This window comes from Microbacterium gorillae, from assembly GCF_000826185.2.
Lineage (GTDB): Bacteria > Actinomycetota > Actinomycetes > Actinomycetales > Microbacteriaceae > Microbacterium > Microbacterium gorillae.
Map to the genome: position 1 here is coordinate 514,292 of NZ_LN648873.1, position 54,341 is coordinate 568,632.

The window sequence follows — 54,341 nt, forward strand, 5'->3', positions numbered from 1 at the left end:
TGATCGGGATCAGTGGCAGTTCACCACCGCGCAGACGCGAGGCGACGTAGATCGCTTCCCCGAGTGCGAACAGACCGACCGCGACGATGACGACGTCGATGCCGTCACCGAGCTCCGGGATGCCCAGCGTGTAGCGCGCCTGTCCGGTGAGAGTGTCGGTTCCGACCAAGCCGATCAGCAGGCCGATCGACAGCGAGAGCAGACCGCGCGGAACCGAGGATCCGAGCAGTGCGCCGACCGTGAGGAAGGCGACGATCATCAGCGCGAAGTAGTCCGCCGGGCCCAGCGAGACCGCGAAGCGGGCCAGCGTGGGGGCGAGCAGGGTGAGCAGCACGGTGGCGATCGTTCCGGCGACGAAGGAGCCGATCGCGGCGGTCGCGAGGGCGGCGGCGGCGCGCCCCGCGCGGGCCATCTTGTTGCCCTCGAGCGCCGTCACGATCGACGCGGATTCGCCCGGCGTGTTCAGCAGGATCGAAGTCGTCGAGCCGCCGTACATGCCGCCGTAGTAGATGCCGGCGAACACGATCAGCGCCGCCGTCGGCTCCAGGGTGTAGGTCAGCGGCAGCAGGAGCGCGACCGTCATCGCGGGTCCGATGCCGGGCAGCACGCCGACGGCGGTGCCCACGAGAACGCCGATGAAGGCGTAGAGCAGGTACATGGGCTGCAGGGCGTCAGCGAAGCCCTGCAGCAGGAGAGTCAGGTTGTCCATCAGAGGCCGATCCAGGAGGTCAGGGTTCCGGTGGGGGGCAGCGAGAGCCCGAGCAGTGTGCCGAAGGCGACCTGTGTGACCACACCCATCGCGATGCCGACGAGCACCGCCACCCACCAGCGCCTCGCGCCGAGGGCGATCGCCGAACCGGCGAAGACGACGGCGACACCGATGGGCCAGCCGAACCATGGAATGGTGACGATGAGCGAGGCGAAGCTGATCAGCACGATCACGGTGGTCATCCAGGACGTCGACGCTTCCAGATCGACGTCTTCGCCGCCGTCCGGTTCGCCGAACCGGCCACGCAGCTGCTGGATGAGCACGGTGATCGCGGAGATCAGCAGCAGAGCGCCGACCGCGTAGGGCACGACCCGCGCCCCGAGGGTATTGGTGGAGCCCAGGGGCTCTCGGATGGTCGAGGCGCCGACCAGCACGCCGATCGCAAGGACGATGATCAACCCGACGAAGATCATCGCCTCGATGCGGAGGGCGCGAGGCGGCGCCGTCGAGGTCTCCGGCTCGGAGACCTCGACGGACGCCTGACTCATTCCGTCAGTCCGATCGCCTTCAGCGTGTCCTGCGTCTGGGCGATGTCGCCGGTCAGGAACGTGTCGAACTCACTGCCCGTGAGGAACGCATCGGACCAGCCGTTGGTCTCGAGGATCCCCTGCCACGTCTTGGTGTCGTGCACCTTCGTGACGAGATCGACCAGCGCGGTCTTGTCCGCGTCCGTGATGCCGCCGGGAGCGACGAGGCCGCGCCAGTTGGTGGCCGTGACGTCGATGCCCTTTTCGGTCAGGGTCGGAACGTCCGGGAGCTGCGCGACCCGCTCGGAGCTGGAGACGGCGAGCGCCTTGAGGTCACCGGACTCGATGAGCTTGACGAACTCGCCGACGCCCGAGATGCCGGCGTCGACGTTTCCGCCGAGCAGCATCGTGGTCGCCTCGCCGCCGCCGGAGTTGGCGACGTAGTTCAGCTTCTTCGGCACGTCCGCGGCCTTCACGCCGGCGTTGGTGAGGACCAGACCGGCGAGGATGTGGTCGGTTCCGCCGGCCGAGCCACCGGTCACGGAGACCGCCTGGCCCTTGCTGACGATCGCGTCGACGAGGCTCTTGATGTCCTTGTACGGGCTGTTCTTCGGGACCACGATCACCGCAGCCTCTTCCGTCAGCTTCGCGATCGGGGTCATGTCCTCGATGCGCTTCTCGCTGGCATTGGTCTCGACCGCACCGACCATCACCGAGCCGGTGACCATGAGGGTGTTCGCCGACTTCTCCGTGGCGAGCTTGGCGAGTCCGACGGTGCCGCCGGCGCCGCCGATGTTGGTGACCGGCGCGGACTTGACGAGCTTGTCCTCGGTCAGCACCTGGCTGAACGAGCGGGCCGTCTGGTCCCATCCGCCGCCCGGGTCCGCCGGGGCGATCACGCTGATGTCCGTGAAGGTCACGGCCTTGTCGTCGGCAGCGGCGGAGCCTCCCGTGCCGCTGTTGCCTCCGGAGCAGGCCGTGAGGGCGAGTGCCGCCGCGGCGATGATTCCGAAGGCTGCTGTGGTGGTGCGGCGTCGGTCACGACGCGTACGCATGGATCGCACGTCTCCTCCTTGAGTCCAGTCCGCCGAGTGCGGACGAGGCGATTCCCCGACGCTAGGGACCGCGGCGGCGACTGCGGCGCTTGTGGTCGCAAGGAACGTTGCGGTCGCAGCGGTCGTTTCGGTCATTGCGGACAGCCCCGCCGATTCGCCCGCGACCCAGGCCGGTATTCTGCTGGGGTGATTCGAGCGATGACGCTTCGCACGCAGGTGCTGCTCCTGCAGTGCATCATCATGCTCATCGTCATCGTCGGCACCGGTGTCACGGTGGCCTTCCTGCAGGAGCACTCGCTCCGTGAGGCGTACAAGGACCGGATGATCGCGGTCGCCCAGTCGGTTGCGAGTCTGCCGGTGGTGCTGGACGCGTTCGACGATGCGAACCCGTCCGCCGTGATCCAGCCGGTCGCCGAGATCGTCCGCAAAGCCAGCGACCTGGACTACGTCGTGGTCAGCGACGCGAACGGCATTCGGTTCTCGCACCCGGATCCCACCAAGATCGGCCAGAAGGTCTCGACTCCGCCGGATGCGCTCGAGGGCAGCGTCTGGACCGGGAAGCAGACCGGTACGCTCGGCGAATCGTGGCGCGCCAAGGTTCCGGTGTTCGCGCCCGACGGGGAGATCATCGGTCAGGTCTCGGTCGGCATCCTGGAGAGCGAGGTGCGCTCCGCCTACGCCTCCGGCATCGGCGTGCTGGGGATCTGGCTCGGCGGCGCCGTCGTGGTCGGCCTCGCCCTGGCCAGCGGCGCGGCATACCTCATGCGCAATCGCATCTATCAGCTGGACTCGGATGAGATCAGCGGACTCCTCGACATCCGGGACGCCACCCTGCACGGGATCGGCGACGGCATCGTGGTGCTCGGCGAGGACCGCCGCATCCAGGTGTGCAATGACGCAGCCCTGCGTCTGCTCGGTCATGCTGAGGGTGAGAGCCTCGTGGGGACGGAGATCAGCGACGTCCTCGTCGTGGACCTCGGCGACGACGACACGTCGCCGCAGCTCGCGCTCGCGGGCGAGCGGGTGCTGTTGGCTCGTGTCGACCCGGTCGTGGTGAAGGGGCGGTCGGTCGGCAAGGTGCTGATCCTGATGGACCGCACCGAGATCGACCACGCGCTGCGTGAGCTCGCCGGTGCGCAGAGCGTGGCAGAGGCCCTGCGCGCCCAGCAGCACGAGTTCGCCAACACGCTGCACACGCTCGGTGGGCTCCTCGAGCTCGGCGAGCACGACGCCGCCCGGCGCGTGGTCGAACGCGCCGGCAACGAGACCACGGCGGCAGCACCGTCGGACATCGCCGACATCGAATTGGCGGCGCTGCTGATCGCCAAGGGCGCCTGGGCGCGCGAGCACGGCGTGACCCTCGATGTCGATCCGGCCACCGCCGTCCGCTCGCCCGCGGCGGATGACGACGACGCTCTGGCCCGCACGACGGTGCTCGGCAACCTCATTGACAACGCCATCGAGGCGGCCGGGGTGACCGGACGCATCGTGGTCCTGATCCGCGATGATGACGAAGCACTGGAGATCCGTGTGGACGACGACGGTCCCGGTGTCCCGCCGGAGCGCCGCGACAGCGTCTTCCGGTTGAAGGAGTCCACGAAGCAGGACGGTGCGGAGACGCAGCGCGGCTACGGGCTCACCCTCGTGCGCCGTGTCGCACGTCGCCGTGGCGGCGATGTCATCGTGGACGACTCTCCGCTCGGCGGCGCGCGCTTCACCGCGCGGCTGCCGCGCGCGGTCGCGGCGGTGTCGTCGTGACCCTCATCAGTTCGACACGTCCGGCGACGATGACGCCCCGGACCGGTGCTCACGGTGGTGAACGCATGACCAGACTGCAGACCCTGATCGTGGAGGACGACGCCGACGTGGCCGCCGTCACCCGCGGCTTCGTGCAACGGCATGAGGCCTTCACCGTCGCCGGAATGGTCGGGACCGGCCACGGGGCTCTCGAGGCGGTGAAGGTGCTCCGACCGCGGGTGGTCCTGCTGGATGTGCACCTCCCGGACCTCTCCGGGATCGCCGTGCTGCGCACGATCCGCGCGCACGGGTACACGGGCGAGGTCATCGCGGTGACGGCGTCGAGCGAGGTCGACACGGTACGGCGCGCGCGTCAACTCGGCGTCCGCCACTACCTGGTCAAACCGTTCACCATGGCGGCACTGCACGGAAAGCTCGATGCGGTGCGCGACGCCCTGCGCTCGGAAGCGGGACTGGGGGCGGTGCGCCTCGACCAGCAGGCGGTCGATGCGCTGCTGGCCGAGCGGACCGCGCCGATCCCGACGGTGGAGGGCTCGGCCCTGACGCTGGACCGCGTCGCGCGGGCGCTTGCCGCGGTGCCCGAGGGTGCATCCGCGACGGACATCGCCGACAGCACCGGGATGTCCCGCGTCAGCGCACGCCGCTACCTGCAGCGGTTGGTCGACACCGGTGCCGCGCAGGTAGAACCCCGCTACGGCACCGCCGGGCGTCCGGAGCTGGTGTATCGGCCCTCGGTCGGCTGAGCGCGACCCTCGACCATCGTGGGGCCCGTAGGCTGAGGCCGTGACGGCGGACGCCCAGGATCTCGACCGCGCCGCTGACCTGCTCGGGGGCGGGCGCCTCGCCGTGCTCACCGGTGCCGGTGTGTCGACCGATTCGGGCATCCCGGACTACCGGGGCGAGGGCGCGCCGGTGCGCACGCCGATGACCGTCTCTCGTTTTCTGGCGCAGGACGACGCCGATCGGCGGCGGTACTGGGCCGGAGGCGAGCTCGGCTGGCACCACTTCGCGTCGCGGCGGCCGAACCTCGGACACCGCGTGCTGGCGGCCTGGGAACGTGATGGGCGGGTCGCGGGAATCATCACCCAGAACGTCGACGGGCTGCACCAGAAGGCCGGGAGCACGCGCGTCGTGGAGCTGCACGGCACCGGCGCCCGCGTCGTCTGCCTGCGGTGCGGTCAGACGTTCGACCGGCGCGACGTCTCCGCCCGCATCGCGGCGGACAATCCGCACTTCGATCTGGACGCGACGAGCCGACTCGGCCCGGACGGCGATATGGTCCCGGCGGACACCGACCGGTTCGTCGTGCCGATCTGCACGGTCTGCGGCGGCATGGTGCGCCCGGACGTCGTCTTCTTCGGCGAGTACGTCCCGGCGCCCCGCTTCGCGCTCGCGGCCGCGGTCGTGGACGCCGCTGACGCGCTTCTCGTCGCGGGCTCGTCGCTCACGGTGAACACCGGCGTGCGGCTCGTCGAGCGCGCTCGACGACGCGGAATCCCCGTCGTGGTGATCAATCGCGGGCGGACGCGCATGGACGGGCGCGTCGACCTGAAGCTCGACGCCGGGGTCAGTGAGACGTTGCCGGCGATCGCCGCCCACTGGGGCACTTCGACGGATCCACCCTTCGACCGGGCGGTTAGGCTCGGAGGGTGACTCTCATCAGCCTGGTCCGACACGGACAGACCGACTGGAACCTCGCGGGCCGCCTTCAGGGTTCCACCGATATCCCCCTGAACGACACCGGACGTCGGCAGGCGCACGACGCCGCCCTCGCGATCGAGGTCGACGGCCCGGTCTTCCTTGCGGCCAGTGACCTCTCCCGTGCCGCCGAGACCGCTTCGATCATCGGCGCCGACCGCGGGTGGGGGCGTCCGGTGCTGCTGCCGGAGTTGCGCGAGCGTCAGTACGGCGACGCGGAGGGCACGCTCGTGGCGGACTTCACCGCGGAGTACGGTCCCTGGAATCAGGCGGTCATCCCCGGCGCCGAGACCCGCGAGCAGGTGGCGGAGCGGGCCTTCGCAGCCCTGCACCTGCTGGCGCGTCGCGCACGCCAGGCGCTGCCGGCATCCTCTCCGCATGTCGTCGCGGTCTCGCACGGTGGGGTCATCGGCACGCTCATCCGAGCCATCAGCAAGGACACGCTCCCCCAGCCCGGCCGGAAGGTCGAGAACGGCTCAGTGCACACCTTCCGTGTCGAGCGGGATCGGATCTCACTGCTGCAGCTGGTCCGCTGAGCGCTCAGCGCTCAGCGCGGGCCAGCACCGCCCGGGCGTGGCGGAGGACCGGTTCGTCCACCATCCGCCCCTGGTACCGGAACACGCCGTGCTCGGTCGCGGCGGCTGCCAGGAGCTCGCGCGCTCGCGAGACCTCGTCGGCGGAGGGGCGGTAGGAGTCCCGGATGATCTCCACCTGCGACGGGTGGATGCACGCCGTTGCGGCGAACCCACTGGCGACGGCGTCCCGCGCCTCTTCCGCCAGACCCTGGGTGTCGGCGATGTTCAGGTGGACCGTGTCGATCGCCACGCGGTCGAACGCCCGAGCGGCCAGCAGAACCCGCGACCGCGCGTGCCGGGCGACGTCGCGGAAGGTCCCGTCCGGATACCGGCTGTCGGTCCCGCCGAGGGAGGCGACGAGGTCCTCGGGGCCCCACATCAGCGCGGCGGCGCTGCGATGGGCGGCGATCTCCTCCGCCGCGAGCACTCCGCGCGCCGTCTCGCACAGGGCGATCACCTGCAGCCCGTCCAGGGTGTCCAGCGACCGCGCGGACTCCGTCTTCGCCAGCATGACGTGGGTCACGGCGGTCGCTCGGACGGCCGCAAGGTCCGCGGCGAAGTCCGGCGAGTCGACGGGATTGACGCGTACGATCACCCGCGCGGGATCGAGCGTCGCCGCCGTCAGCGCATCCCGTGCGCCGGGCCGCGCTGCCGGCAGCACGGCGTCCTCCAGATCGATGATCACCGCATCGGCCCGCTCCAGCGCCTTGCCCCAGCGCTCCGGACGGTCCGCCGGGCAGAACAGCAGCGCCGGGCCCTGCTCCAGAGGGTCACTCATGACGGGTCCGCCGGCCGCATTCGCACCAGAGCGGTGCGCGTCGCGCGGGCGACCACCGTGCCGTCCTGCTTGCGCCCGGTGTGCTCGAGCACCACGATGCCCTGCCCCGGACGTGACGAGCTCGGCCGCTTCTCGCGCACACGCGTCTCGGTGCTCAGCGTGTCCCCGGCGAACAACGGCGCCGGGAACGCGATGTCACCGAGGCCGAGCTGCGCCACGAGAGTCCCCTGCGTGAGCTGCGCGACCGAGGACCCGACCATCGTCGACAGCGTCCACATCGAGTTGATCAGGCGCTGACCGAACTCCGTGGACTCGGCGAACGCCGCGTCCAGGTGCAGGGCCTGCGTGTTCATGGTGAGCGTGGTGAACAGGACGTTGTCCGCCTCGGTCACGGTGCGTCCGGGCGTGTGGCGATAGACCGCCGCGGTGTCGAATTCCTCGTAGTAGAGCCCGCGCTGCTCGATGATCCGCTCGGACACCTCAACCGACCAACCCGAGCGCACGCGCGATGATCAGGAGCTGCACCTCGGTGGTGCCCTCACCGATCTCCAGGATCTTGGAGTCGCGATAGTGGCGTGCGACCGGGTACTCGTTCATGAAGCCATTGCCACCGAAGAGCTGGGTCGCGTCGCGAGCGTTGTCCATGGCCGCCTCGCTGGAGACGAGCTTGGCGATCGCGGCCTCCTCGCTGAACGGCTTTCCGGCGTCGCGCAGCCGCGCCGCGTGCTGCCAGGCCAGGCGGGAGGTGTGAACGCGGGTGCGCATCCGGGCCAGGAGGAACTGCACGTGCTGGCGCGTCGCGAGCGGCGCACCGAACACGGTCCGCTTGCCGACGTAGTCGACGGCGGCCTCGAGGCACCCTTCGGCGGCACCGGTGCCGAGTGCGGCGATCGCGATGCGGCCCTCATCCAGGATCTCCAGGAAGTTCTTGAAGCCGCGACCGCGCTCACCGAGCAGATTGCCGGACGGGACGCGGGCGTCGTCGAACGTGAGCGGGTGTGTGTCGGAGGCGTGCCAGCCGACCTTGTCGTAGGCCGGTTCCACGGTGAAGCCGGGGGTGCCGGACGGGACGATGATCGTGGAGATCTCGCGCTTGCCGTTCTCGCTCTGGCCGGTGACGGCCGTGACGGTCACGAACCGGGTGATGTCCGTGCCGGAGTTGGTGATGAACTGCTTCGCGCCGGAGATCACCCACTCGTCGCCATCCTCCCGCGCCGTCGTTCGCGTGGCGCCCGCATCCGAGCCGGCCTCGGGCTCGGTGAGGCCGAATCCGGCGAGGGCGCGACCGGCGAGGAGGTCCGGCAGCAGCTGCTGCTTCTGCTCCTCGGTGCCGAACTTGAAGACGGGCATGGCGCCGAGGCTGACGCCGGCTTCCAGGGTGATCGCGACGGACTGATCCACGCGCGCCAGCGCTTCGATCGCCAGGCACAGCGCGAAGTAATCCCCGCCCTGGCCGCCGTACTCCTCGGGGAACGGCAGACCGAACAGGCCCATCTCCCCCATCTGCGCGATGACGTCCAGTGGCAGGGTATGGGTGCGGTCCGCCTCGTAGGCCACCGGAGCGACGACCTCCTCGGCGAACTGACGGACCATCGCGGCGAGCTCACGCTCGTCCTCGGTGAGATCGATGCTCATGCTGATTCCTCGCTCTCGGCAGCAAGTGCCAGTTCAGCGACCTGCTGGTCGCGGCGGACGTGCTCTCCGACGGTGGTGGTGACGGTCACCGTTCCCGTGGCGGGCGCGGTGACGACGTGCTCCATCTTCATCGCCTCGATCGTGACGAGACGGGTTCCGGCCGCCACGGTGTCACCGTCGGCGACGTGAACGGCGACGACGGTGCCCGGCATCGGCGCGCGCACGGTGGGATCGACGGCGCCGTCCGGACGCGCCGCGGCGGCGCGCCGTCGATCGGCGGCATCGCGACGCGTGATCGGCTGCAGCGGCACGGTCTGGTCGGGTACGTGCACCCAGAGGAGGTCATCCTGCTCTTCGGCGAGCGCACCGGGAACGGCGATGGGGACGGCGGTGCGCACGGCGCTCTCGCCGGAGACGACGAAGGACTCCACGGGCAGCTGCGGTCCGGCGTTCAGACGCCAACCGGGCAGCGAGGTCCACGCGCCGCAGAGCACCGGCGGCCCGGGATGGTTCGCCGCCTCTGCGAGGGAGACGTACCGTGCACGCTGCGTCGCTCCCGCAGCGTAGGCCGCGGCGGCACCCAGGACCTCCGGCGACGGTTCCGGATCCGTGTACGGCAGGAGCGTGTCGATCAGGCCCGTGTCCATGTCGCCGGCCCGGACGCGGGGATCGTCGACGAGCGTGGCGAGGAAGCCGAGGTTCGTGTCCACCCCGAACACGACCGTGTCGCCGAGGGCGCGACGCAGGCGGTCCAGCGCCTCGTCGCGATCGACGCCCGTGGCGATGACCTTGGCGATCATCGGATCGTAGTCGGCGGTGATCTCAGAGCCCGTCTCGATCGCGGAGTCAACGCGGACGTCGGCAGCGGGACGCCACAGACCCACGATTCCGGTAGCCGGCAGGAACCCCCGCGCGGGCGACTCCGCGTAGACCCGAGCTTCGATCGAATGACCGGTGAGGGTGACGTCCTCCTGCGTGAAGGTCAGCGGTTCCCCCGCCGCGACGCGCAACTGCTGCTCCACGAGATCGAGACCGGTGACCTCCTCGGTGACCGGGTGCTCGACCTGCAGGCGGGTGTTCATCTCGATGAAGAAGAACTCGTCCGGCCGCTCGGCGGACACGAGGAACTCGACGGTGCCCGCACCGCGGTAGTCCACGCTCGCGGCGGCCGCGCAGGCAGCCGCGCCGAGCCGTTCGCGCGTCGCCTGATCGATGGCGGGCGACGGAGCCTCCTCGATCACCTTCTGGTGGCGACGCTGCAGCGTGCACTCGCGCTCGCCGAGGTGGACGACGTGCCCGTGCGCGTCCGCGAGCACCTGCACCTCGATGTGGCGGGGCGCCGTGATGAGCCGTTCCAGCAGCAGCGTGTCGTCGCCGAAGGATGCGGACGCGACGCGACGGGCGGTCGTCAGTGCGTCCGGCAGCTCCGCTGCGGACGACACGACCTGCATCCCTTTGCCACCACCGCCTGCAGAGGGCTTCACCAGCAGCGGGAGGCCGATGCGCCGAGCCTGGGTCGTGATCTCCTCGTCGCTCATCCCGGCCGCGCTGAAGCCGGGTACGACGGGGACGCCGTGCTCGGCGACGTGCTCCTTGGAGCGGATCTTGTCCCCCATCACCTCCAGTGCGCGCCGCCCGGGGCCGATGAACACGATGCCCGCCGCGGCGCACGCCTCGGCGAACGCGGCGTTCTCGGACAGGAAGCCGTACCCGGGGTGGATGGCGTTCGCGCCCGTCCCTCGCGCGGCTGCGAGGACCGCGTCGACGTTGAGGTACGACGCACTCGCGGCGGCCGGACCGATGCGGACGGCGAGGTCCGCCTCCCGCACGTGGGGCGCGTCCGCGTCCGCGTCGCTGTACACGGCGACGGAGCGGATGTCGAGGCGGCGGAGGGTGCGGATCACGCGGCGCGCGATCTCGCCGCGGTTGGCGATCAGGACGGTGTCGAAGTACATGGTGGTCACATCCGGAAGAGGCCGAAGCCGGTGTCAGCGAACGGCACGCGGCCGACGACGTCGAGAGCGAGACCGAGCAGGTCCCGCGTCTGCAGCGGGTCGACGATGCCGTCATCCCAGAGCCGCGCGGTGGCGTAGTACGGATCCCCCTGCTTCTCGTACTGCGCGCGGATCGGCGCGCGGAAGCTGTCCTCGTCCTCCGCGGACCATTCCGCTCCGGAAGCTTCGATCTGGTCGCGCTTGACCGTGGAGAGCACGCTGGAGGCCTGTTCGCCGCCCATCACCGAGATGCGGCTGCCCGGCCAGGTCCACAGGAACCTCGGCGAGTATGCCCGCCCGCTCATCGCGTAGTTCCCGGCCCCGAAGGAACCGCCGACGATGACGGTGAGCTTGGGCACGCGCGTCGTGGCGATCGCGGTGACCATTTTGGCACCGTCCTTCGCGATGCCGCCGTGCTCGGCCTCCGACCCGACCATGAAGCCGCTGATGTTCTGCAGGAACAGCAGCGGGATCCCGCGCTGGTCGCACAGCTCCACGAAGTGCGCACCCTTGAGCGCGGACTCGCGGAACAGGACGCCGTCATTCGCGAGGATGCCGACCGGGTGCCCGTGGATGTGCGCCCAGCCGGTGACGAGGGTCTTGCCGTACTCGCTCTTGAACTCGGTGAACGCGCTGCCGTCGACGAGTCGCGCGATCACCTCGCGGGGATCGTACGGCTGGTTCACGTCCACCGGGACGACGCCGAGAAGGTCCGCCGGGTCGACCGCCGGATCGGCGGTGGGTCGTGTCGCCCACTGCAGCGGAGCCGGGTCCGGCAGGGTGGCGACGATGTCGCGCACGATCTCGAGGGCGTGCTCGTCGTCCTCCGCAAGGTGGTCGGCGACCCCGGAGCGGGACGCGTGCACCTCTCCGCCGCCGAGCTCCTCGGCGGAGATGCGCTCCCCGATCGCGGCCTTCACCAGCGGCGGACCGCCGAGGAAGATCGTGCCCTGGTTGCGCACGATCACCGTTTCGTCGCTCATCGCCGGCACGTACGCGCCTCCGGCGGTGCTCGAACCGAGCACGGCGGCGATCTGCGGAATACGGGCCGCGGACATGCGGGCCTGGTTGTAGAAGATGCGGCCGAAGTGCTCGCGATCCGGGAAGACCTCGTCCTGCTGCGGCAGGTTCGCACCGCCCGAGTCGACCAGGGAGATCACCGGCAGGCGGTTCTCCAGAGCGATCTCCTGCGCCCGCAGGTGCTTCTTCACCGTGAGGGGGAAGTAGGTCCCGCCCTTGACCGTGGCGTCATTCGCGATCACCATGACCTGCCGCCCGAGGACCACTCCGATGCCGGCGATCACACCGGCCGCCGGGGCCACGTCGTCGTACATCCCGTGGGCGGCGAGCGGGGCGACCTCGAGGAACGGACTTCCCACGTCCAGGAGACGCGTGATGCGGTCGCGGGCGAGGAGCTTTCCGCGGGAGACGTGCTTCTCGCGGGACCGTTCCGGCCCGCCCTGGGCCGTGCGGGCGACGGTCTCATGCAAGCGGGTGATGAGTTCCTGCTGCGCGGCATCGTTCTGAAGGAACGCGTCGTCGCGGGTGATCGAGCTGGTGAGCCGAGCCATGAGTCCTCATTGACGGGTGCGGATGTGCCGCAAGTTGGGTTATTGTTCGATAACTGAAATACACGCTAGCGAGGGAGAGCGCGAATGGCAAGGGCCGGCACCGAACGGGAACGCCTCCGCCTGGAGCGGCGCGGTGCGCTGCTGACCGCGGGGGCCGCACTGTTCGCGCGCGACGGCTTCGCCGCCGTGACCACCGCCCAGCTCGGCGCGGCCGTCGGCGTCTCGGGACCGGCCGTCTACCGCCACTTCGAGAGCAAACAGGCCCTCCTGGCGGAGCTGCTGGTCGGGGTCAGCCGCGGACTCCGAGACGGCGGGACCGCCGTGCAGGCTGCCGGCGGCGCGCCCTCCGCGGTGCTGGCCGGACTCGTGGAATTCCATGTCGAGTTCGCCCTGTCCTCCGCGGATGTGATCCGGGTGCAGGACCGGGACCTCAGCGAGCTCGCCCCGGACGATCGCGCCAGAGTGCGCCGTCTGCAGCGGGAGTACGCCGAGCTCTGGGTCGCCACTCTCGGCGCGGTCCTGCCGACGGTCGGGGAGGACGAGCGGCGCCTGCGCGTGCACGCCGTGTTCGGACTGATCAACTCGACGCCGCACAGCGTGCGCCGGGCGAGCGGGGTCTCCCCGGCCGCCCTGCGCACCACGCTGGTCACGCTCGCCCTCGCGGCCCTCACCGCGGTGTGACAGAGCCCCCGCCGGTCCTCGAGCCGGCGGAGTGCTCGTCCGGAGTCACGAGAACAGCATCGCCCGGCCGGGATCGGACAGCACCGCGGCCACGTCGACGAGGAAGCGCGCACCCTGCTCCCCGTCCACCAGGCGATGGTCGAAGGACAGGCTGAGCGTCATCACATCCCGCAACGCGATCTCACCCTGGTGCTCCCACGGCCGCTTCTGCACCGCGCCGACGGCCATGATCGCCGCTTCCCCGGGGTTGATGATCGGGGTGCCGGCCTCGATCCCGAACGTGCCGATGTTCGACAGTGAGAACGTCCCTCCGCTCATCGCGGCCGGCGTCGTCCGACCGGCACGTGCGGTCTCAGCGAGGTCGCGGATGCGGTCGGACAGATCACCGAGGTTCAGCAGGTCCGCGTCGCGGATGTTGGGCACGACGAGGCCCCGCGGGGTTGCGGCGGCGATCCCGAGGTGCACGTAGTCCGGCTGCACGATCTCCGCCGCCGCCTCATCCCAACGGGAGTTCAACGTCGGGTTGCGGCGCAGCGCGAGGCACGCGGCCTTGGCGACGACCGCGAACACGCCGATACGGCGTTCCGCGAGCGTGCGATCCGCCCGCAGCCGCGCCACGAGTTCGGTGGTCGCGGTGACGTCCACCGTGTGGAAGGTGGTGACGTGCGGCGCCGTGAATGCGCTCGAGACCATGGCCGCAGCCGTCGCCTTGCGCACACCCTTGATCGGCGTGCGGGACTCGCCGCGAGCGGGGGTGTCACTGCTGACCGGTGCGGGCACGGACGCGGTCACGGGTTCGGCGAACGCATGCTCCTGAGCGGCGTGGACGTCCTCGCGCGTGATCAGACCGTCCGGTCCGGTGCCGGTCAGCGACGCCAGGTCGATGCCGAGATCGCGGGCCAGCTTGCGCACCGGGGGCGTGGACCGCGGCCGGTCGCCCTGGACCGGCGTCGGTGCCGGCACCGGAGCGACGGCGACCGCTGCGGGGGCGGGCGCCGAGGCAGCCGGGGCGGCGTGCGCGCGAGCGCGTCGGGCGGGCCGGGAGCGTGAGGTCGGGGCGGCGCCGTAGCCGACGAGGTTCGGCGGCACCACTTCCTCCTCCTCGGCGACGGCGGTCGGCGCCTCCGCGGCGGGGGTCGGGGCCTCTCCGGGGTCGGACGGGGTCAGGACGGGCCCCGCCCCCCCCGCTGGTCCGGCCTCGCCGTGCCGCGCCGGGACGGCGCCGGCGGGCGGGGGGGGCCGGGCCCCGACCGGCCTCCCCCCCGCGCCTCGGGCGGGCCGGGAGCGTGAGGTCGGGGCGGCGCCGTAGCCGACGAGGTTCGGCGGCACCACTTCCTCCTCCTCGGCGACGGCGGTCGGCGCCTCCGCGGCGGGTGTCGGGTCCTCTCCGGTGTCGAACGTGATCAGGACGGACCCGACCTCGACCGTTGATCCGGCTTCGCCGTGCAGCGCCGTGACGACGCCGGCGTGCGGTGAGGGCAGGTCCACGACGGCCTTCGCCGTCTCGACCTCCGCGATCGGCTGGTTCACCGTCACGGTGTCCCCGACGGCGACGTACCACTGGATGAGTTCGGCTTCGGGAAGACCTTCGCCGAGGTCCGGCAGGTGGAAATCGGTGCTCACAGCTGCACCCCCGAGAGACTGTTGGGGCGACCGAGCGCGCGGTCCACGCCGTCCAGGATGCGATCGAGGTCCGGGATGTGGAACTTCTCCAGCTTCGACGGCGGGTACGGGATGTCGTGTCCGGTGACGCGCACCGGGGCGGATTCGAGGTACTCGAAGTCGCGCTCGGTCACGCTCGCGATGATCTCCGCTGCGACGCCCGCCTCCCGGGCGGCCTCATGCGTCACGACGAGGCGACCGGTGCGCCGGACCGACGCATCGATCGTCGGGTAGTCCACCGGCGAGAGCGAACGCAGGTCGATGACCTCGATGGACACGCCCTCATCCTCGGCTGCGGTGGCGGCATCCAGCGCGGTCTTCACCTGGGCGCCGTAGGTCACCAGCGTGACATCGGTGCCGGGACGGGCGACGCGCGCGAGTCCCATCGGCGGGGCGTCGGCGAGGTTGGTCGTATCGACCTCACCCTTGGTGTGGTACAGACGCTTGGGCTCGAGGAAGACGACCGGATCGTCGGACGCGATCGCCTGCTGCAGCACGGTGTACGCGTCCTGCGGGTTCGATACCGCGACCACACGCAATCCGGAGGTGTGCACGAAGTAGGCCTCGGGAGATTCGGAGTGGTGCTCGGCGGCCCCCACTCCCCCGGCCCACGGAATGCGGATCGTGATCGGCATCTTCACCGCGCCGAGCGTGCGGTAGTGCAGCTTGGCGACCTGGCAGACGATCTGGTCGAACGCCGGGTACATGAACCCGTCGAACTGGATCTCGACCACCGGGCGATACCCACGGAAGGCCAGCCCGACCGCGGTGCCCATGATGCCGGCCTCGGCCAGCGGTGAATCCAGCACTCGGTCCGGACCGAACGTGTCCAGCAGACCGTCGGTGATGCGGAACACGCCGCCCAGGCGGCCGACGTCCTCACCCATCACCAGGACCTTCTCGTCCCGCTGCATGCTCTCGTGCAGTGCGGTGTTCAGGGCGGAGCCCATGGTCATCATCGTCATCTCACGCCTCCGTCTCGAAGCCGGCGAGGTAGGCGGCGAATTCGGCCTTCTGACGCTCGAGACCACTGTGCGGTTCGGCGTAGACGTGGTCGAAGACCTCCATCGCCCCGCGGGGCTTCATGTTCAGCACGGCGCCGCGCATCTGGGCCCCGACCTCATCGGAGTCCAGGGCCACGGTCGCGGCGAATGCGTCGAATTCCGGATCGATGTCCCGCAGGTGAGCGGCGAGGCGGTCGATCGGGTCCTTGCGGCGCCAGTCCTCCAGCTCGTCCGCGTCGCGGTAGCGGGTGGGATCGTCGGAGGTGGTGTGCGGGCCCATCCGGTAGGTCACCGCTTCGAGGAACACCGGCCCCTCGGTGCGGGCGTGATCGGCGGCCCAGCGCATCGCGGCGAGGCACGCGAGGACGTCGTTGCCGTCCACGCGCATGGCGGCCAGGCCGAAGCCGGGTGCCCGGCCGGCGATCGGCGCGGAAGCCTGCACACCGACGGGCTCGGAGATCGCCCACTGGTTGTTCTGGCACACGAACACGACCGGAGCGTTGTAGGAGGCGGCGAAGACCATCGCCTCGTTCACATCTCCCTGGCTCGTCGCGCCGTCACCGAAGTACGCCACGGCGATGTCGTCCGCACCGTCGCGACGGATGCCCATGGCGTAGCCGACCGCGTGCAACGACTGCGCGCCGATGATGATCTGCATGGTCGCGGTGTTGATCGCATACGGGTCGTAGGACGAGTTCTTCTCGCCGCGCCACGTGTTCGCGATGTCTTCGATGGTGGCGCCCCGCGTGCGGACCACGCCGATCTCGCGGTAGCTGGGGAACACGAAATCGCTCGGGCGCAGGGCTCGGGCGGTGCCGATCTGGGCGGCCTCCTGTCCGAGGCTCGGAGCCCAGAGGCCGAGCTGTCCCTGGCGCTGCAGGGAGAAGCCCTCGGTGTCGATGCGGCGCTGCAGGACCATGTCCCGATACAGCCCGCGAAGTTCGGTGACGGACACGTCCGCGACCCAGGCATCCAGCAGGGGATCGGACACGCGTGTGCCGTCGGGGCGGATCAGGCGCGCGACATCGTCAAGTCGCTCATCCGTGTCGTCCGCGGGGGTGAGGGTGTACACCATCGTCAGGCCTCCTGAAGCGTTCGCCCTTGTGGGGCTCCAGCGTCGACCGGCACCTTCGCCGGATTGCTTCCGAGCGTAGACGCGCTCGTCAGGACGCTCAAGCATCCTCCGTCACACTGAGCACTATGCGTTCAGTCACCGGTCGATGGCCTGCTAATCTTGCGCACTATGACGCCCCTCGATCGGACCGATCTCGACCTCCTGACCGCGCTCGCCGCTGAGCCGCGCGCCACCGTGGTCGCGTTGGCCGAGCGACTCGGTCTGTCCCGCAACACCGTGCAGGCGCGGATGGCGCGGCTGGAGAAGGCGGGCGTCTTCCTCTCCTTTGAGCGTGCCCTCGCTCCGTCCGCATTCGGCTTTCCGCTGGAGGCCGTGATCAGCGTGGGTCTGCGGCAGAGTGACCTCCCCCGCATCATCGCGGAGATCGCCCGTATTCCGGAGGTGGTGCAGGCGCACGGACTCAGCGGACAGGTGGATCTGCTGGTGCGCGTCGCGTGCCGAGACGCGCGTCACCTGTTCGACACGGATGCTCGGATCCTGGCGATCGAGGGTGTGGAACGGACCGAGACGTCCCTGGTGATGGGCGAGGTCATTCCGTTCCGCATCGGCGGACTGATGGAGATCGCGCGCCGCGATCTCTGATCCATCTCAGTCCAGGAACTCCGTGATCGCGGCGGCCGCCGCCTGCGGCGTCTCGTAATGAATGAGGTGCCCGACGTCGGGGATCTCCACCAACCGGGCATCAGGGAACATCGTCACGAGCACGCGCTCCGCCTCGATGGGCGTGATGTCATCCTTCTGCGCGGCCACCAGGAGGGTCGGGACCGTGATGCGCGGTGCGGACGCTCGCACGTCATGGGACACGGACGTGACGAATGCGTCGTGCAGCTGTGATCGGTCCGCGAACTCCGAGAAGTGCCGGTCGTGCTGATCGTGGATGAACTCGCGCAGCGCGCGATCCGTGGTCTTGGCCATCGTGATGCTCATCACGCGGACGATGACGCGGCTGCGCAGCAGCCAGGTGCCGATGCGCCGGGGCAGGCGTGCGCCGGCCCAGTAGTAGAACACCGCCAGCCGCGTCATGATGCCACGGGGCCCCTCCAGGGCCGGTGCGCCGATCGGGTTGATCAGGATCAGACGCGGCGTGGGCAGTCCCCCGGCCACCGCTGCGGCGGCGACGATCGAGCCGAACGAGTGTCCCAGGATGACGGCGCCCGGCGCCACCGCGCCGGCGAAGGCGTCCAACCAGTCCACGTAGGCGGTCAGGTCATGCGTCCGGTTCGGCAGGGGCGGCGTCTCGCCGAAACCCGGCAGGTCAGGTGCGATGAAACGAACGTGGGGCAACTGCGCGAACACCGGCTCCAGTCCGTGGTGCGTGCCGCGGAAACCGTGCACCACCACGATCGTGGTGGCGGCGTCCTCGGGCCCGTACACCCAGTAGGCCGTGGTGCCGCCGGCCGCGCTCACCTCGGCCCGCCGGACCGGGAGGCGCGACAGCTGGGCGGCATACGGCGAGGTCATCCCTCGATTGTACGAGCGGTGTCGGTCGCGGACGGGACCGGGTCGTCCTGGCTGAGCTGGATCACGAGCTTGCCGCGGACGTGCCCCTCACTCAGACGCGCGACGGCGTCGGGCAGTTGCTCCAGCGGGTACACGCCGGTGATCTCAACGGTCAGGCGCCCCTCGGCGATCTCGGCGAGCGCGCGCGCCACCGTTCCCGGTGCGCTCTCGTTCCCACCGGTGGCGCGCACGCCGTTCGGCACGTCCGACGCGGCGATCGTCGTGATCCGCTCCGGCGCGACGCCCAGCTCGAGCGCCGCCGTCAACGTCGTGACGCCCTGCAGGTCCGTGGCCGCGGTGACCGGGCGGTCCGTCACAGCGCGGATGTTCTTGACGAGGTCGCCGTGATAGTCGACAGGGAGGGCGCCCAGGTCGCGCAGGACGTCGTGATTGGACGCCGAAGCGGTGGCGATGACCGTGGCGCCGGTCGCGCGCGCGAATTGGACGGCCAACAGGCCGACGCCTCCGGCCGCGCCACCGATGAGAACCGTATCCTCAGCGGTGAGGTTGAGGTGACGAATCGCCGCGTCCGCTGTGCGCGCGGCGATCGGCAGCGTCGACGCAGCCGCGAGCGAGACCCCATCGGGGACGGGCACGAGGGTACGGGCGCGCACCACCGCGTCGTCGGCGACAGCCGCGCCGCGGGCTTCACCCACCACGCGGTCGCCGACGGCGAACCCCTCGACATCCGCACCCACGGCGTCGATGACCCCCGCCAGGTCGTTGCCGTAGCCGCCGGGTACCGGAACGCCGAACCGCGCCGACAGCTGCTCCGATGCGGCGACCTTCCAGTCCACGGGGTTGAGCCCCGCTGCGACGACGCGAACGCGCACCTCGCCGCCACCGGGCTCGGGGACGGGTCGGTCGATGATCTCGAGGAATTCCGGTCCGCCGATGGCGGTCTGGCATGCTGCGCGATGAGTTCTCATGCATCGGTTCAGCGTGTCCGCGGGTGGGGCTATTCCCGGATCCGACGATCGGTGTCGGCGGTCGGTGCTAGCGTGCGCCCATGGATGTGATCCTCATTCCGGGCCTCTGGCTCGATGGCGCGTCATGGGACGCTGTTCTGCCGGTGCTGCGTTCGTTCGGACATCGCCCGCATCCGGTGACTCTGCCGGGCGTGGGGGCGTCCGCGGCGGAGTCGAGCGAGCTGGGCATCGCCGACTGGATCGATGCCGTCGTGGCCGAGATCGACACGTTCGAGGAGCCGGTCGCGGTCGTCGGGCACTCCGGTGGCGGCAACGTCGCCTGGGCGGCGGCGGCTCAGCGGCCGGAAAAGGTCGCGAAGGTGATCCTCGTCGACTCCGTGCCGCCCCACCCGGGCGGGGCGATCAGCGAGTTCGAGGTCGTGGACGGTGTCATCCCGTTCCCCGGCTGGGACTTCTTCCCCGACGACGACGTCGCCGACCTCGACGAGGCGACGCGCGAGCGCACCGCTCCGCTGTCCCTCAGTGTGCCGGCGCGCATTCCCACCGACCCGATCGCTTTGGCGTCGGACGCCCGGTTCGGTGTCCCGGTGCGGTTGCTGATGGGCGGGATGGAACCGGAGGAGTTCGACGCCCAGATCGATGGGTGGGGACCGTACGGCGAGGAGTATCGCGCCATCGCGGACGCGCAGGTGACCAAGATCGGCTCCGGTCACTGGCCGCAGTTCTCCGTCCCGGAGCGGCTCGGCGAGCTCATCGCGCGTGCGATCGAACGCTGACCGGGAACGAGAAAGGGCCCCGCGATGCGGGGCCCTTTCCGTGTCGGCTTACTTGCCGAAGTTCTTGAAGCGCTGGTTGAACTTCTCGACGCGACCGGCCGAGTCCATGATGCGCTGCTTGCCCGTGTAGAACGGGTGCGAAGCCGAGGAGATCTCGACGTCGATCACCGGGTACTCCACACCATCGAGCTCGATCGTCTTGTCAGAGGTGACGGTGGAGCGGGTGAGGAAGGTCTCGCCCGAGCCGAGGTCGCGGAACACGACGGCCTGGTAGTCGGGGTGGATGTCAGTCTTCATGGGTTGTCCTTGCGGGAGTTGTTGTTCTCAGGAAAAAAGTCTGCGGGTGACGTGCACCAAAGAGCGATTCTATCAGACGCTCGGGTCAGACAGCGCGCGCGGCATACCGTCCGTCGTCCTTGGTCAAGCGGATCGGCATCCCGAACGTCTCGGTGAGGGTCTCCTCCGTGAGGTTGTCCTCGATCGGTCCCTGGGCGACGACCTTGCCATCGCTCAGCAGCAGCACGTGGGTGAACCCGACCGGGATCTCCTCGACATGGTGCGTGACCATGACCATCGCCGGCGTGCCCGGCTCCAGCGCGTACCCGCTGAGCAGTTGCAGCAGCTCCTCGCGCGCGCCGAGGTCGAGGCTGGCGGTCGGCTCGTCCAGCAGCAGGATCTCCGGGTCGGTCATGACGGCACGCGCGATCTGGACTCGCTTCTGCTCGCCGTCGGAGAGCGTGCCGAAGAGGCGATCCGCGAGGGCATCGAGCTTCCACTCCGCCAGCACGCGCTGTGCGCGGCGCTCGTCGAGCGACTCGTAGGCCTCGTTCCATCGCCCCATCACGGCGTACGCGGCCGTCATCACGACGTCGCGGACGGTCTCGTCGGCGGGGATCCGGCGCGCCATCGCGGTGGACGCGAACCCGATCCGGGGGCGCAGCTCGAACACGTCGGTGCGGCCCAGGCTCTCATCCAGGACGTTCACGCTGCCGCTGGTCGGGTAGTCCAGCGTCGCCGCGATGCGCAGCACGCTGGTCTTGCCGGCGCCGTTCGGGCCGATGACGACCCAGCGCTGGTCGTCATCGACGGACCAGGTGAACTCGTCGACGATGTGACGGCCGTTGCGACGCACGACAACGTCACGGAAATCGAGAACGCGGGACATGCTTCCACCCTATCGGCCCACGCCGCGTGCTCCCTGCGCCCGCACGCCGTGTCGGCCTCAGCGCGACGCGGCGAGGACGTCCTGGTAGAGGGCCGTCGTCTCGGTCGCGATCTGCGCCCAGCTGAACCGCTCCGTCGCCCGCCGACGCCCGGCCTGGCCCATGCTGCGCGCACGTTCCGGATCCGAGACGACCTCGGTGAGGACGGCGGCGAGATCGGCCACGTAGCGTTCCGGATCCACCGGAGTGCCGGTGCCGTCCTGCACCTGCTCGATGGGCACCAATCGTCCGGTCACGCCGTCCTGGACCACCTCGGGGATGCCGCCGGTGGCGGTGCCGACCACGGCCGCGCCGCAGGCCATCGCCTCAAGGTTGACGATCCCGAGCGGCTCGTACACGGACGGGCAGACGAACGTCGTCGCGGAGGTGAGGATGGCGCACAGCTCGTGGCGCGGCAGCATGTCCTCGATCCACACCACCCCATCGCGGCTCTCGCGCAGCTCGGCGACGAGTCCACGGACCTCGTCCATGATCTCGGGGGTGTCCGGGGCGCCCGCGCAGAGCACGAGCTGCACGTCGGCGGGCAGCGCGTGGGCAGCGCGGAGGAGGTACGGCAGGCCCTTCTGACGCGTGATCCTTCCGACGAAGACGACCGAGGGGCGCGCCGGGTCGATGCCGTAGCGCTCCAGGACGGCGTCGTCCTCGACCGGGTGCCACTGCTCCACGTCGATGCCGTTGTAGATCACGCGCACCTTCGCCGGGTCCAGCTCCGGATAGCACCGCAGGATGTCTCGGCGCATCCCGTCGCTCACCGCGACGACCGCCGCGGCACCGGTGAAGGCCGTGCGCTCGATGAAGCTCGACACCGCGTAGCCGCCGCCGAGCTGCTCGGCCTTCCACGGCCGCAGGGGCTCCAGGCTGTGCGCGGTGACGATGTGCGGAATTCCGTGGAGAAGGCCCGCGACGTGACCCGCGAAACCGGCGTACCAGGTGTGCGAGTGCACGACGTCGGCACCGGCGACGTCCCCCACGATCTCCAGGTCGATGCCGAGGGTCTGGATGGCGGGGTTGGCTCCGTCGAGTTCGACGGGGACGTCGTATGCACTGGTGTCCGCCTCGTCCCGCGGTGCGCCGAACGCTCGCACCTGGACCTCCGTGCCGTCCGCGCGCAGCGCCTTGACCAGCTCGGCGGCATGCACACCGGCACCCCCGTAGATCGCCGGCGGGTATTCCTTCGTGACGATGTCGACGCGCATGGACGCAACGCTAGTACACCGTCGCGATCGTCCCCTAGGTTGGGACCATGCCAGCAGCACCGAAGGTCTTGGGGATCGTTCTCGCGGGTGGGGAGGGCAAGCGGTTGATGCCGCTCACCGCCGACCGCGCGAAACCGGCTGTTCCCTTCGGCGGCCAGTACCGCCTGATCGATTTCGCCATCTCGAACCTGATCAACTCGGGTCTCAGACAGATCGTCGTGCTGACGCAGTACAAGTCCCACAGTCTTGACCGGCACATCTCGCAGACCTGGCGGATGTCGGCGCTGCTGAACTCCTACGTCGCGTCCGTTCCGGCTCAGCAGCGTCTCGGCAAGCGCTGGTTCTCCGGCTCCGCGGACGCCATCCTGCAGAGCTTGAACCTGATCAACGACGAGAAGCCGGACATCGTCATCGTGATCGGCGCCGATCACGTGTACCGCATGGACTTCCGGCAGATGCTCGAGGCCCACATCGAATCCGGTGCCCGGGCGACCGTCGCCGGCATCCGTCAGCCGATCGCGATGGCCAACCAGTTCGGCGTCATCGACGTCGAGCCGGAATCGCCGGAGCGCATCCGGGAGTTCCTGGAGAAGCCGACCGACGCCACCGGGCTCGCCGACTCCCCCGGCGAAGTCCTCGCGTCGATGGGCAACTACATCTTCGACGCGGATGCGCTCATCGAGGCGGTTCGCGGCGACGGCGAGTCCACCACGTCCGCCCACGACATGGGCGGGGACATCATCCCCTACTTCGTCGAGCGCGGCGAAGCGGGCGTGTACGACATGGTGCGCAATGAGGTTCCCGGGTCCACCCCGCGTGATCGCTGGTACTGGCGGGACGTGGGAACGATCGATTCGTTCTTCGACGCGCATAAGGACCTGATCGCGACGCTGCCGATCTTCAACCTGTACAACAGCGACTGGCCGATCTACTCGCAGTCGGTGAACTCGCCGCCGGCGAAGTTCGTCCGAGACGGTGTGGGGCGCATCGGCAATGCGATCGACTCGATCGTCTCGCTCGGCTCCGTCCTGTCCGGAACCCACCTGGAACGTTCCGTGGTGGGACCGTGGACGCTCGCCGCCGGAGGGTCGACGATCACCGACTCGGTGCTGTTCGACCGTGTCCAGGTCGGCGCGGGCGCTCGGGTGCATCACGCGATCCTGGACAAGGACGTGGTGCTCGAAGAGGGCGCCACCGTCGGCGTCGATCGGGAGAAGGATCTGGCTCGCGGGTTCACCGTCACCGAGTCCGGCATCACCGTCGTCGGCAAGGGCATCCTCGTCCCGCGCTGAGCGCCTCGGACCCGTCCGAGGTCACGCCCCGCGGCCAGTAGGCTCGGGGCGTGACTCGTTTCCTCGTCGTGCTCGATGCTGATTCCACCCTCATCCGCAACGAAGTGATCGAGCTGATCGCCGATGAGGCCGGTCGAGGCGCCGAGGTCGCCGCCGCCACGGAGGCGGCGATGCGCGGAGAGGTGGACTTCGCCGCGAGTCTGCGCTCGCGCGTGGCGGCTCTGCGCGGCGTGCCGGTGTCCGCGTTCGCACGCGTGCTGGAGCGGATCGAGCCGACTCCCGGTGTCACCGACCTCATCGACGCCGTGCATGAACGCGGCGGAACGGTGGGCGTCGTCTCCGGCGGCTTCCACGAGGTCCTCGACGTCATCGCACCCCGTCTCGGCGTGGACGTGTGGCGAGCCAACCGCCTGGCTGTCGCCGACGAGGCCCTGAGCGGCGAGGTCGAAGGCGACATCGTCGATGCGGCGGCCAAGGCGTCGTGGTTGCGGACGTGGGCCGCCGAGCGCGACGCGTCCGTGACGATCGCCATCGGCGACGGTGCGAACGACCTGCAGATGATGTCGGCGGCAACGCTGGGATTGGCCTTCAACGCGAAACCGAAGGTCCGCGCGGACGCCGACCTCGTGGTCGGCCCGGTGGACCTGTCCGCCGTGATTCCGCTGCTCCCCCGCGCCTGACGACATCCCCGGCTCCCGAAACACCACGAAGCGCCCGACACACCCATGCGATGCACGAGGGTGTCGGGCGCTGGTGGTTGTTTCGGGCGTCAGTGACCCATGCCGAGGCCGCCGTCGACGGGGATGACGGCGCCGGAGATGTAGGCGGCATCGTCCGAGGCGAGCCAGGCGACGACGCCGGCGACCTCGTCGGGCTGCGCGAAGCGGTTCGCCGGAATCGTCCGCAGGTACTCGGCCTGCGTCTCCTCGGGCAGTTCGGCGGTCATGTCCGTCTCGATGAAGCCCGGTGCGACGACGTTGGCGGTGATGTTGCGCGAACCCAGCTCACGCGTGAGTGAGCGGGCAAAGCCGACCAACGCGCTCTTGGACGCCGCGTAGTTGATCTGCCCGGCCGAACCCAGCAGTCCGACCACGGAGGAGATCAGGATCACGCGGCCGTACTTCTTGCGCAGCATTCCCTTGGACGCACGCTTGACGACACGGAACGTGCCGCCGAGGTTGGTGGCGACGACGGAGTCGAAGTCCTCTTCGGACATGCGCAGCAGGAGCGTGTCCTTGGTGATGCCGGCGTTCGCCACGACGATCTCCACCGGGCCGAGCGCGGCCTCCACCTCGGTGAAGGCGGCATCCACGGCCGCAGCATCGGTGACGTCGGCGCGGACGGTGAGCGTGCCCTCCGGGCCCTCCCCGGAACGCGCGGTCACAGCGACCTTGTACCCGTCGCGCACGAAGCGCTCCGCGATGGAACGGCCGATGCCGCGATTGCCTCCGGTGACCAGGACGACGCGGTCAGTGCTCATGGATCCTCCAGACTCGGGACGTGCGCGAACCAGCCTATCGGCGGCGGAATGCTCACTGAGCGGATGGGCGCTGACGGCCACGGCGAGTCGTAGGCTTGAGGTGTCGTGAAAGCCCGTTCCCACACCCCGTCCGCAACGTCCCTGCCGCGTGCGCCGCAGGACGAGGCGCTGTCGCGCCTGAAGCGCTACGGGTTGACGATGGGCATCCGCACGCTCTGCTTCATCCTGATGGCGGCCGTCACGCCGTACGGCTGGTACACGTGGATCTTCGCCGCCGGTGCGATCTTCCTGCCCTACGTCGCCGTCGTGTTCGCCAACGTCGGTGAGGACGCCCGCGAGCAGCCTCGTCCGGAGGCGCCCGAGCAGGCGATCACCGCTGCTCCCTCCGCTCCGGCGACGCCGGCGTCCCCCGGTGTGATCCGGCTCAGCGAGAGCCCGCAGTCCCTCGACCCCGCAGAGGACGACCACGACGGGGACACGCCGTGATCGGCGACGCCGTCGGCTCCGACGAGTGCTCGCGCGCCGGCTGCCGCGCTGCCGCCGACTGGCAGATCCACTGGCGGAACCCCCGCATCCACACTCCCGACCGCCGCAAGACCTGGCTGGCCTGCACCGAGCACGTCGACTACTTGCGCGAGTTCCTCGCCGCTCGAGAGTTCCCGCTGAGCGTTGAGCCCCACCCCACGAAGGCCACCTGAATGCCGAAGAACACCGCCGCCCGTTGGACGCTGTACGTCGCGATCGCGATCGTGTTCGCGATCGTCTGCGCGTTCCTGTCCGACTGGCAGTTCACCCGCAATGAAACGCGGGCCGAGGCGAACCACCTGATCGAGGCGAACTACGACGCCAAGCCGGTGCCGCTGGCCGAGGCGATCCCGGTTGGCGGGGCATTCCGCGCGGCCGACGAATGGCAGCGGGTCGAGGTCACCGGTCACTATCTGACGGATGCGCAGTTGCTCGCTCGCAACCGGCCGCTCGGCGGGACGAGTGCGTTCGAGGTGCTGGTGCCGTTCCAGACCGATGACGGGCGCATCTTCGTGGTGGACCGGGGCTGGGTGCCACCCGCGGACAACGACTCGGTTCCGTCCGCCGTGCCCGCTGCCCCGAGCGGCGAGGTGACGGTCACAATGCGGCTGCGGCCGAGTGAGGGCCTGCCGGTGTCCGGCCGCTCGTCGGCTCCGAAGGGCCAGGTTCCGACGATCAACCTGCCGCTGGTCGGCGAGCAGACGGGCCTGGCCGTGGAGACCTCGGCATACGGGCTCATGGCGACCGAGTCCCCGGCGCCGGCGAACCGCCCGCAGGCATTGGATGAGCCGACGATCGACCCCGGCCCGCACCTGTCCTACGCGATCCAGTGGATCCTGTTCGCGGTGATGGGGTTCGTCTTCATCTTCTACATGATCCGGACCGAGCGGAAGCATCGCCGGGAGGACGCCGAGGACGCTGCCGCACTGGCCGCCGGCGAGACGCCCACGGTGCGGGTCAAGGCCAAGCGCAAGGACCGGGACGCGGACGACGAGGACGCACTGCTGGACTCGTCCGCGCGTTGAGCCGCGGGTGAGCCGCCGGCCTCAGGCGAGCTCGATGAGCTCCTGGTACTCCTGGTTCCAGATGTCCTCGACGCCGTCGGGCAGGATCAGCACCCGTTCCGGGTTCAGCGCCGCGACGGCACCCGGGTCGTGCGAAACGAGGATGACCGCACCCTCGTAGTGCGCGAGGGCGTCCAGGATCTCCTCGCGGGAGGCCGGGTCGAGGTTGTTCGTGGGCTCGTCGAGCATCAGCACGTTGGCGCTGGAGACCACGAGGGTCGCCAGCGAGAGACGGGTCTTCTCGCCTCCGGAGAGCACGCCCGCGGGCTTCAGCACGTCGTCTCCGGTGAACAGGAACGACCCGAGGACCTTCCGGGCGTCCGTGGCGTTGATGTCGGGAGCCGCGGACATCATGTTCTCCAGGACGGAGCGGTTGACGTCGAGGTTCTCGTGTTCCTGCGCGTAGTAGCCGATCTTCAGTCCGTGACCGGGCTCGATCGAGCCGGTGTCGGCGGCGTCCACACCCGCGAGGATGCGCAGCAGCGTGGTCTTGCCGGCACCGTTGAGGCCGAGCACGACGACCTTCGAGCCGCGGTCGATCGCGAGGTCCACGTCGGTGAAGATCTCCAGGGACCCGTAGGACTTGGACAGGCCCGAGCCCATCAGCGGGGTCTTGCCGACCGGAGCCGGCTTCGGGAAGCGCAGCTTCGCGACGCGGTCGACCTGACGGACGTCCTCGAGTCCGCTCAGGAGCTTCTCGGCGCGCGCGACCATCTGATGCGCCGCCGCGGCCTTGGATGCCTTGGCGCCGAAGCGCGCGGCCTGCAGCTGGAGGGCGGTCGCCTTCTTCTCGGCGTTGACGCGCTCCTTCTTCCGGCGCTCCTCGTCGGCCACCCGCTGGCGCAGGTAGTTCTTCCAGTTCATGTTGTAGATGTCGATGACCTGGCGGTTCGCGTCCAGGTAGAACACCCGGTTCACGGTCTCACCGACCAGTTCCACGTCGTGGCTGATCACGATCAGGCCACCGCGGTACGTCTTCAGGAACTCGCGCAGCCACACCACCGAGTCCGCATCGAGGTGGTTCGTCGGCTCGTCGAGGATCATCGTGTCCGCATCCGAGAACAGGATGCGCGCGAGCTCGATGCGCCGGCGCTGGCCACCGGAGAGCGTCTTCAGCGGCTGATCGAGGATCCGGTCCGGCAGAGACAGGTTGTGCGCGATGGACGCCGCCTCCGCCTCCGCCGCGTAACCGCCGAGGCCTTCGAAGCGCTCGGTGAGGTTGCCGTAGCGCTTCATCGCCTTCGCCGCGACGTTCGGGTCGTCATCGCCCATCAGCAGGGACGCCTCGCGCATCCCGAGCGCGAGCGATCCGAGTCCCCGGGCGTCCAGAATGCGGGTGCGAGCGAGCATCTCCGGGTCACCGGTGCGCGGGTCCTGCGGCAGGTATCCGAGTTCGCCACTGCGAGTCACGGAGCCGTCCGCGGGGATGAGATCGCCCGCGAGCACCTTGGTCAGGGTGGTCTTGCCGGCGCCGTTGCGACCGACGAGCCCGATCTTGTCGCCGGGACCGACGCGGAAGGTGACACCCTCCATGAGCTGCCGGGCCCCGACGCGGATCTCCAGGTTCTGCACGGCGAGCACGGCGAATTCCTAACGATGAAGGTGGAAGTGACCGAACGGCCAGCCTCCGAGTCTATCGCGTCTGTCCGGGAACAAACCCGAAGTACCGATCGTGGTGCGCCCGGCACCCCGGATTGAACGGGTGGGCACACTCCGGACACGCTTCGGCAGCGAGGTACCGGGCAGCGTCCATCAGGTGGCCGCAGGCGCCGCAGCACGCCACCGGCTCCCCCGTCGCGGCCGGCCACGTCCGTCGCGCGTGGTCGGCGTCGGCGTCATGGCACGCGGCGCAGCCGTACCAGCGGCCACAGCACGGCAGACGCAGCGCGACCACGTCCGTCGGACCGGCGTGATGGACGCAACGGGACTGCGCGTCCACCGCGGCGCCGTGCAGTTCGCCGCCCGGGAACCCGCGCATCAGTCCACTCCCCGTGCGGTGAGAGCGTCGGCGACGCCGTCCGCGTGCCGCAACGACATCACCAGCAGCGGCAGGACGAAGCGCACGCCGGGGCGGACTCCCCGCGAGGTCTGCGCGTCGCGAATGCGATGGGCGAACGACGCGATCACCGGGATCAGCGTGATCGTGAGCTGCAGCACCAGGGCCACGCGGCGCGGGTCGACGCCGAAACGGCGCAGCGGCCCCGCGACACGGGTCACCACGCCGAGCACGTCGCCCATCGGTGTGGTGGCGGTCACGAGTGCGGCCGCCAGCAGCAGCGCCAGGATGCGCAGCGCCCCGACGACCGCGTCGGCGGGTGCGACGAAGAACCACAGTGAGACACCGATCATCAGCACCGGCCACCGTGCCGCCCACACCTGCTGGGCGAGAAACCGCGCGCCCAGCCGGGCGACGATGCAGCCGAGCAGCACGACGCCCAGTGCCGCGAGCCCGGCGAGAACCGTCGAGAAGAACGAGACCGATGCGGCGAGCACCACGAGGGCCGCGAGCTTCGCCGCCGCATGCACACGATGAAGGGGGCTGCGTCCGGGGCGGTACAGGGTGATCATGCCGCAGCCCGTTCGTAGGCTCCGACGACGTCGTCCGGGTCGCCGACGGACACCAGCCGGCCGGCGTCGAAGCGGAGCACCGCCTCGCACCTCCGCGCCAGCGCCAGGTCGTGCGTCACGATGATCACCCGCGGCAGCGGGCCGTCCACGAGGAGGTCGGCCATCCGCCGCGCATTGCGCAGATCCAGGAGGGTCGTCGGTTCATCCGCGATGACGACGGCTGGCTCGCGGACGAGCACGGCGGCGAGCGCCAGGAGTTGCTTCTGCCCACCGGACAGCGCGGCCGCCGGCACGTCGCGCCGAGACAGCAGACCGAATCGCTCCAGAGTGGCATCGACCCGGCGGCGGCGTTCGGGGCCGCTGAGACCGGAACCGCGCAGCGAGAGGTCGACGTCCTCCCCCGGCGTCGGCATGAGGATCTGCGCGTCCGGATCGGAGAACACCATGCCCACGCGGCGGCGCAGAGACCGGCGCTCACGGACGACGTCGACGCCGTCCACCGTTGCGCCGCCGCTCGTCGGCGTGACCAGTCCGCCCAGGACGCGAGCGAACGTGCTCTTGCCGGAACCGTTCTCGCCGATGATCGCGATGCGTCGCGCAGCCGTCGCGACCGTGACCTCAGCCAGCACCGGTGTCCCGTTCAGCACGAGGGACAACCCGTCCGCGCGGATACCGCTCATTGCAGGGGCGTGGGCCGTGCCCCCACCGCGACCGCGGTGCCGAACACGGGCGGGTACGCGCGGGCGAGTGCCAGCGTGAGCGCTGTCGCCAACCCGGCTTTGAGCAGGTCGCCCGGCAGGAACACGAGACTGGTCAGCGCCGCTTCCGGCAGGCTCACCCCGGTGATGACGGCCTGCACCGGAAGACCGAAGGCGTATACCGTCACGATGCCCCCGATGACGGCGCCGAGGCCCGCCCGCCACCAGGACGGGCGCGCGATACGGCCGGCGGCGTGCGCGATGAGTCCGGCGACGAACGCTCCGGCGATCCAGCCGATGAGGTAGCCCGCCGTGGGACCGACGAAGACGCCGAGCCCGCCGCGTCCGCCCGAGAGCACCGGCAGTCCGACCGCCGCGAGCACGAGCACGACGGCGACGGCCAGCGCTCCGCGGCGTGCCCCGAGCACGAGGCCGGCGAGCATGACGCCCAGAGTCTGCGCGGTGATCGGCACCAGGCCCGGCACCGGAATGGGACCGATCAGCCCGAGTGCGGCGATCACCGCGGCGAAGACGGCGACGCGGGCGATGTCCCGGGTCTCGAGCGGGTGTGCGTGTGTCATGGATTCCTCCTGAACAGTGTTCACTGAACGCCGTTCACTATACTGGGAGGATGACTCCCGCGCACGAATTCCGCACGGGCCGGATCGATCGCGAGACCATCGTCACCGTCGCGCTGCGCCTGCTCGATGAATGGGGCTTCCCGGATCTCACGATGCGACGCCTGGCCGGTGAGCTCGGGGTGCAGCCGAGCGCCCTGTACTGGCACTTCGAGAACAAGCAGGCCCTGCTGGCCGCGGTCGCGGAACGCATCGTGTCGGCGGCGAAACCCAGCGCGGTGCCCGAGGATCCGGCACTCATCGCCCGAGCTCTTCGAACCGCCGTCCTGGCCCACCGTGACGGGGCCGAGGTGGTCATGAGCACCTACGCACTCACGTTCGGCGCCGGCGAGGCCTCGGCGGCCCTGCGGCGCGCGTTCGCCGCGCACTCCCCCGCTCGCGATGCGGATCTCGCCACGGCGGCCGTGCTCCAGTTCCTCCTGGGCAATGCCACGGTGCTGCAGCAGCGTCTGGACGCCGTGCGCCTCGGTGCGGTCACCGCTGACGCGAACGCGGTTCAGGTGGCGTCCGACGCGGAGTTCGCCCTCGGCTTGGCGGCCCTGGTCCGAGGGGTGGTCCAGCCGGGGGTCCCGCCTTCCGGGATCTAGAGGATGCTCACCACGACGGCGAGGCCCCCCGCGGCCGCCCGGACGTAGAAGTCCCTCAGTCCGCAGAACTCCTCGGCGAGTTCGTGGCGGAGCTCGGTGGGGTCACCGCTCCAGATGTTCGGATACAGCTCGGCGTCCGCGAACGCGCTGAAGTCCGCCGCCGCCACGAGCGCATCGATGTCCACCGCCTGCAGCGCGCGGACGATGTGTGCCACCTCGTCAGGCTCCGTCGCGCCGGCGAACAGGTCGGATTCATCGTCGAAGACGTGCACGCCCACGATCGCCTCGCTGAGTGGGTCGCCATCGATCGGCGAGTCGGCCGAGACGCCCGTCATCAGGAAGTGCAAGCCGTCCCAGATCTTGTCGAGCGTGAACGTGTCAGCGTCGCTCTCCTCGAGGTCGGCCAGCGCCTCCCCGAGATCGTCGGCCTCATTGAGGTCGTCCAGAGACGCTTCCGGTATCGCCACATGGACCGCTCGCATCCCCATGATCGGCTCCCCTTCCCCACGTGATGCTCAGAGTACGCGCGCAGCGCCGGGGACGCACGGGTCCGGTTCCCCGTTCGCCCAGTTCACATTCAGGGGAATACGAAACCCGGAACGTACGTTGGAGTCCAGGTCGCGTCGGTCACGGCGCGGAAAGCTTGCAGAAAGGTCACTCCGTGAAGATCGGAATCATCTCGGGCTCGATCCGCCAGGGTCGCAACTCCGCCCACGTCGCCCGCTGGGTCAAGGACCACGCGGACGCGCTCGCCTCCGACGGCGTCGAGTTCGAGCTCGTCGCGCTGGCGGACTACGATCTGCCGCTGTTCGACGGCGCGGTGCTCCCCGCCATGATGAACAAGCAGTACGACAACCCGGCAGTCGCCGCCTGGTCGGAGAAGATCGACTCGTTCGACGCATACGTGTTCGTGACTCCGGAGTACAACCACGGCGTACCCGGCGCGCTGAAGAACGCCGTCGACTCGCTCGGTCCGGAGTGGACCGACAAGGTCGTCGCGTTCGTGTCCTACGGCGCGGACGGCGGTGTGCGCGCCGTCGAGCAGTGGCGCCAGATCCTCGCGAACTTCAACATCTACGCGATCCGTTCCACGGTCGCGCTCGCGCTGTTCCAGGAGTTCGGCCACGAGGGCTTCGCGCCCCTGGAGCGCCGCGCTCAGGAGATCGAGGCCGTGCTGACCAGCCTCATCCAGACCACCGAGCGCGTCGGAGTGCCCGCCTCGCTCTGAGGCTTCATCCCGCGGCCCCGTTCTCCTCGGAGGACGGGGCCGCGGTGATCTCCCCGGTCTCGTGCGCGTGGCCCAGGCGAAGGCCCGGGATGAGGGCCAGTCCGGCGATGACGGTCGCGAATGCGAAGACCGCAGCGAACCCGCCGCCGAACGCGGTGAGCAGCCCGAAGACCGCGATCACCATCGCCGTACCGAGCGAGTCGGCGATCGTCAGTGACGAGGAAACGAAACCCTGCGTCTGCGGGGTGGAGTACGCCAGACCCAGGACGGACAGCCGCGGGTAGACGAACCCCATCCCGGCACCGGCGATCGTCCACGCGACCACGACGAGCCAGGGCGGCGCGGCCAGGACCGCGACCACGGCGACCAGAGCGATGGACAGGGTGAGGGCACCGATGCCGAGGACCGCGGTGCGGGCATTGCCCAGCCGATCCCCGACGCGGCCCTGCACCTCAGATGCTGCTGACCACATCAGCGCACCGCCGGTGAGCCCGAGGCCGGCCATCGTCGGCGTGAACCCGTACTCGTCGCGCAGCAGGTACGGAATGTAGATCTCGGCACCGAGCATGCCGCCGGCGATGAGGGCACGCGTCGCCACGACGCTCGCCACCCCTGGACGCAAGACGAGCGTTCCGCGCGGGAGCAGGGGGCGCACGGCGATCACGATCACCACCACGAGTCCGACAGCGATGGTCACGAGCAGCGGACGCGGCAGCTCCCAGTCGCCGAGCATGCTCAGCAGTGTGGCGGCCACGGCGACGATGACACCGACCGCGATCCGCGTGGGAACACCCGCTCCCGACGCCGGTTCACTCGGCCCACCGATGGTGCGCAACCGACCGACCACCATCGCGAACGCCGCGACGGTGAGGACTGCGACACCGAGGAACACCCACCGCCAGTGCAGGGCGCCCGCGACGACGCCGGCGATGAACGGGCCGATCAGCGACGGCACCACCCACGCCGCCGAGAACGCCGCGAACACGCGACCGTGCAGCGCGCCGGGATAGGCGCGCGCGACCACGACGTAGAGCCCCACGGTCTGCCCGCCCGCCCCGAGCCCCTGCACCAGGCGCCCGAGAACCAGAACCGGCATCGTGTCGGCCAGGCCGGCGACGATGAGCCCGAGAACGAAGGCCCGAGAACCAGAACCGGCATCGTGTCGGCCAGGCCGGCGACGATGAGCCCGAGAACGAAGACGCCGACGGACACGGCGACCGGCCACAGAGGGCGCGCGCGGTCGCACCAGATGCCCGCGACGATCATGCCGATGATGCTGCTGGCCATGGTGCCCGCGAAGGCCACGGCGTACAGCGACGCGCCGTCGAGATCCTCGCTGACCACCGGCATCACGGTCGTGACCGCCAGCGACTCGAACGCGGCGAGGAAGATCAGGGCGACAGCGCCCGCGGTGGTCCAGACGTACGGCGGTGACCAGACACCGGCGGCCGGCGCCTCCGGCCCGCTCACACGAGTGCGCCGATGCGGGCGAACGCCTCCCGCAGCAGCTCCTCGGAGGTCGCGAAATTCACACGGATGTGGCCGCGTCCGGCATCGCCGAAGGACGGGCCGGGGTTCACCGCGACGCGGGCCCGCTCCAGGATCATCGGGGCGGGATCGTCCCCCCAGCCGAGTGCGGAGACGTCGATCCAGGCGAGGTATCCCGCATCCGGAACGCGGTAGACGGCGCCCGGCAGGTGTTCGGCGACGAGCTCGGCGATGAGCGTGCGGTTCCGATCCAGACGGGCGCGCAGCGCATCCAACCAGGCGTCACTGGCCTCGTCGTACGCGGCGATCCCGGCAAGCGCACCGAACCAGCCGGTGCGCCACTCGACTTCGATCGGCAGCTGCGCGACGACCTCCGTCGTGCGCTCGTCCGCGGTGATCATCAGCGCGCACTTGAGGCCGGCGAGGTTGTACGCCTTGCTCGCGCTGGTGACGGCGTAGCCGACCGCGGCGGCGTCCGCGGAGGCGTCCAGGAACGGGGTGAACGTCACGCCCTCCCGCACCAACGGTGCATGGATCTCATCGCTGATGATCGCAGCGCCGTGACGCTTCGCGATCGTGGCGAGCTCGGCGAGCGTTTCGCGGGTGTGCACGGTTCCGGTCGGATTCTGCGGGTTGCACAGCAGCATCGCGGTCGCGCCGGCCGCGAAGGCCGCCTCGATACCCGGAAGATCCAGCTCGCCGGTGGCGGTGAGCGGGACGAGCTCGACCACGGCGCCCGCTTCCGGGACCGCATCGAAGAAGGGCGGATACACCGGGGGCGTCACGATCACGCGCTCCCCCGGCGACGTCACGCCGCGCAGCAGCTCCACGAGCCCCATCACGACGTCTGCGGTGGTGCGCACGCGCGCCGGATCCACCGTCCAGTCGTGGCGGCGAGCCGCGAAAGCGACGTAGGCGTCCTGCAGTCCGTGGCGCGGCGGTGTGTAGCCGGTGTCGCCGATCTCGACGGCCTCCCGCAGCGCGGCGGTGATGGCCGGCGCCAACGGGAAATCCGACTCCGCCACGAACAGCGGGATCACATCGTCCGGGTGAGTCGCCCACTTGGTGGAGCCACGCCGCCGCAGCACGTCCTCCGGGAGAGCGTCGAGAGGCGTCGTCATGTCAGATCGCGAAGCCGAGCGCGCGCATCATGTCGCGCCCGTCGTCCGTGATCCGCTCGGGACCCCACGGCGGCATCCACACCCAGTTGATGCGGAACTGGTCCACGACACCGTCGAGCGCCTCGCCGGTCTGCGCCTCGAGGACGTCGGTGAGCGGGCAGCCGGCACTGGTCAGCGTCATGTGGATGACGAGCGCATCGTTCTCGTCATCCCAGCTGAGGTCGTAGATGAGCCCGAGGTCGACGACGTTCACGTTGAGCTCAGGGTCCATCACGTCCTTGAGCGCCTCAGTGACCTCGTCGTACTTCTCCGGCGTGAGTGTCACAGTCATGTAACGAGCCTACGCTTCGATGATCTCGTCGGCGCCGAGGAAACGGTCGTATCCCTCGGCCTCCAGGCGATCGGCGAGTTCCGGACCGCCCTCCTCGGCGACCTGCCCCTTGACCAGCACGTGCACGTGGTCCGGCTTGATGTAGCGAAGGATGCGCGTGTAGTGCGTGATGAGCAGCACTCCCATGCCGGTGGCCTCCTTGGCGCGGTTCACGCCCTCGGAGACGACCTTGAGCGCGTCCACGTCCAGGCCCGAGTCGGTCTCGTCCAGGATCGCGAACTTCGGCTGGAGCAGTTCGAGCTGCAGGATCTCGTGCCGCTTCTTCTCGCCCCCGGAGAAGCCCTCGTTGACGTTGCGCTGGGCGAACTTCGGGTCCATGCGCAGGGCCTTCATCGCGCCCTTGACGTCCTTGGTCCAGGTGCGGATGGCCGGCGCCTCGCCGTCGATGGCGGTCTTGGCGGTGCGCAGGAAGTTCGTCACGGTGACACCGGGGATCTCCACCGGGTACTGCATGGCCAGGAACAGGCCGGCCCGGGCGCGCTCGTCCACGGTCATCTCCAGCACGTCCGCGCCGTCGAGCGTGATCGTTCCGGAGGTGACGGTGTACTTCGGGTGACCGGCGATCGTGTACGCCAGGGTCGACTTGCCGGAGCCGTTCGGACCCATGATGGCGTGGGTCTCGTTCGTGTTGATGGTGAGCGAGACACCGTTGAGGATGGGCGTGGTGCCCTCTTCGGTCTCGACGGTCACATGCAGGTCGCGGATCTCGAGAACAGACATCAGTTGCTTTCCTTCTTCACGGTGGGATCGATGAGCACGTCATCGCCGTCGATCGTGACGGCGAACACCGGGACGGGCTCGTAAGCGGGGAGGTTCAGCGGCTTGCCGCTGAGCAGGGAGAAGGCCGAGCCATGGGCCCAGCACTCGATGGAATCGCCCTCGACGAAGCCGTCGGCCAGGGAGATGTCGCCGTGCGTGCAGGTGTCGCCGATGGCGTGGATCTCGCCCTCGCCGTCCTTGACGATGCAGATCGCCACGTCGTCGATGACGACGCGCAGCGCGGCGTCCTGCTCCAGCTCACTGGCGGAGCAGGCGCGGGTTGCGGCCATCAGGCCACGCCCCGGTCCAGCTCGACCTGGATCGCGTCGAACAGCTCCTGCTCGAGCGAGTCGATGCCGATCTTCTGGACGATCTCACCGAGGAATCCGACGACCACGAGGCGTCGTGCTTCCTCCTCCGGGATGCCGCGGGCCTGCAGGTAGAACAGCTGCTCATCGTCGAAGCGTCCGGTCGCCGAGGCGTGCCCGGCACCGAGGATGTCTCCGGTCTCGATCTCGAGGTTCGGGATCGAGTCGGCGCGCGCGCCGGTGGTGAGCACCAGGTTGCGGTTGGCCTCGTAGGAGTCCGTCGCGGTGGCGTCCGGGCCGATCAGCACGTCGCCGACCCACACCGTGCGGGCCGTCTCGCCCTGCAACGCGCTCTTGTAGAGCACGTTGCCGACCGTGTGCGCACCCTTGTGGTGCAGGTAGACCTGGCTCTCCAGGTGCTCGCCCGGGTCGGCGAAGGACACGCCGTACATCTTGCTCTCGGCACCGGAACCGGCCAGCTGCACGCTCGGGTTCACGCGCACCACACCGCCGGACAGGCTCGCGATGATGTGCGTGAGCTTGGCGTCCTTGTCCACGCGCGCCTGGTGGGCTGCGGCGTGCACCGCGTCCTCATCCCAGCGCTGCACCGACACGACCGTGAGGTCGGACCCGTCCCGGGCGATGATCTCCACGTTCTGCGCGTACTGCGCGGAACCCTTGTGGTCCAGCACGACCGTGCCTCGAGCGTTCTCGCCGGCTTCGATGACGATGTGTCCGAAGGCGCGCTTGTCGGCCCCGGTCCCGGTGATCGGGAGGGTCAGGGGCTCGGAGAGCTCCTCGCCGGCACCGATGCTCAAGTGCAGGACGCCGGGCGCCTGCTTGTAGGCGATCGCGGCCATCCGGTCTTCGGGCCGGAAGAACTCATCCCCGGACGCGACCGGCTCGGCGCCCAGGTGTGCCTCGACGCCGTCCAGCTCGTACTGCACCGCCCCGTCGTCGCCGGGCTCGTCGGTCAGTAGAGCCCGCAGGCGGTCCACCGGCGTGTGCATGAAGTTGACCTCGCGTCCGGTCGGCATGGGCAGCTCGGCCGGGTCGAAGGAGGTGGGGCGCTCGGAGCGCGTCTGCACGGGGACGAACGGGCCGTCCGAGTGCGCGAGAGAGCCAGGCACCACGACGGGCGCCTCTGTCGGGGTCGTCATCTCAGCCGACCGATCCTTCCATGCCCATCTCGATGAGCTTGTTCAATTCGAGGGCGTACTCCATCGGCAGCTCACGTGCGATCGGCTCGATGAAGCCGCGCACGATCATGGCCATCGCCTCGTCCTCGGGCATGCCGCGGCTCATCAGATAGAAGAGCTGCTCCTCGCTGACCTTGGACACCGTGGCCTCGTGGCCGAGCTGCACGTCGTCGACGCGGATGTCGATGGCCGGATACGTGTCCGACCGGGAGATCGTGTCCACCAGCAGCGCGTCGCAACGGACGGTGTTGGCGGAGTGGTGCGCGTTGGCATCCACGCGGACCTCGCCGCGGTAACCGGCGCGTCCGCCACCGCGGGCGATGGACTTCGACACGATCGAGGACTGCGTGTACGGCGCCATGTGGATCATCTTCGCGCCGGCGTCCTGGTGCTGACCGGGACCGGCGAAGGCGACCGACAGGGTCTCACCCTTGGCGTGCTCACCGGTGAGGTAGATCGACGGGTACTTCATCGTCACCTTGGAACCGATGTTGCCGTCCACCCACTCCATCGTCGCGCCCGCCTCGGCGACCGCACGCTTGGTGACCAGGTTGTAGACGTTGTTCGACCAGTTCTGGATCGTCGTGTAACGCACGCGGGCGTTCTTCTTCACGATGATCTCGACGACGGCCGAGTGCAGCGAGTCCGACTTGTAGATCGGGGCGGTGCAGCCCTCGATGTAGTGGACGTAGCTGTCCTCGTCGGCGATGATCAGGGTCCGCTCGAACTGGCCCATGTTCTCGGTGTTGATGCGGAAGTACGCCTGCAGCGGGATCTCCACGTGGACGCCCTTGGGGACGTAGACGAAGGAGCCGCCGGACCAGACCGCGGTGTTCAGCGCGGCGAACTTGTTGTCGCCGGCCGGAATCACGGTGCCGAAGTACTCCTGGAAGAACTCGGGGTGCTCGCGCAACGCCGTGTCGGTGTCCATGAAGATGACACCCTGCTCCTCCAGGTCCTCGCGGATCTGGTGGTAGACGACCTCGGACTCGTACTGGGCGGCGACACCGGCGACGAGCCGCTGACGCTCCGCCTCCGGAATCCCGAGCTTCTCGTACGTGTTCCGGATGTCCTCGGGGAGGTCCTCCCACGACTGCGCCTGCTTCTCGGTGGAGCGGACGAAGTACTTGATGTTGTCGAAGTCGATCTCGGACAGATCGGCGCCCCAGGTCGGCATCGGCTTGCGGCCGAACAGCGACAGACCCTTCAGACGGGTCTTGAGCATCCACTCCGGTTCGCTCTTGAGCGCCGAGATGTCGCGCACCACGGCCTCGGACAGGCCACGCTTCGCGCTGGCCCCGGCGGAGTCGGCGTCATGCCAGCCGAACTCGTACACCCCCAGACCATCGAGCTCGGGTCGGTCGATGAGCACTTCAGACATTCGCGTCACACTCTCCTCAATGGGCCCAAACGGTTTGAGCCGTCCCGGCATTCCGGTTCCCCGCCGAGGTGGACGGGGGCGGGATGTCGCTTCGAGCCTTGCTCTTTGCACGCGATCAGCGCGCCTAGACTGTCAGGGGCGCCACGTACGCGCGACGCCAGACCCCTCGATTCTACAGGCTCCGCTCCGCGCGGGGCGGACCCACGTGGTGCCGAGCCCCCGTCCGGGCGTGCCGCACCGGGAGCGAAATGACCACGAACCCCACCCGCCCCGCAACCGACACGCGAAGCGGCTGGCTTCCGACGAGCGTGAACCGGCCCATTCGCGTCTTCGGCTGGCTGAACTTCATCTTCCAGACGCTGATCATCGCCACCGGCGGCGCGGTGCGGCTGACCGGCTCCGGCCTCGGTTGCCCCACCTGGCCCCTGTGCACCCCCGATTCCCTCGTTCCCACGAGCGAGCTGACGTGGCACAGTGCGATCGAGTTCGGCAACCGGACCATGACCGGGGTTCTCGGCATCGTGGCGCTCATCACCGTGATCCTGGTGTGGCGCCTGCGCCGGACCCGTCGCGACCTGTTCGTGCTGGCCTGGATCATCCTCGCCGGGGTCATCGTGCAGGCCGTCGTCGGCGGGGTTCTGGTCCTGTTCGACCTGCACCCGAACCTGGTGAGCTTCCACTACACGATCTCCCTGCTGCTGGTGTGCGTCGCCGCGGCATTCCTGGTCCGGATGAACACGACGCCCGGCCCGCGCGCGCGTGCCGTGCCGTCCTGGTACGCGATCCTCGCGCACGTGACGACGCTCGTGCTCGCGGTCTCCGTCGCGATGGGCGTGCTGACCACGGGCGCCGGACCGCACTCCGGCGACGACACCGTCGTGGCGCGGAACGGTCTGAACGCGATCGTCCTGGAGCACGTGCACGCCTGGCCGGGCTACATCCTCTTCGCCCTCACGATCGTGCTGCTGATCGTCGCCGTGGTGCGGTCGTTGCCGACCCGCCGGTGGCTCGTTCTGCTGCTTGTGATCGAGCTCGTGCAGATCGGCGTCGGGCTCTACCAGGCGCGCAACGGCCTGCCCGCGCTGGCGGTCGGCGTGCACATGGTGCTGGCCGCGCTGACGGCGGCGGCGATGGTCGCCGTGGTGATGAACCTCAAGCGATCTGTCTCAGGAAACGCATAGGAAGCACCGACGCACCGCAGAGGTCACGGCGTCAGACTCGTCCCGGCGGCGATCCCGCGTCGCCGAAGAGGAGTGAATCCATGACCCCCACCAGTGCTGCCCGCCGGATCCCGTTCTGGATCCTGCTCGTGGCGTCCCTGGCCAGCGCCGGTTACGGCTTCTGGCTCACCTCGGACAAGATCTCCACCATGGAGTCCGGCCTCGCCGACAACAGTGCCACCGCGGTGGACGTGTACGCCGGCCAGTCCTGGGCCACCCTGGGTGCCGCCTTCCTGGCCGCCGGGCTCATCGGCCTGTTCGCCGCTCTCGCGGTCTGGACCATCGGCTCCCGCCTGGGTGGCGCAGCGCCGGTGATCTCCGAGGTGCCCGTTTCCACCGACCTGGCGGCGACCCGTCCGGCCATGCCGTGGCAGGACACCACCGTGCCGGCCACCGCGGTCAGCGACGCCCCCGTCGTGACGGACGAGGCGGCTGCGAATGTCGACCCGACCGTCGCCGCCCCCGTGAGCGTGGACGACGCGCCCCTGACGGACGCCGTCGACGCCCCGGCGGTCACCGACGAGACCGTCTCGGTCTCGGAGTCGTCCGACGAGATCGGCACGGAGACGGACGCGGCTGCGACCACCGTCATCGACGCCAACGAAGAGCCCGCCGTGGCATTCGGCGACGAGCCGGTCACGCGCGCGTCGCTGCGCCAGGGCGACAACGCCTGACACGAGACGCAGAACGACGGGCCGGGGAGAATTCCCCGGCCCGTCGTTCTGCGTTCACTCGCCCGTCAACCGCGCCGACCGCGGGACGACGCGCACCGGCGTCCCGCTGTCGAACACCGCAAGCGGAACCTCCGCGACCCGCAGGCGCAGCCCACGGCGCAGGCGCGCGGCCGAGCGGGGGTCATCGAGCACCTCCGAGTGCGGCGAGACGACGACTCCGCGTCGCTGCAGCGCGAGCCACGTCCCCATCAGGACGCGGCCGGCGTTCAGGACCGCGTCGGCCGGCAGGCGCGCGGGCCACTGAGTCGAGCCCGCCACGGCGTCTGCACCGACGACATTCACCGAGCTGCCGTCCGCGATCAGAACGAGCGGCAGGCCCGTGGTCGCCCGCGTCGGCAGCATCGGCGTGACGGTGGCGAGCACGCGGTTCGCGACGCTGAACACTTCGCCTAGGCGGTCGCGTCCATGCGATGTCCGCGTGAACAGACCGAGGACCCGCGCGAGAGCGCCCGGCAGCAGGAGGGTGTCCGCGCGCAGACCGTCGCGCGTCCACCCCGGGTCAGCGGTCGTGAACCGCAACCACCGCATGGTCTCCCGAGCGATCGTCGGATCCGACTGGGACCGGGCGCCGGCCGCCGCGACGAGGGCACTGAATCGATGGGGCGGAATCGCGCGCAGTTCATAGCCGGGCGGCAGATCCTGCCTCGCTCGCCGGACCGCATCCGGTGCGGCGCGCAGCGGTCCCCGATTCACACCGCGGGCCAGGATCTCGGCATCGTGGAAGACGGTGTCGGCCGCCCCGAGCCGACAGCGCACGACCAGCAGGGGCTCGGTCGGGGCCGTCATCGGATCGGCCTGAAGACGCCCGATCCCCTCGGCCGACTCGACGACGGCCACCAACCCGCGTCCGGCGGCTGCGATCGTGAAGGCCTCCGCCCACGCGCCGAACGCCAGGAGCAGATCTCGAGCGGTGTCGTCACCGGCCGGGAGCATGCGGTCCGGATCCACGTGAACCGTAAGCGTGTCGCCGTCACGATGGACCGACCACGGCTGCGTGTTGTGCGCGCTGGGGGCGCGTGCCGCGATTCGGACGGCATCGTCGATCGCATCCGTCCCCGCGCTCACGGGGTCACGCTCCGTCGATAGAACGTGTAGCCGTGCAGTGGCCGTCCGCCGTGGCGGGCGAACTGCGCGGCGGATGCCGGGTTGTCCCGTCCCACGTACGTGCTGCGCATGCGCTGGTACCCGCCGGCGGCGAGACCCGCGTGCAGCTCCCTGCTGAGAAGTCGGAGCAGCCCCTGACCCTGTCGATCGGGTCGGGTGCCCTGAATGATCAGGACGGCATCGCGCCGGTAGCGCGAGCGGGTCAGCAGCAGCCGCACCTGCTGCAGTGGGCCGAGCCGACCGCGGGTGCGCTGCAGGAAGGCCGTGATGTCCGGCACCACGAGAGCGAACGCCACGGCGGCTCCGGCACGGTCACGCGCGATCAGGGCCAGCCGCGGGTCCACGAGCCAGGCCAGACCGTCGGTTGCGGCGGCGAATTCGGCCGGCGAGATCATCGTGTAGTACGGCAGTTGGGCGAAGGAGGCGTTCACGAGGTCGCGCACCTCCGGCAGAAGGCGGGACATCTCCGCGCGATGGGCGTGCTGGATCGTGATCCCCGCGGCGGCGAGTTCGGCGCCGGTCGGTACGACCGCAGACGCGTCGGTGGGCACGATCCAGGTGTCGCTCTCGTTCCACCGCGTGTAGCCGGCCTCCTCGTAGAGTCCGGGCACCCACTCCGGATTCCACGCGGAATCCACGAATCCGCGGTGCTCGAAGCCGGACGTGATCACACCGCCCGCCTGGTTCGGCAGCAGGGACACCGGCCCGATGAGCTCGGTCTCCCCCGCGGTGCGCGCACGCTGATCGAGCTCCGTCGTCAGGCAGGCGAGGACCGCGCGGCCGGTCACCTCGTCGGCACCGAGCTCGACGGCGCCGAACAGCCGAGCGCGGGTGCCGAGCTTCGCATCGAACGCGTCGTCGCGATGAGTGACCGCGCGTCCCACCGCGCGGCCGTCGTCCTCGACGAGGAGGAGGGTGACCCCCGTCGGATGCGGTGAGGTCCCCCGCAGCCACGAGCGCAGCGTCGGCTCGAGCAGGGGCACGCCCAGCTCACCGACGGCCCGATCGCCGACCTCGAGGAACCGCCGGTAGTCGGTCGGTGTTCGCACCTCACGGACGCGCACGGTCCGCCTCACTGCGCAGCATGCGGATGTAGCCGGCGGAGGCCCACCGGCCGGACGCGGTCAGCCATGTCATCAGGTACCGGTGCTCCGGTCCCCGTGCCATCGCCCAGAGCGTGTCGCGGCGGTCGAAGAAGCCGATGGTCCCGAGTGTGAACGGCCACATCCAGTAGACGCGGTGTCCGCGGTAACCCGGCATCGCCCGCATCCGGCGCACCAGCGGGAACCAGGTGCGCGCGAAGGCGATCCAGCTGACCGGTGTGGTGTACTTCGTGGCGCCGAAGAACATCGCACCGGCTTCGGTCGCGTCCACGTCCCGGGGCGCGGGGTGTCCGGTGAACCTCTTCGGCCGGCGCAGTGGCCCCGCCGGACGCACCAGTGGCGGTTCCTTGTGCCGCGCCCGCTCTGCTGCGGTGGCGGTGAAGCGCTCGACCGTGTTCAGCCGACCGGACGTGCTCCAGGTGCCGTTGGCGTAGCCTTCCGCATCGGCCGAGAGTACGACGGCGCGCCCGTCACCGGTGCCCAGCGCGGCCGCCGCGCGTTCCGCGTCCGCGACGGCGGTGTACGTCCCGAGGTGCGCGGGCGGCCGTTGGGGCAGGCGATAGACGCGCGTCGCGCCCTCGGGGCGACCGGACGTCGAGATCACCACCGCGACGACGCGTGCCGCGGCGGGAGCGCGGGAGAAGTCGGTGGTCCGCATCTCAGCTCCGTTCGGCGGCGTCGGTGAGGTAGACGTTCTTGATCTTCGACGAGCCGCCCTGGAACGGACCGGTGCCGTGATCGTGCACCGTGATCCGCAGGTCCCGCGCCGTCTCGTCCTCCTCCAGGGACTGCGCGATGTCGCGGGAGACGTGGGCGAGGTGACCGAGCACTCCCACCGCTGACCGCCGGGCGAGGTCGGCGCGCTGGTCCGCGTCCAACGCGGCGTCCTCGCGCAGTTGCAGATGGATCATGGGGCGCTGCTCGGCATCCCCGATGTCCACCAGTTCGAGCTTGAACGACTCGATCTGAGCGGCATGCGGGTTGTCGCGGTACAGGCCGTTCTCCACGTCGAGGGGATAGATGTTCGCCCCCATGTAGGAGATCGTGGAGTCCTTGCGGCCGAACAGCAGCAGGAACGGCAGCTTCATTCGCTGCGTCGCGAACGCGCGATCGAACCCGGCCGCGAGACGTCGATTGCTCCGCACGATGCGTTCCAGTTCGGGGAAGGACAGCAGCCGCGCCTCGTCCCCGATGTCATAGCGGACCTTCGGCGCCATGATCGAGGTGGAGTTCAGGGTGCACAGCAGCGACCCGGACTCGTTCGTCTCCAGATACGTCTCCAGCGGGTTGTACTGGAACACCATCGGCGTGCGCGCCTCGTCGCCGAGCACGGCCTGGCGGAACGTCGCGTTGTCCAGGAGTTCGCGCCGCAGCCAGACCGCCAGGTCGCTCTCCCCGGCCATGCCGATCGTGAGGTCACTCGCGCCGTAGCCGGAGTAGATGCGCCCGAACCGTTCCTGGAGGTAGTCGCGCAGTCCCTCGGTGAGTGCCTCTCCCCCGACGAAGCCGTTCAGGTCATGCCGGTTCCAGTCGAAGCCGAGCTCGTCGAGGCGATCGCGCAGGTGCTTGAGGAAGGGCGGGTAGGCGCTGATGACGTACGTGTAGCCGGGTCCGAAGTGCGCGATGGTGTCGACGATCTTGTCGATGTCCGGTCCGGTGTTCTTCACCATGGCGACACGGGACATCGCGATGCCGGTGTTGGTGCCCGTCGCCCAGGCTCCCATCGAGAAGGCGTTGATGCAGAACAGCCGGCGTGACCCGAACAGCATCGTGACGTAGCCGGCGACGTTGCGGTGCACGGTGCCGAGCTCGCGCTTGGAGCGCATCCAGTTGTACGGCTTGCCGGAAGACCCGCTGGATTCGTCCACGACCGTGCCGGCGATGCGGATCCGCCCGTCCCAGCACCGCGCGTTCTCCGGGTAGCGGGCGACGTACGAGGCCTTGTCCGTCGGGGCGTACGAGTCCAGCCGCCACCAGCGGAACCGGAAGCCCCGGGCGTTCTGGAAGTGCCGGTATGCGGGTACATCCAGGTAGGCGTACTGGCACATCATCCACGCGTGCAGCTTGGCGAAGCGCCCCATCACCGGGCGGTAGTTGCGCGCCGTGACGCGCCACAGCGCCGGATGCAGCCGGTACGCGGAGTACGCGGACGTGAGAATCGCCGCGGTCGCCCGCAACGTGAACTGTCGGATCAGATTGGGACGGCTGTGTCCGTCCGCGGGTACAGGAATCGCCACCGTGCTTTTCCCCCTCGCCATCGGTGTGGTCCGAGGTTACCCGAGTCTCCCCCTCGCGAAACACCCAAGCACGTCCGAGACTCACCGCGTTGCGCAGGGTTTGGGACGTGCCTGGGTGTCTCGCGGAGGGAAACGGTTCAGAAGGGCAGCAGCGGGTCGACCGCGATGGCCAGGAACAGCAGCGTGCAGTACACGATCGACGCGTGGAACACACGCATGGGCGCCGGACCGTCACCCTTCACCGCGCGGTTGTACAGGCGGTGCGCTTCGTAGATGAACCAGCCGCCGAAGACGACCGCCGACACGGTGTAGACCAGGCCCATCGGCGCGACGGGGATCAGCAGCAGCGAGCAGATGACGGTCGCCCAGGTGTAGAGGATCACCTGCAGGCCGACCTGCGAGGTGCCGCGGGTGACACCGAGCATGGGCACGTCCACGGACTCGTACTGGTCCTTGTACTTCATGGACAGCGGCCAGTAGTGCGCCGGCGTCCACAGAAACACCAGCACGAACAGGATCACCGGTGCCCACGAGAACCTCGGGTCCACGGCTGCCCAGCCGATCGCGACCGGGAAGCATCCGGCGATGCCGCCCCAGATGATGTTCTGCTCGGTGCGGCGCTTGAGCCACATCGTGTAGATCACGACGTAGAAGAAGATAGCGATCACGGACAGGACCGTGGCAGCCGGCGTGGTGAACACGGCCAGCCAGACGGTGGAGATGATCGCGAGCGTCCACGCGAAGACCAGAGCGTTGCGCGGCGTGAGTTCGCCGGTGACGAGCGGACGGTCCTTCGTGCGCTTCATGTGCGCGTCCATGTCCCGGTCCAGGTACATGTTGAACGCCGCGGCGGACCCGGCGCTCATCGAGCCGCCGATGACGGTCGCGAGCATCAGCCAGAGGTTCGGCAGACCGTGCGCGGCGAGGAACATCACCGGCACCGTCGTCATCAGCAGCAGTTCGAGCACGCGCGGCTTGGTCAGCGCGACGTAGGCACGGATGGTACGTCCGAGGCTCTTGGACTCAGTCCGCCCGACGGCAGGAGACGTCGTGGTCAGCTCGATCGCCCCCTTCGTTCGACTTGGGCACAGAGTGCCAGTCTATGCCATCGGAACGGATGCTTCCGGCCGCAACATGGCGCCTCCTGCGGCCCGTGCGAGCACCCGAATCGGTATGCTGACGAAGGTAACCACATGCGCACGACTCCGGCTTCTCGCCGTGTCGAAACGGCCTCAGCGCCGTATGCACATGACCACTACATGGAAGGCGATCCGGTGACGGAACTTCGTTGGGATGAGATCGACAAGCGTGCCGTGGACACGGCGCGGGTGCTGGCCGCGGACGCGGTCGAGAAGGTCGGCAACGGCCATCCGGGCACGGCGATGAGCCTTGCCCCGGTCGCCTATCTGCTCTACCAGCGCGTCATGCGCCACGATCCCGCGGCTCCCCGTTGGATCGGTCGCGATCGCTTCGTGCTGTCCGTGGGCCACTCCTCGTTGACCCAGTACATCCAGCTCTACTACGGCGGCTTCGGTCTGGAGCTCACCGACCTCGAGGCGCTGCGGACCTGGGGCTCGCTCACTCCGGGTCACCCCGAATACGGTCACACCGCGGGCGTGGAGATCACGACCGGACCGCTCGGGCAGGGGCTCGCCTCGTCCGTCGGTTTCGCCTACTCCCAGCGCTACGAGCGTGGCCTGTTCGACCCGGACGCCGACGCCGGCACCAGCCCCTTCGACCACCACGTCTACGTCATCTGCGGCGACGGCGACATGCAGGAGGGCGTCACCAGTGAGGCCTCCTCCCTCGCCGGACACCAGCAGCTCGGTAACCTCATCGCGATCTACGACTCCAACCAGATCTCGATCGAGGACGACACGAACGTCGCCTTCACCGAGGACGTGCGCCAGCGCTACGAGTCGTACGGGTGGGACGTTCGCGTCGTGGACTGGAAGAAGACCGGCCAGTACATCGAGGACGTCCCGGAGCTGTTCGACGCCATTGAGGCCGCGAAGGGCGTGACGGACAAGCCGTCGCTCATCATCCTGCGCACCATCATCGGCTGGCCGTCGCCGGGCAAGCAGAACTCCGGCAAGATCCACGGCTCCGCCCTCGGTGCCGACGAGCTGGCCGCGACGAAGAAGGTGCTCGGCTTCGATCCCGAGCAGAACTTCGTCGTCGCCGACGACGTGATCGCGCACACCCGCGAGCTCGCCGAGCGCGGTGCTGCGGCGCACGCCGAGTGGGACGACGCGTTCGCCGCCTGGGGTGCCGCCAACCCGGAGCGCAAGGCTCTGCTGGAGCGCCTGGAGGCGCGGGAACTGCCCGCGGACATCGCCGACGCGCTGCCGACGTTCGAGGCCGGCAAGGACGTGTCCACCCGGTCGGCGTCAGGCCAGGTCATCAACGCGCTCGCCGCGAAGCTCCCCGAACTGTGGGGCGGGTCGGCAGACCTCGCCGAGTCGAACCTGACGACGATCAAGGACGCGCCGTCGTTCATCCCCACGCAGTGGTCCACGCACGAGTGGTCCGGCAACCCGTACGGCCGCGTGATGCACTTCGGCATCCGTGAGCACGCGATGGGCTCGATCCTGAACGGCATCGTGCTGTCCGGGCATACGCGCCCGTTCGGCGGAACCTTCCTGATCTTCAGCGACTACATGCGGCCTCCGGTGCGCCTGGCCGCGCTGATGGGAATCGCGCCGATCTACGTCTGGACGCACGACTCGGTGGCGCTGGGCGAGGACGGTCCGACCCACCAGCCGATCGAGCAGCTCGCCTCGTTGCGAGTCATCCCGAACATGACGGTGGTGCGACCCGCCGACGCCAACGAGACCGCGGTGGCGTGGCTCCAGGCGTTGAAGCACCACGACGGTCCGATCGGTCTCGCCCTGACTCGTCAGAACATTCCGGTGTTCGACCGTGGTGAGGGTCCGGCCTCGGGTGACTCCTTCGCATCGGCCGAGGGCGTCGCTCGCGGCGCCTACGTCCTGCAGGAGGCACCCGGCGGCACGCCGGACGTCCTGCTCATCGCGACCGGTTCCGAGGTCCAGCTCGCCGTCTCGGCGCGCGAGACCCTGGCCGGCGAGGGCATCAACGCCCGCGTCGTGTCCGCCCCGTCGCTGGAATGGTTCGCGAAGCAGGACGACGCGTACCGCGAGAGCGTGATCCCGGCCGGGGTCAAGGCCCGCGTCGCCGTCGAGGCCGCCTCGCCGGCCAGCTGGTGGCGCATCGTCGGCGACACCGGTCGTGTCGTCGGCATCGACCACTTCGGCGCTTCCGCTGATTGGAAGACGCTCTTCGAGAAGTTCGGGATCACCGCCGACCACGTCGTGCAGGCTGCCCGTGAGACCGTGAAGGAGAACTCATGACCACCCCGACCGAGGACCTCAACGCCACCGGCGTCAGCATCTGGCTGGATGACCTGTCCCGCCAGCGCATCACCTCCGGCAACCTCGCGGAACTGATCCGCACGCGCAACATCTCCGGGGTGACGACGAACCCGACGATCTTCCAGGGCGCGATCGGTTCCGGCAGCGCCGACTACAAGGACCAGGTGAACAGCCTCGCCGCGAGCGGCGCGGACGTGGACGCGACCATCGCTGCGCTGACCACGGACGACGTGCGCGACGCGGCCGACATCTTCCGGCCCGTGTACGACGCGACCGGTGGGGTGGACGGTCGGGTCTCGATCGAGGTCTCCCCCGATCTGGCGCACGACACCGACGGCACCGTCGCGCAGGCGAAGGAACTGTGGGCCACCGTCGACCGCCCGAACACGCTGATCAAGATTCCGGCGACCAAGGCGGGCCTGCCCGCGATCACCGCCGTGATCGGCGAGGGCATCAGCGTCAACGTCACGCTCATCTTCAGTCTGGAGCGCTACGCGGAGGTCATCGACGCGTACTACGCAGGCCTGAAGCTCGCACGCGAGAACGGTCACGACCTGTCGCAGATCCACTCCGTGGCGTCCTTCTTCGTGTCCCGCGTGGACACCGAGGTCGACAAGCGCCTCGAGGCCCTCGGCGGCGACGCACTGGCGCTGAAGAGCAAGGCCGGTCTCGCCAACGCCCGACTGGCGTACGAGCTCTACCAACAACGGTCCTCCTCCGCCGAGGCCAGCGAGCTCGCCGCCGCCGGTGCGAACCCGCAGCGTCCGCTCTGGGCGTCGACCGGTGTGAAGGACCCGGCTCTGCCGGACACCCTCTACGTGACCGAGCTCGTCGCGCCGAACACGGTCAACACGATGCCCGAGAAGACGCTCGAGGCGACCTACGACCACGGCGTGATCACCGGTGACACGATCACCCCGAACATTCCCGCCGCCCACGCGTTCTTCGACGATCTCGCCGCCGCCGGTGTCGATTTCGCCGATGTCACGCAGGTGCTCGAGGACGAGGGCGTGGCGAAGTTCATCGCCTCCTGGCAGGACCTGAAGAAGACGGTGCAGGAAGCGCTGGACGCCGCCCGATGAGTTTCGAGGTCCGCCTCTCCGGTCATCCCGAAGCCGTTGCGGCACACGTCGTGCCGCAACTGGTGGCGGACCTCGTCGCCTCCGGCGTCACGGCGGCCGACCCCACGCTGTGGGGGGCCGCCGCCGAGGCCGAGGCACGAGTCCGCCTCGGGTGGGTCGATGCCGTGATGGCGTCGCGCCCGCTCGTCGCTGAGATCGCCGCGCTGCGCGAGCAGTTCCTCGCACGCGGCGTGACCCGCTTCGTGCTGGCCGGAATGGGCGGATCCTCGCTCGCTCCGGAGGTCATCGCAGCGTCGTTCGACGTCCCGTTGACGGTTCTCGACTCCACTGCTCCCGGGGAAGTCCTGGCCGCACTGGACGGAGACGGCAGCGACGGCGGACTGACGCGGACCGCCCTGATCGTGTCTTCCAAGTCCGGTTCCACGCTCGAGACGGACTCCGCGCGTCGAGCGTTCGAGGCGCAGTTCCGCGATCTCGGCATCGACCCGGCCGAACGCATCGTCGTGGTGACCGATCCGGATTCCCCCCTCGCGCAGTGGGCCACGTCCGTCGGCTGCCGCGTCTTCACGGCCGACCCCAACGTCGGTGGACGCTATTCCGCGCTGACCGCCTTCGGCCTGGTTCCGGCCGGTCTCGCCGGCGCGGATGTGGGCGCCCTCCTCGACGAGGCCGAGGCGACCATGCTGACGGTCGCCGTGGATGCGCCCGACAATCCCGCGCTCGTCCTCGCGGCGGCCCTCGCCGGAACACCCGCGGACGGCGCGCCGCGGAAGGACAAGATCGCGCTCGTCTCTGACGGCACCGCCCCGGCGGGGCTGGCGGACTGGATCGAGCAGCTCATGGCCGAGTCCACCGGCAAGGAGGGCACCGGTCTGCTGCCGGTGGTGCTGCTGCCGGTCTCGCCGGAGATCGATGACGCGACGGATGATCTGCAGATCGTCCGCTTCGTGAACGACGTCGATGACACCGGCATGTTCGATGACACCTGGAGCGAGATCCTCGTCTCCGGCAGCCTCGGCGGCCATTTCCTGACATGGGAGTACGCGATCGCGATCGCCGGCCGCCTGCTCGGCATCGATCCGTTCGACCAGCCCGACGTCGAGGCGGCCAAGGCCGCCACCCGTCGGTTGCTGGAGGCGCGCCCCATCGAAGCACCCCCGGCATTCGTCGAGGAGGGCATCGAGGTGCGGGTGAGTGAACCCGACCTCGCCGCAGCCGGAACCGTGCGCGGCGTGCTCGATGAGCTCTGGACGCGCCTCGGTCCGGACGGGTACGTCTCCCTCCAGGCCTATGTGGACCGCGACGCTCTGCCCCAACTCGCCGGGCTCCGCGAGCTCGTCGCCGCCGATGCCGCTCGTCCGACGACGTTCGGCTGGGGTCCGCGCTTCCTGCACTCGACCGGGCAGTACCACAAGGGCGGTCCCGCGACCGGGGTGTTCCTGCAGATCCGGGAGCGCACCGAGGTGGACCTGGAGATCCCCGGGCGCACGTTCACCTTCGGAGAGCTGATCGCGGCGCAGGCCGCGGGCGATGCGGCAGTGCTCGCCGATCACGGACGTCCGGTCGTGACACTCACGCTCACCGATCCTCAGGCCGACATCCTCGGGCTCTTCGAAGCCGCCGACTGACACAGAAAACCCACCCCCACTGATGACCTCACCCATCTCCCGCGGGCACAACCCGCTGCGCGACCCCGACGATCGCCGGCTCAACCGCATCGCCGGACCGAGCGCCCTGGTGATCTTCGGCGTGACCGGAGACCTGAGCCGCAAGAAGCTCATGCCAGCCGTCTACGACCTCGCCAACCGCGGTCTGCTGCCGCCCGGATTCGCCCTGGTCGGTTTCGCCCGGCGCGAGTGGGAGGACCAGGACTTCGCCCAGGTGGTCCACGACGCCGTCAAGGCCGGAGCTCGGACGGAGTTCCGCGAGGACACGTGGAACCAGCTCTGCGAGGGCATCCGCTTCGTCCAGGGAACGTTCGACGACGCGGACGCGTTCGCACGCCTGAAGGAGACCCTCGACGTACTGGACGTCGAACGCGGCACGATGGGCAACCACGCGTTCTACCTGTCCATTCCGCCGAAGGACTTCCCCGTCGTGACCCGGCAGCTGCGCGAGTCCGGGCTGGTCGACGGAACCAACGACCCCGACCACTGGCGTCGCGTCGTGATCGAGAAGCCGTTCGGCGACGACCTCGCCTCCGCGCGGGCCCTCAACGAGGCGTTGGAATCCGCCTTCCCAGCCGACTCGATCTTCCGCATCGACCACTACCTCGGCAAGGAGACGGTGCAGAACATTCTGGCGCTGCGCTTCGCCAACGAGCTGTACGAGCCGCTGTGGAACCGCAACTACGTCGATCACGTGCAGATCACGATGGCCGAGGACATCGGCGTCGGCGGACGTGCGGGGTACTACGACGGCATCGGTGCCGCCCGTGACGTCATCCAGAACCACCTCCTGCAGCTGCTCGCCCTGACCGCGATGGAGGAGCCGATCAGCCTGGACGCGAAGGACCTCCGTGCGGAGAAGGAGAAGGTGCTCGCAGCCGTCTCGCTCCCGGCGGACCTCGCCACCGCGACCGCACGCGGCCAGTACGCCGGCGGATGGCAGGGGGGCGAGCAGGTGCTCGGCTTCCTCGAGGAGGACGGCATGAACCCGCAGTCCACGACCGAGACCTACGCCGCCATCAAGCTCGAGATCGACACCCGCCGCTGGGCCGGGGTGCCCTTCTACCTTCGCACCGGCAAGCGTCTCGGCCGCCGTGTCACCGAGGTCGCCGTGGTGTTCAAGAAGGCGCCGGAGCACCTGTTCTCCCGATCGCAGAGCTCGGAGCTCGGTCAGAACGCGCTGGTGATCCGCATCCAGCCGGACGAGGGCGTCACGCTCCGGTTCGGTTCCAAGGTGCCGGGTGCCGGAACCGAGGTCCGCGACGTGACGATGGACTTCGGCTACGGCCACGCGTTCACGGAGGCCAGCCCGGAGGCGTACGAGCGACTCATCCTCGACGTCCTCCTCGGGGACCCGCCGCTGTTCCCCCGACACGAGGAGGTCGAGCTGTCCTGGCGCATCCTCGACCCGATCGAGGAGTTCTGGGCCGCCGAGGGCGGTCCGCTGGAGCAGTATGACCCTGGTTCCTGGGGGCCCGCATCGGCCGACGACCTGTTGGCCCGCGACGGTCGTGTCTGGAGGCGCCCGTGATCTTCGATCTTCCCGACACCACGGTCTCTCAGGTCGCCAAGCATCTGGTGAAGGTGCGCGAGGAGGGCGGTGCCGTCGCCCTCGGCCGTGTGCTGACCCTCATCATCGCGACGCGCGACGAGGTGATGGAGGCCGCGATCGAGGCGGCCAACGACGCCTCCCGTGAGCACCCGATGCGCGTGATCGTGCTCACGACCGACGAGAGCGGTGACCCGCGCCTGGACGCGCAGATCCGCGTCGGCGGCGACGCGGGTGCCAGCGAGGTCGTGGTCCTGCGCGCGCACGGCGACGCGGCGTCCAACGAGGAGAGCCTCGTCACGGGGCTCCTGCTGCCGGACGCCCCGGTCGTCGTGTGGTGGCCGGATCACCCGCCGCACCGACCGTCCGAGAGCCCACTCGGCCGCATCGCCCAGCGTCGCATCACGGACGCTTCCACGCTGCCGCACGACGTCGATCGGGTGGCAGCGCTGGCGGGCGCTTCCGCCCCCGGTGACACCGACCTCGCCTGGACGCGCCTGACGCACTGGCGTGAGCAGCTCGCCGCCGTGCTCGATCAGCCGCCGTACGAGGAAGTGACCGCCGTCGAAGTGACCGGCGCCAGTGACTCCCCCTCGACGGGTCTTCTCGCGGCGTGGCTGCGCTTGCTGCTGGACGCGCCGGTGTCCTGGCGGTATGCGGACCGGGACGAATGGGGCGAGGGCATCAAGTCCGTCCGACTCACCCGGGCATCCGGCGACATCGTTCTGGAGCGTCCGGAACCCGGAATCGCCCGCTTGACGCAGCCCGGACAACCGGCTCATGATCTGTTGCTGCCGCGGCGGAGCCTGCGCGAGTGCCTCGCCGAGGAACTGCGCCGCTTGGACGCGGATCTGCTCTACGGTCGAGTCATCTCGGACGGATGGCGCCTGCTCGGCCCGGCGTCCACACACCAGCGCTAGGGGGAAGCACGCATATGGCTGAGAAGAGTGTCGTCGTCGTCCCGGACCCGGAGACCCTCGCGACGAGTGTCGCAGCGCGGTTCCTGGGAAAGGTCGCGCTCGGTCTCGCCGAGGAGCGGGACGTCCACGTCTCGCTCACCGGGGGGACGATGGGCATCGCCGTGCTGCGGGCGACCGCGGACAACCCGATGCACGAGATG

Annotated in this window: 57 protein-coding genes and 1 pseudogene (2 of these 58 running past the window's edge); 22 read left to right on the forward strand and 36 right to left on the reverse strand. The window is 69.5% G+C overall.

Translation table 11 applies throughout. The features are described from left to right. The 3 genes in view from BN1193_RS05390 to BN1193_RS05400 are tightly spaced (each overlapping or abutting the next) and all read right to left on the reverse strand, a layout consistent with a single transcriptional unit that may run on beyond the window. Positions 1-709, reverse strand: the 5' end (the start) of a protein-coding gene (locus BN1193_RS05390; RefSeq protein ID WP_094770283.1) for a tripartite tricarboxylate transporter permease. It extends 953 nt beyond the left edge of the window; the window shows 709 of its 1,662 coding nt (coding positions 1-709); its start codon is at positions 707-709; its stop codon lies off the left edge, out of view. Next, complete coding sequence (locus BN1193_RS05395) at positions 709-1,257, reverse strand: tripartite tricarboxylate transporter TctB family protein (RefSeq protein WP_052460451.1); 549 nt, start codon at positions 1,255-1,257, stop codon at positions 709-711. The genes BN1193_RS05390 and BN1193_RS05395 overlap by 1 nt, the downstream gene beginning before the upstream one ends. Further along, positions 1,254-2,291 carry a Bug family tripartite tricarboxylate transporter substrate binding protein gene (locus tag BN1193_RS05400; RefSeq protein ID WP_040164469.1) on the reverse strand — a complete coding sequence of 346 codons (1,038 nt, stop codon included), beginning with the start codon at positions 2,289-2,291 and terminating at the stop codon, positions 1,254-1,256. The genes BN1193_RS05395 and BN1193_RS05400 overlap by 4 nt, the downstream gene beginning before the upstream one ends. 186 nt (positions 2,292-2,477) lie before the next feature. On the opposite strand from BN1193_RS05400, the gene BN1193_RS05405 reads away from it, so the two are divergent. The 4 genes from BN1193_RS05405 (at position 2,478) to BN1193_RS05420 (ending at position 6,283) form a co-directional block, all read left to right on the forward strand. Further along, positions 2,478-4,049 carry an ATP-binding protein gene (locus BN1193_RS05405; RefSeq protein ID WP_141396627.1) on the forward strand — a complete coding sequence of 524 codons (1,572 nt, stop codon included), beginning with the start codon at positions 2,478-2,480 and terminating at the stop codon, positions 4,047-4,049. 65 nt (positions 4,050-4,114) lie between these two features. Beyond that, the gene (locus BN1193_RS05410) at positions 4,115-4,792 is read left to right on the forward strand and encodes a response regulator transcription factor (protein WP_040164763.1); all 678 of its coding nucleotides are present in this window, start codon (positions 4,115-4,117) and stop codon (positions 4,790-4,792) included. A 40-nt stretch (positions 4,793-4,832) separates the two neighbouring features. Beyond that, positions 4,833-5,702: a Sir2 family NAD-dependent protein deacetylase gene (locus BN1193_RS05415; RefSeq protein WP_052460453.1), complete on the forward strand. Its 870-nt coding sequence runs from the start codon at positions 4,833-4,835 to the stop codon at positions 5,700-5,702. Further along, complete coding sequence (locus BN1193_RS05420; RefSeq protein WP_040164471.1) at positions 5,699-6,283, forward strand: histidine phosphatase family protein; 585 nt, start codon at positions 5,699-5,701, stop codon at positions 6,281-6,283. The genes BN1193_RS05415 and BN1193_RS05420 overlap by 4 nt, the downstream gene beginning before the upstream one ends. Before the next feature lie 4 nt (positions 6,284-6,287). Here BN1193_RS05420 and BN1193_RS05425 read toward each other — a convergent pair whose 3' ends face one another. Genes BN1193_RS05425 through BN1193_RS05445 form a run of 5 tightly spaced genes read right to left on the reverse strand, consistent with a single transcriptional unit; the run spans position 6,288 to position 12,300 of the window. Next, entirely contained in the window at positions 6,288-7,100 is an 813-nt protein-coding gene (locus BN1193_RS05425; protein WP_040164472.1) for an HpcH/HpaI aldolase/citrate lyase family protein, read from the reverse strand. Then, positions 7,097-7,603, reverse strand: coding sequence for a MaoC family dehydratase (locus BN1193_RS05430; RefSeq protein WP_230206414.1), 507 nt, complete (start codon positions 7,601-7,603; stop codon positions 7,097-7,099). Before BN1193_RS05430 ends, BN1193_RS05425 begins: the two co-directional genes overlap by 4 nt. Continuing rightward, the gene (locus BN1193_RS05435; protein ID WP_094770284.1) at positions 7,581-8,735 is read right to left on the reverse strand and encodes an acyl-CoA dehydrogenase family protein; all 1,155 of its coding nucleotides are present in this window, start codon (positions 8,733-8,735) and stop codon (positions 7,581-7,583) included. Before BN1193_RS05435 ends, BN1193_RS05430 begins: the two co-directional genes overlap by 23 nt. Further along, positions 8,732-10,690, reverse strand: a complete 1,959-nt coding sequence (locus BN1193_RS05440) for an acetyl/propionyl/methylcrotonyl-CoA carboxylase subunit alpha (protein ID WP_040164768.1) — start codon at positions 10,688-10,690, stop codon at positions 8,732-8,734. The genes BN1193_RS05435 and BN1193_RS05440 overlap by 4 nt, the downstream gene beginning before the upstream one ends. Positions 10,691-10,695: 5 nt before the next feature. Continuing rightward, positions 10,696-12,300, reverse strand: coding sequence for a carboxyl transferase domain-containing protein (locus BN1193_RS05445; protein ID WP_040164474.1), 1,605 nt, complete (start codon positions 12,298-12,300; stop codon positions 10,696-10,698). Between the two features lie 84 nt (positions 12,301-12,384). On the opposite strand from BN1193_RS05445, the gene BN1193_RS05450 reads away from it, so the two are divergent. Beyond that, positions 12,385-12,981 carry a TetR/AcrR family transcriptional regulator gene (locus BN1193_RS05450; protein WP_040164475.1) on the forward strand — a complete coding sequence of 199 codons (597 nt, stop codon included), beginning with the start codon at positions 12,385-12,387 and terminating at the stop codon, positions 12,979-12,981. Positions 12,982-13,026: 45 nt separating this feature from the next. Here the strand turns inward: BN1193_RS05450 and BN1193_RS05455 are convergent, their stop codons facing one another. The 3 genes from BN1193_RS05455 to BN1193_RS05465 are packed head-to-tail and all read right to left on the reverse strand — an operon-like array spanning position 13,027 to position 16,722. Then, positions 13,027-14,604: a dihydrolipoamide acetyltransferase family protein gene (locus tag BN1193_RS05455; protein ID WP_040164476.1), complete on the reverse strand. Its 1,578-nt coding sequence runs from the start codon at positions 14,602-14,604 to the stop codon at positions 13,027-13,029. After that, complete coding sequence (locus tag BN1193_RS05460) at positions 14,601-15,608, reverse strand: alpha-ketoacid dehydrogenase subunit beta (protein WP_040164477.1); 1,008 nt, start codon at positions 15,606-15,608, stop codon at positions 14,601-14,603. Before BN1193_RS05460 ends, BN1193_RS05455 begins: the two co-directional genes overlap by 4 nt. Before the next feature lies 1 nt (position 15,609). Next, positions 15,610-16,722 carry a thiamine pyrophosphate-dependent dehydrogenase E1 component subunit alpha gene (locus BN1193_RS05465; protein WP_040164478.1) on the reverse strand — a complete coding sequence of 371 codons (1,113 nt, stop codon included), beginning with the start codon at positions 16,720-16,722 and terminating at the stop codon, positions 15,610-15,612. 168 nt (positions 16,723-16,890) lie between these two features. Here BN1193_RS05465 and BN1193_RS05470 point away from each other — a divergent pair, with 168 nt between their 5' ends. Beyond that, positions 16,891-17,364: an Lrp/AsnC family transcriptional regulator gene (locus tag BN1193_RS05470; RefSeq protein WP_040164479.1), complete on the forward strand. Its 474-nt coding sequence runs from the start codon at positions 16,891-16,893 to the stop codon at positions 17,362-17,364. A 6-nt stretch (positions 17,365-17,370) separates the two neighbouring features. Here the strand turns inward: BN1193_RS05470 and BN1193_RS05475 are convergent, their stop codons facing one another. Next, entirely contained in the window at positions 17,371-18,243 is an 873-nt protein-coding gene (locus BN1193_RS05475) for an alpha/beta fold hydrolase (RefSeq protein ID WP_040164480.1), read from the reverse strand. Then, positions 18,240-19,211 (reverse strand): NADP-dependent oxidoreductase, encoded by a 972-nt coding sequence (locus BN1193_RS05480; protein ID WP_052460454.1) that lies wholly within the window; start codon positions 19,209-19,211, stop codon positions 18,240-18,242. Before BN1193_RS05480 ends, BN1193_RS05475 begins: the two co-directional genes overlap by 4 nt. 80 nt (positions 19,212-19,291) lie before the next feature. On the opposite strand from BN1193_RS05480, the gene BN1193_RS05485 reads away from it, so the two are divergent. Next, positions 19,292-19,987 carry an alpha/beta fold hydrolase gene (locus BN1193_RS05485; RefSeq protein WP_040164481.1) on the forward strand — a complete coding sequence of 232 codons (696 nt, stop codon included), beginning with the start codon at positions 19,292-19,294 and terminating at the stop codon, positions 19,985-19,987. Between the two features lie 48 nt (positions 19,988-20,035). Here BN1193_RS05485 and BN1193_RS05490 read toward each other — a convergent pair whose 3' ends face one another. The 3 genes from BN1193_RS05490 to glgA all read right to left on the reverse strand — a co-directional run bounded on the left by BN1193_RS05490 (position 20,036) and on the right by glgA (position 22,406). Further along, positions 20,036-20,284, reverse strand: coding sequence for a type B 50S ribosomal protein L31 (locus BN1193_RS05490; protein ID WP_040164482.1), 249 nt, complete (start codon positions 20,282-20,284; stop codon positions 20,036-20,038). A gap of 85 nt (positions 20,285-20,369) precedes the next feature. Then, entirely contained in the window at positions 20,370-21,152 is a 783-nt protein-coding gene (locus BN1193_RS05495; protein ID WP_040164483.1) for an ABC transporter ATP-binding protein, read from the reverse strand. Positions 21,153-21,209: 57 nt separating this feature from the next. Further along, positions 21,210-22,406: a glycogen synthase gene (glgA, locus tag BN1193_RS05500; RefSeq protein WP_040164484.1), complete on the reverse strand. Its 1,197-nt coding sequence runs from the start codon at positions 22,404-22,406 to the stop codon at positions 21,210-21,212. A 47-nt stretch (positions 22,407-22,453) separates the two neighbouring features. On the opposite strand from glgA, the gene BN1193_RS05505 reads away from it, so the two are divergent. Both BN1193_RS05505 and serB read left to right on the forward strand, forming a co-directional pair. Further along, positions 22,454-23,698 carry a glucose-1-phosphate adenylyltransferase gene (locus BN1193_RS05505; protein WP_040164485.1) on the forward strand — a complete coding sequence of 415 codons (1,245 nt, stop codon included), beginning with the start codon at positions 22,454-22,456 and terminating at the stop codon, positions 23,696-23,698. Between the two features lie 50 nt (positions 23,699-23,748). Next, on the forward strand, positions 23,749-24,378 hold the full coding sequence (gene serB / locus BN1193_RS05510; RefSeq protein ID WP_040164486.1) for a phosphoserine phosphatase SerB: 630 nt from the start codon (positions 23,749-23,751) through the stop codon (positions 24,376-24,378). An 89-nt stretch (positions 24,379-24,467) separates the two neighbouring features. Here serB and fabG read toward each other — a convergent pair whose 3' ends face one another. Continuing rightward, a complete protein-coding gene (gene fabG, locus BN1193_RS05515) occupies positions 24,468-25,178 on the reverse strand; it encodes a 3-oxoacyl-ACP reductase FabG (RefSeq protein ID WP_040164487.1) in 711 nt (236 codons plus the stop codon). A 105-nt stretch (positions 25,179-25,283) separates the two neighbouring features. Between fabG and BN1193_RS05520 the strand changes: the two genes are divergently transcribed. Genes BN1193_RS05520 through BN1193_RS05530 form a run of 3 tightly spaced genes read left to right on the forward strand, consistent with a single transcriptional unit; the run spans position 25,284 to position 26,728 of the window. Further along, positions 25,284-25,664, forward strand: a complete 381-nt coding sequence (locus BN1193_RS05520; protein ID WP_040164488.1) for a DUF3099 domain-containing protein — start codon at positions 25,284-25,286, stop codon at positions 25,662-25,664. Continuing rightward, positions 25,661-25,876, forward strand: coding sequence for a hypothetical protein (locus tag BN1193_RS05525; RefSeq protein WP_040164489.1), 216 nt, complete (start codon positions 25,661-25,663; stop codon positions 25,874-25,876). The genes BN1193_RS05520 and BN1193_RS05525 overlap by 4 nt, the downstream gene beginning before the upstream one ends. After that, positions 25,877-26,728 (forward strand): SURF1 family cytochrome oxidase biogenesis protein, encoded by an 852-nt coding sequence (locus BN1193_RS05530; protein WP_040164490.1) that lies wholly within the window; start codon positions 25,877-25,879, stop codon positions 26,726-26,728. It abuts the gene before it with no gap. 21 nt (positions 26,729-26,749) lie between these two features. On the opposite strand, the gene BN1193_RS05535 is transcribed toward BN1193_RS05530, so the two are convergent. Genes BN1193_RS05535 through BN1193_RS05555 form a run of 5 tightly spaced genes read right to left on the reverse strand, consistent with a single transcriptional unit; the run spans position 26,750 to position 30,614 of the window. Continuing rightward, entirely contained in the window at positions 26,750-28,348 is a 1,599-nt protein-coding gene (locus BN1193_RS05535) for an ABC-F family ATP-binding cassette domain-containing protein (RefSeq protein WP_040164491.1), read from the reverse strand. 52 nt (positions 28,349-28,400) lie between these two features. Further along, complete coding sequence (locus BN1193_RS05540; RefSeq protein ID WP_094770285.1) at positions 28,401-28,745, reverse strand: CHY zinc finger protein; 345 nt, start codon at positions 28,743-28,745, stop codon at positions 28,401-28,403. Continuing rightward, a complete protein-coding gene (locus BN1193_RS05545; RefSeq protein WP_040164493.1) occupies positions 28,745-29,335 on the reverse strand; it encodes an energy-coupling factor transporter transmembrane component T family protein in 591 nt (196 codons plus the stop codon). The genes BN1193_RS05540 and BN1193_RS05545 overlap by 1 nt, the downstream gene beginning before the upstream one ends. Next, the gene (locus tag BN1193_RS05550) at positions 29,332-30,015 is read right to left on the reverse strand and encodes an energy-coupling factor ABC transporter ATP-binding protein (protein ID WP_040164494.1); all 684 of its coding nucleotides are present in this window, start codon (positions 30,013-30,015) and stop codon (positions 29,332-29,334) included. The genes BN1193_RS05545 and BN1193_RS05550 overlap by 4 nt, the downstream gene beginning before the upstream one ends. Then, positions 30,012-30,614 (reverse strand): biotin transporter BioY, encoded by a 603-nt coding sequence (locus BN1193_RS05555; protein WP_040164495.1) that lies wholly within the window; start codon positions 30,612-30,614, stop codon positions 30,012-30,014. Before BN1193_RS05555 ends, BN1193_RS05550 begins: the two co-directional genes overlap by 4 nt. A 50-nt stretch (positions 30,615-30,664) precedes the next feature. Here BN1193_RS05555 and BN1193_RS05560 point away from each other — a divergent pair, with 50 nt between their 5' ends. After that, positions 30,665-31,258, forward strand: coding sequence for a TetR family transcriptional regulator (locus BN1193_RS05560; RefSeq protein ID WP_052460455.1), 594 nt, complete (start codon positions 30,665-30,667; stop codon positions 31,256-31,258). Here the strand turns inward: BN1193_RS05560 and BN1193_RS05565 are convergent. Then, positions 31,255-31,746 carry a YfbM family protein gene (locus tag BN1193_RS05565; RefSeq protein ID WP_040164496.1) on the reverse strand — a complete coding sequence of 164 codons (492 nt, stop codon included), beginning with the start codon at positions 31,744-31,746 and terminating at the stop codon, positions 31,255-31,257. The two genes, BN1193_RS05560 and BN1193_RS05565, sit on opposite strands and share 4 nt — an antisense overlap. 173 nt (positions 31,747-31,919) lie before the next feature. On the opposite strand from BN1193_RS05565, the gene BN1193_RS05570 reads away from it, so the two are divergent. Continuing rightward, positions 31,920-32,486: an NADPH-dependent FMN reductase gene (locus BN1193_RS05570; RefSeq protein WP_040164498.1), complete on the forward strand. Its 567-nt coding sequence runs from the start codon at positions 31,920-31,922 to the stop codon at positions 32,484-32,486. Positions 32,487-32,490: 4 nt separating this feature from the next. Here the strand turns inward: BN1193_RS05570 and BN1193_RS05575 are convergent, their stop codons facing one another. From BN1193_RS05575 to sufB, 8 genes and pseudogenes are all read right to left on the reverse strand, one after another. Next, positions 32,491-33,582, reverse strand: a complete 1,092-nt coding sequence (locus BN1193_RS05575; RefSeq protein ID WP_230206415.1) for an MFS transporter — start codon at positions 33,580-33,582, stop codon at positions 32,491-32,493. 86 nt (positions 33,583-33,668) lie between these two features. Then, positions 33,669-33,956, reverse strand: a pseudogene (locus BN1193_RS18470) (MFS transporter); the annotation flags it as partial. Next, on the reverse strand, positions 33,953-35,095 hold the full coding sequence (locus BN1193_RS05580) for a MalY/PatB family protein (RefSeq protein ID WP_040164500.1): 1,143 nt from the start codon (positions 35,093-35,095) through the stop codon (positions 33,953-33,955). The pseudogene BN1193_RS18470 and the gene BN1193_RS05580, both read right to left, overlap by 4 nt. 1 nt (position 35,096) lies before the next feature. After that, positions 35,097-35,426 carry a metal-sulfur cluster assembly factor gene (locus BN1193_RS05585; protein WP_040164502.1) on the reverse strand — a complete coding sequence of 110 codons (330 nt, stop codon included), beginning with the start codon at positions 35,424-35,426 and terminating at the stop codon, positions 35,097-35,099. Positions 35,427-35,435: 9 nt separating this feature from the next. Further along, the gene (gene sufC / locus BN1193_RS05590) at positions 35,436-36,206 is read right to left on the reverse strand and encodes a Fe-S cluster assembly ATPase SufC (RefSeq protein ID WP_040164503.1); all 771 of its coding nucleotides are present in this window, start codon (positions 36,204-36,206) and stop codon (positions 35,436-35,438) included. After that, positions 36,206-36,535 carry a non-heme iron oxygenase ferredoxin subunit gene (locus BN1193_RS05595; protein WP_040164505.1) on the reverse strand — a complete coding sequence of 110 codons (330 nt, stop codon included), beginning with the start codon at positions 36,533-36,535 and terminating at the stop codon, positions 36,206-36,208. Before BN1193_RS05595 ends, sufC begins: the two co-directional genes overlap by 1 nt. Beyond that, positions 36,535-37,713 (reverse strand): Fe-S cluster assembly protein SufD, encoded by a 1,179-nt coding sequence (gene sufD / locus BN1193_RS05600; protein ID WP_040164507.1) that lies wholly within the window; start codon positions 37,711-37,713, stop codon positions 36,535-36,537. Before sufD ends, BN1193_RS05595 begins: the two co-directional genes overlap by 1 nt. A gap of 1 nt (position 37,714) precedes the next feature. Beyond that, positions 37,715-39,133 (reverse strand): Fe-S cluster assembly protein SufB, encoded by a 1,419-nt coding sequence (gene sufB, locus BN1193_RS05605; protein WP_040164509.1) that lies wholly within the window; start codon positions 39,131-39,133, stop codon positions 37,715-37,717. Between the two features lie 248 nt (positions 39,134-39,381). Here sufB and BN1193_RS05610 point away from each other — a divergent pair, with 248 nt between their 5' ends. Further along, the gene (locus BN1193_RS05610) at positions 39,382-40,314 is read left to right on the forward strand and encodes a COX15/CtaA family protein (protein ID WP_094770286.1); all 933 of its coding nucleotides are present in this window, start codon (positions 39,382-39,384) and stop codon (positions 40,312-40,314) included. An 80-nt stretch (positions 40,315-40,394) separates the two neighbouring features. Next, on the forward strand, positions 40,395-41,027 hold the full coding sequence (locus tag BN1193_RS05615; protein WP_052460456.1) for a tetraspanin family protein: 633 nt from the start codon (positions 40,395-40,397) through the stop codon (positions 41,025-41,027). 54 nt (positions 41,028-41,081) lie between these two features. On the opposite strand, the gene BN1193_RS05620 is transcribed toward BN1193_RS05615, so the two are convergent. The 5 genes from BN1193_RS05620 to BN1193_RS05640 all read right to left on the reverse strand — a co-directional run bounded on the left by BN1193_RS05620 (position 41,082) and on the right by BN1193_RS05640 (position 46,589). After that, on the reverse strand, positions 41,082-42,152 hold the full coding sequence (locus BN1193_RS05620) for a hypothetical protein (protein ID WP_040164512.1): 1,071 nt from the start codon (positions 42,150-42,152) through the stop codon (positions 41,082-41,084). Further along, positions 42,149-43,255, reverse strand: a complete 1,107-nt coding sequence (locus BN1193_RS05625) for a GNAT family N-acetyltransferase (RefSeq protein ID WP_230206416.1) — start codon at positions 43,253-43,255, stop codon at positions 42,149-42,151. Before BN1193_RS05625 ends, BN1193_RS05620 begins: the two co-directional genes overlap by 4 nt. Next, positions 43,242-43,952: a hypothetical protein gene (locus BN1193_RS05630; protein WP_052460457.1), complete on the reverse strand. Its 711-nt coding sequence runs from the start codon at positions 43,950-43,952 to the stop codon at positions 43,242-43,244. The genes BN1193_RS05625 and BN1193_RS05630 overlap by 14 nt, the downstream gene beginning before the upstream one ends. A 1-nt stretch (position 43,953) precedes the next feature. Beyond that, positions 43,954-45,531 carry a phenylacetate--CoA ligase family protein gene (locus BN1193_RS05635; protein WP_230206417.1) on the reverse strand — a complete coding sequence of 526 codons (1,578 nt, stop codon included), beginning with the start codon at positions 45,529-45,531 and terminating at the stop codon, positions 43,954-43,956. A 137-nt stretch (positions 45,532-45,668) separates the two neighbouring features. Beyond that, positions 45,669-46,589 carry a heme o synthase gene (locus BN1193_RS05640; protein WP_230206426.1) on the reverse strand — a complete coding sequence of 307 codons (921 nt, stop codon included), beginning with the start codon at positions 46,587-46,589 and terminating at the stop codon, positions 45,669-45,671. Between the two features lie 201 nt (positions 46,590-46,790). Here BN1193_RS05640 and tkt point away from each other — a divergent pair, with 201 nt between their 5' ends. The 6 genes in view from tkt to pgl are tightly spaced (at most 22 nt apart) and all read left to right on the forward strand, a layout consistent with a single transcriptional unit that may run on beyond the window. Continuing rightward, positions 46,791-48,902 carry a transketolase gene (gene tkt, locus BN1193_RS05645; protein ID WP_040164518.1) on the forward strand — a complete coding sequence of 704 codons (2,112 nt, stop codon included), beginning with the start codon at positions 46,791-46,793 and terminating at the stop codon, positions 48,900-48,902. Then, positions 48,899-50,005 (forward strand): transaldolase, encoded by a 1,107-nt coding sequence (gene tal / locus BN1193_RS05650; RefSeq protein WP_040164520.1) that lies wholly within the window; start codon positions 48,899-48,901, stop codon positions 50,003-50,005. Before tkt ends, tal begins: the two co-directional genes overlap by 4 nt. After that, positions 50,002-51,633, forward strand: coding sequence for a glucose-6-phosphate isomerase (locus BN1193_RS05655; protein ID WP_040164522.1), 1,632 nt, complete (start codon positions 50,002-50,004; stop codon positions 51,631-51,633). Before tal ends, BN1193_RS05655 begins: the two co-directional genes overlap by 4 nt. 22 nt (positions 51,634-51,655) lie before the next feature. Then, on the forward strand, positions 51,656-53,203 hold the full coding sequence (zwf, locus tag BN1193_RS05660) for a glucose-6-phosphate dehydrogenase (protein WP_040164523.1): 1,548 nt from the start codon (positions 51,656-51,658) through the stop codon (positions 53,201-53,203). Then, on the forward strand, positions 53,200-54,141 hold the full coding sequence (locus BN1193_RS05665) for a glucose-6-phosphate dehydrogenase assembly protein OpcA (RefSeq protein ID WP_040164524.1): 942 nt from the start codon (positions 53,200-53,202) through the stop codon (positions 54,139-54,141). Before zwf ends, BN1193_RS05665 begins: the two co-directional genes overlap by 4 nt. Before the next feature lie 14 nt (positions 54,142-54,155). After that, positions 54,156-54,341, forward strand: the beginning of a protein-coding gene (gene pgl / locus BN1193_RS05670; protein WP_040164525.1) for a 6-phosphogluconolactonase. Its footprint extends 582 nt past the window's final position; only the first 186 of its 768 coding nucleotides appear in the window; it begins with the start codon at positions 54,156-54,158; its stop codon lies off the right edge, out of view.

Excerpts from the sequence above, each read along its gene's own strand:
- BN1193_RS05395 (WP_052460451.1), bottom strand. The coding sequence starts at position 1,257 with ATGAGTCAGGCGTCCGTCGAGGTCTCCGAGCCGGAGACCTCGACGGCG.
- BN1193_RS05400 (WP_040164469.1), bottom strand. The coding sequence starts at position 2,291 with ATGCGTACGCGTCGTGACCGACGCCGCACCACCACAGCAGCCTTCGGA.
- BN1193_RS05410 (WP_040164763.1), top strand. The coding sequence starts at position 4,115 with ATGACCAGACTGCAGACCCTGATCGTGGAGGACGACGCCGACGTGGCC.
- BN1193_RS05425 (WP_040164472.1), bottom strand. The coding sequence starts at position 7,100 with ATGAGTGACCCTCTGGAGCAGGGCCCGGCGCTGCTGTTCTGCCCGGCG.
- BN1193_RS05435 (WP_094770284.1), bottom strand. The coding sequence starts at position 8,735 with ATGAGCATCGATCTCACCGAGGACGAGCGTGAGCTCGCCGCGATGGTC.
- BN1193_RS05440 (WP_040164768.1), bottom strand. The coding sequence starts at position 10,690 with ATGTACTTCGACACCGTCCTGATCGCCAACCGCGGCGAGATCGCGCGC.
- BN1193_RS05445 (WP_040164474.1), bottom strand. The coding sequence starts at position 12,300 with ATGGCTCGGCTCACCAGCTCGATCACCCGCGACGACGCGTTCCTTCAG.
- BN1193_RS05450 (WP_040164475.1), top strand. The coding sequence starts at position 12,385 with ATGGCAAGGGCCGGCACCGAACGGGAACGCCTCCGCCTGGAGCGGCGC.
- BN1193_RS05460 (WP_040164477.1), bottom strand. The coding sequence starts at position 15,608 with ATGACGATGATGACCATGGGCTCCGCCCTGAACACCGCACTGCACGAG.
- BN1193_RS05465 (WP_040164478.1), bottom strand. The coding sequence starts at position 16,722 with ATGGTGTACACCCTCACCCCCGCGGACGACACGGATGAGCGACTTGAC.
- BN1193_RS05470 (WP_040164479.1), top strand. The coding sequence starts at position 16,891 with ATGACGCCCCTCGATCGGACCGATCTCGACCTCCTGACCGCGCTCGCC.
- BN1193_RS05475 (WP_040164480.1), bottom strand. The coding sequence starts at position 18,243 with ATGACCTCGCCGTATGCCGCCCAGCTGTCGCGCCTCCCGGTCCGGCGG.
- BN1193_RS05480 (WP_052460454.1), bottom strand. The coding sequence starts at position 19,211 with ATGAGAACTCATCGCGCAGCATGCCAGACCGCCATCGGCGGACCGGAA.
- BN1193_RS05485 (WP_040164481.1), top strand. The coding sequence starts at position 19,292 with ATGGATGTGATCCTCATTCCGGGCCTCTGGCTCGATGGCGCGTCATGG.
- BN1193_RS05490 (WP_040164482.1), bottom strand. The coding sequence starts at position 20,284 with ATGAAGACTGACATCCACCCCGACTACCAGGCCGTCGTGTTCCGCGAC.
- BN1193_RS05495 (WP_040164483.1), bottom strand. The coding sequence starts at position 21,152 with ATGTCCCGCGTTCTCGATTTCCGTGACGTTGTCGTGCGTCGCAACGGC.
- glgA (WP_040164484.1), bottom strand. The coding sequence starts at position 22,406 with ATGCGCGTCGACATCGTCACGAAGGAATACCCGCCGGCGATCTACGGG.
- BN1193_RS05505 (WP_040164485.1), top strand. The coding sequence starts at position 22,454 with ATGCCAGCAGCACCGAAGGTCTTGGGGATCGTTCTCGCGGGTGGGGAG.
- fabG (WP_040164487.1), bottom strand. The coding sequence starts at position 25,178 with ATGAGCACTGACCGCGTCGTCCTGGTCACCGGAGGCAATCGCGGCATC.
- BN1193_RS05530 (WP_040164490.1), top strand. The coding sequence starts at position 25,877 with ATGCCGAAGAACACCGCCGCCCGTTGGACGCTGTACGTCGCGATCGCG.
- BN1193_RS05540 (WP_094770285.1), bottom strand. The coding sequence starts at position 28,745 with ATGCGCGGGTTCCCGGGCGGCGAACTGCACGGCGCCGCGGTGGACGCG.
- BN1193_RS05545 (WP_040164493.1), bottom strand. The coding sequence starts at position 29,335 with ATGATCACCCTGTACCGCCCCGGACGCAGCCCCCTTCATCGTGTGCAT.
- BN1193_RS05550 (WP_040164494.1), bottom strand. The coding sequence starts at position 30,015 with ATGAGCGGTATCCGCGCGGACGGGTTGTCCCTCGTGCTGAACGGGACA.
- BN1193_RS05555 (WP_040164495.1), bottom strand. The coding sequence starts at position 30,614 with ATGACACACGCACACCCGCTCGAGACCCGGGACATCGCCCGCGTCGCC.
- BN1193_RS05560 (WP_052460455.1), top strand. The coding sequence starts at position 30,665 with ATGACTCCCGCGCACGAATTCCGCACGGGCCGGATCGATCGCGAGACC.
- BN1193_RS05565 (WP_040164496.1), bottom strand. The coding sequence starts at position 31,746 with ATGGGGATGCGAGCGGTCCATGTGGCGATACCGGAAGCGTCTCTGGAC.
- BN1193_RS05575 (WP_230206415.1), bottom strand. The coding sequence starts at position 33,582 with ATGCCGGTTCTGGTTCTCGGGCGCCTGGTGCAGGGGCTCGGGGCGGGC.
- BN1193_RS05580 (WP_040164500.1), bottom strand. The coding sequence starts at position 35,095 with ATGACGACGCCTCTCGACGCTCTCCCGGAGGACGTGCTGCGGCGGCGT.
- BN1193_RS05585 (WP_040164502.1), bottom strand. The coding sequence starts at position 35,426 with ATGACTGTGACACTCACGCCGGAGAAGTACGACGAGGTCACTGAGGCG.
- sufC (WP_040164503.1), bottom strand. The coding sequence starts at position 36,206 with ATGTCTGTTCTCGAGATCCGCGACCTGCATGTGACCGTCGAGACCGAA.
- BN1193_RS05595 (WP_040164505.1), bottom strand. The coding sequence starts at position 36,535 with ATGGCCGCAACCCGCGCCTGCTCCGCCAGTGAGCTGGAGCAGGACGCC.
- sufD (WP_040164507.1), bottom strand. The coding sequence starts at position 37,713 with ATGACGACCCCGACAGAGGCGCCCGTCGTGGTGCCTGGCTCTCTCGCG.
- sufB (WP_040164509.1), bottom strand. The coding sequence starts at position 39,133 with ATGTCTGAAGTGCTCATCGACCGACCCGAGCTCGATGGTCTGGGGGTG.
- BN1193_RS05610 (WP_094770286.1), top strand. The coding sequence starts at position 39,382 with ATGACCACGAACCCCACCCGCCCCGCAACCGACACGCGAAGCGGCTGG.
- BN1193_RS05615 (WP_052460456.1), top strand. The coding sequence starts at position 40,395 with ATGACCCCCACCAGTGCTGCCCGCCGGATCCCGTTCTGGATCCTGCTC.
- BN1193_RS05630 (WP_052460457.1), bottom strand. The coding sequence starts at position 43,952 with ATGCGGACCACCGACTTCTCCCGCGCTCCCGCCGCGGCACGCGTCGTC.
- tkt (WP_040164518.1), top strand. The coding sequence starts at position 46,791 with ATGGAAGGCGATCCGGTGACGGAACTTCGTTGGGATGAGATCGACAAG.
- tal (WP_040164520.1), top strand. The coding sequence starts at position 48,899 with ATGACCACCCCGACCGAGGACCTCAACGCCACCGGCGTCAGCATCTGG.
- BN1193_RS05655 (WP_040164522.1), top strand. The coding sequence starts at position 50,002 with ATGAGTTTCGAGGTCCGCCTCTCCGGTCATCCCGAAGCCGTTGCGGCA.
- zwf (WP_040164523.1), top strand. The coding sequence starts at position 51,656 with ATGACCTCACCCATCTCCCGCGGGCACAACCCGCTGCGCGACCCCGAC.